Genomic DNA, 57,671 nt, shown 5'->3' with positions numbered 1-57,671 from the left:
CGGGCCCGAGGTCAGGACGGCGAACGAGACGCCCCGGGCGTTGAGGTAGACGGCGTCCTTCACATGCCAGGCTGTGGTGGTGCAGCCCTCGCACTGCCCCTGGTGCGGTGCGCCGTCGTGCCACATGTGCTTGTAGACCACGAGCTCGTCGCGGCCCTGGAACAGGTCGAGGAACGGGACCGGCCCGTCGACGCCGGTGACCTCGACCGTGCCGTCGAGCTCGACCATCGGCAGCCGCCGTCGTTCCGCAGCGATCGCGTCGCCCTCACGGGTGTGCGCCTTCTCGCGGACCAGTAGTTTCTCGCGCGCCGCCTGCCAGGTGGCCAGGTCGACGACCGGCGGCTTTCCGGGGAGGTGGTTGCTCGCGTTGCCGGGCGTGGTCGTCATGGTGTCCTCCGTGGTGTCTCGTGCCGGGCAGCGCCGTACGACGTCCTACGGCGCTCACCAGAACAGACTCGCGATCCGGCCGGAACTCATCGCGGCAGGGGCGCCTTTCGGCCCAGCCTGCACGGACCGCGTCGGTCCGACAAGTTCACAGACAGCGCTCCGAGCGCTGCGACTCGGCCCGCCCGGCGTGATCTCGGCCCGGTTCCGGAGAGCAGCACCGGGATCACCTGCGAAGCACTCGAACGTCCTCGAGCCATGCTTGCGTGGGCTGCTGCCCGACCTCGTACGTCGCTGGTCCTCGCGATGTCCTTGGCCACCCCTGCACCTTGGCGACAGTGTCTGCTCCGCACAACCCGGTTTCCAGCAGGACCACCGCCCCGGACGCCCGCATGCAAACGCCGACGAGCCTCCAGGGATTACGGGACAGCCCTTGGTGGGTCAGTTCGCCGTCCTTGGCGATGATCCGTCCGGCGCGCACCATCATGTCCCGCGCGGGCACGTCCACCACGACCTGGGGCAGACACTCGCCGCGCACGAGGAAGAAGTCGGCCGGGGAGCCGGGCTTCAGGTCGACCCGGGGCAGGCTGAGGAGCTGGGCGCCGCCGTCGGCGCCCGCCCGGAAGGCGGCTTCCAGCTCTTCGTCCTGCCGCACGTCCTGGACCCAGGCCAGCAGGTGGGAACGGTGCAGCTATCCGCGTTGCCGAAGGGGCTCCACGCGTCGCGCACACCGTCGGTGCCGAGGCCGACGTGGACTCCGTGGCCGGCACGAGGACGCCCCTCTGCCTCACGATGCGCGTCTGACGCCGCGTGCTGATCCACCAGGGATTACCGACAGTCCTGGAACCTGCCTTCAAGCCTGACGAGCCGCTGTCGAGCGCTTGGACGAGGCGAGTGGCCGAAAGCCTCACCTACGTGTCATCGAGGTGCCGGTTGACTGTCGGTCTCAGTGCCGCCTGCGTCGGCGGCGAGCGGGTCGTCGGTAGGCAGGGAGCGGATGCGCGGTATGGCTGAGGGCAACAGCCAGAGCAGCGACAGCACTCCTCCGACGGCGGCCGTGATCAAGGTCGCCCGGAGTCCGACGAGGGTGGCGAGCATGCCTCCGATGACGGCACCGATGGGGCGTATGCCGTAGTTGACTGTGCTGTAGGCGCCGGCTACGCGACTGCGCATGTTGTCCGGTATCACTGCCGCCTGCAGGGAGTTGAGGTTGACGTCGAACAGCATGACGCCGATTCCGGCGAGGAATTCCGCCAGGCCCAGAGCCCCTGCGCGTGCCCATGTCGGTCCGCTTGCCGTGGCGGCAATGGCGATGGGGGCCGGGAACAGTACTGCGCCGACCGCGATGCTCCGGCCCACGCCGATCCATCGCGAGATCCGCGGGGCTATCACCGCGCCCAGAAGAGCTCCCGTCGATCCGATACCGAACGCCAGCCCGATGGTCCCCGCGGACAAGCCGAGCACCCGGTCGGCGAACAGTACGGTCAGGCCTGTGCCCGCCACGAAAGTGAAGAAGTTGAGGGTCGTCGCGCAACCGAGACTCGCTCGCAGAACCGGGTGACGAACGACGAAGGCCAGCCCTTCTCCGGCACGGCGCAGCAGTGAAGGACGTGCCGTCTCACCGGTGACGACGGCCGGTTCGTCGACCCGGATCGGCCCGACCAGAGCGGCGGAGACCAGGAAGGTCAGGGCGTCGGCGATCACGGCGACGGGCGCGGTGAGGGCCTGGACGAGAGCACCGCCGATGGCGGGGCCGGCGACGTAGGAGGCGGACCGGCTGGCGCTGAGCTTGCTGTTCGCGTCGACGTAGGACGTGCGCGGCACGAGGTTCACGAAGAAGGGCGGGTAGGCGGTGTTGAACAGCACCCCCGCGGCGCCGGTCAGCAGTGCCACCACATACAGCTGGACGAGCGTCACGCTGCCTAACAGGTATGCGGCCGGCAAGGTGAGCAGCAGGCATGCGCGTATCAGATCGGCGAGGACCATCAGGCGGCGCTTGTGAACTCTGTGATCGACCCAGGCACCCAGCACGATGGCGAGGAGATTCGGTGCCCAGGCCAGCGCGGTCAGCCACGCAACCTGATTGGCCGACGCATGCAGAGCCGTCAGGGCAATCAGGGGTATCGCCAGTTCGGAGATCCGGTCCCCGAGCTGCGACACCGACTGCCCCGCCCAGAAGCGGACGAACCGCTGGTCCCGCCACAGCGATATCGGCGGGGAGCTCATGCGATCTCGCCTGTCTGCTCTTCGGTGCCCTCCGGGAGGACGTAGCGCAGCAGCCGGACACCACGGGCACCGCTCGGCCGTTGTGCCGCATCGCGCGTCACATAGGGGGCGAGGACACTTTCGATCGCATCCTCGATGGCCGCGAGTTCCTCGGCGGACACCACTACGCGGGTGTTGGCCAGCCCCGCCGGCCTGCGCCACTCCGCATCGAGTCCGGGCTCGGTCTCCGTCACCCACCGATGCGGCAGGTCGGCGGAGTGGACGAACATTTCCCGGGACAGCACCCGTGCCGCCGACCGACCCTCGTCGTCCTCCGGCATGTCGAACCGGAAACCACGTGCCGCGGCCTCCCACCTCCGTTCGCGGCGATCCGCTCCGGGCTCGGCGTCGCGGACGAGTCCAAAGCCCGCCAGGTGGCGCAGATGCCAGCTGGCCACGGACGGGGTGGCTCCGACATCAGGTGACAGCTGCGTCGCCGTCGCGGGCCCATGTCGTTGCAGACGTTCGAGGATTGCAAGTCGCACGGGATGCGCCAGCGCCCGCATGGCTTTCGGGTCAGTGATCTCGATGTCGCCCAGGCGATTACCACGGTCCATGGTGTGAGAGTGTTCTCTCATAATGTGTGAGAGTCAACTCTCATACATTGCGGGTTCCGCTGCCTGAACCGGACTCGTCGGGTTCGGCGACCTCAGACATCTGCCGAGCACCCGCGCCTTGATGTTCCAAGTCCGACGGCGCCGCCGGGCGTTGCTGCGCAGGTGCCCGGGCAGATGGGTGCGGCCGCGCCCGCCCGACGCGACCGATGGGCGGCACCCTTGCGGGAACGGGTGCCGCCCTGACCACATGCATTTCGTGGAGGACTCGGTCGTTCGGATGCGCGAGCGTCAGCGGGTGATCGTGATGATCTGCGCAGTGCCGGGTGTCACCGTGATGGGCGCATCGGAGGGCAGGCGGGTGCTTCGCGGGGCCCGGTCGGCGGTGCCCGCCGGGGTGACCGCGGCGCCGCCGAGGGTGATGGCCGATGCGTCCAGTGAGGACAGGCCGCCCGCCGCCGACGCTGCCCTGAGGCGCCGGACCGCCCCGGCCCGGGCGTGCGGAAGGCGCCGCGGACAACCATCGCCGCGGCGCCGTCGCAGGCCGGGGCACCGATCCCGCCGCACAGCTGCGGCCACTGCTGACCGCCTGACCTTCAACTCCCTCGGACGGCGCTGTTTCGCAGTTCTGCCAGGGTGTCCATGGTCAGGTGTCGCGGCGTGTGGTCAGGCCCGATGAGGGCGACCGTGCAGGTGGCGGCGTGGGTGAGGGCGCTGGTGAAACTGCCGTCGGCGAACTGGGTGAGCGGGCCGCGTGGTGAGTGCCCGACTGCGACGGCTCGGGCGTGTACGTCTGCGGCGTGCTGGGCGAGGGCGCGGCCGGCGGCGGCATGGTTGCCGATGCTGGTGAGGATCTGGCCGGTGGCGGCGATGCCGTGGGCGGCGAGCCGGTCGAGGTGGGCGGTGACTGCGGCGCGTGCCTGGTCGGTGGTCTCGGTGTCGACGGCCAGTTCTTCGACCACGGCGGTCTGTTGGACGTGGACGACCTCAAGAGGGCTGCCCGTGTCGCGGGCGAGCCGGGCCGCGGCGTCGACGATGGCAGGGGCCTTGTCGTGGGAGGTTACGGCGACAATGACGGGAGGCGCCTCGCTCGCCGGGGCCGGGATGCCCACGGGGGTGAGCGACGGCGTCGCCGGCTCGGTGTCGCCGGTGTGCGCCTCGGCCTGGCGCAGCAGGCCGTGGCCACTGGCCAGGACCGGGATGGCGAGGAGGAAGGTGGCGGCGCCGAGCCAGAAGGGGACGCTCAGATCGGTGGCGTCGGCGAGCTTGCCGGCGGCGAAGGGGGCCAGGCCGCCGCCGATGAAGCGCAGGAAGCCGTAGGCGGAGGAGGCGACGGGACGCTCGACGGGGGAGACGAGCATGACGGCCTGGGTGGTGAGGGTGTTGTTGATGCCGATGAAGGCGCCGCTGACGATGACGGCCACGATCACCACGGTGGGCGTGCTGACTCCGGCGGCAATGATGGCCATCACGATGCCGAGGCCGAGCAGGTTGGCGTACAGCACCGGAGCGGTGCCGAACCGCGCCTGCAGGCGCGGGGCGAAGAATACGCTGAAGGCGGCCACGAGCAGGCCCCAGCCGGTGAACACCAGGCCGAGCTCATGGGCGTTGAGTTCCATGGGGTAGGGCGCGTAGCCCAGCATGGTGAAGAATCCCCAGTTGTACAGCAGGGCCATGATGCCCATGGTCAGCAGCCCGCGATGACGGAGCGCCTTGAGCGGAGCGATGGGTGAGACGGGGCGCTTCGGCTTGGGGAGCGAGGGCACGAAGGCGAGCGTGGCGACCAGCGCGACGGCCATGAGTGCGGCGACGCCGAAGAAGGGACCGCGCCAGCTGATGCCGCCCAACTCGCCGCCAAGCAGCGGGCCGACGGCGATGCCGAGCCCGAGAGCGGTCTCGTAAAGGATGATGGCGCCACCGAAGCCGCCGCTGTCGGAGGCGACGATGACGGCCAGCGAGGTCGCGATGAACAGCGCATTGCCCAGACCCCAGCCGGCGCGGAAGCCGACGATGCCGTTGATGGAGCCGCTCGTGCCCGCCAGTGCGGCGAAGACGACGATGATGGCCAGACCTATGACCAAAGTGCGCTTGGCGCCGAGATGGCTGGAGACCCAGCCGACGAACAGCATGGCGACCGCGGTCACGATCAGGTAGCTGCTGAACAGCAGGGAGACCTGGCTCGGTGAGGCGTGCAGGCTGTCGGCCAGGGCGGGCAGGATCGGGTCGACCAGACCGATGCCCATGAACGAGATCACACAGGCGAACGCCACGGCCCAGACGGCCTTGGGCTGCTTGAAGGGACTGGCGGCCTTTCCATGCGATGCACTCATGCGCGTTTCTCTCCAAGGGGTTGAGGAAGAGGCGATGGGGGAGAGCGGACTGGTTTGCGGGGCGGGTCAGGAGCTGGCCTGGCGGTCCTGGATGGCGCGTGCCAGGGCCGGCAGCGCGATCTTCACGGCCTGCTGCTCCGGCTCGGTGAGCTCCTCGACGAGGAGGTCGAGGGCTTGAGCGCGTTCGGCGCGTCGCTGCCGGAAGACTTCCAGACCGGTGTCGGTGGCCTCCACCAGAACGGCCCGGCCGTCGTCGCGGTCGGCGACGCGACGGACGAGGCCCGCGCGCTCCATGCGGGTGACCAGCTGGGTCATGTTCGGCTGGGATACGCCTTCGGCCCGCGCCAGTTCGGTCAGACGGTGCGCGCCCTCGCGGCCCAGCCGGGCCAGCGCGGAGGAGGCCGCCGTGCTCAGACCGCCGGTGCTGGCGTTCTGACGCACGTAGCGAACCACCTGCTCCACGGCGATCATCAGGCTTTCGGCCGGAGCGTCGATGTCCATAACGCGCTTATGCATAACCCTATTATGCATAAGCATGTACTGTGCAGCAAGATTCGGGGGTCCGGCGAGTTCGGAAACGCGCCATCGGTGGGTCTCGGGCGGCTGCTGCGCGGCGATTTGTCGCGCGCCCCAGGGATTACGGGACAGCCCCTGGCGTTCTCAGCGGCCGGTCGCGCCGAGGAACACCACCGCGCCGACGATGACGAGCACGGCGGAGAGGAAGGTGTGCCGCCGCGCCTTGCGCAGCTTCTCCCGCACGATCCAGGCGTGGGCGGTCGCCAGCAGCCATCGCAGATACGGGTCGGTCCGTGCGATGTTGCGGTGAGCCGTGGCCAGTCCGCGTTCCAGCGCCGCCCGTTCCGCCGCTCCGGCGGCCAGCATTCGTCGGGAGATCTCCGTGGCGATCCGGCGGTGCCGCAGTAGGCCCTCGACGTCGGTGGCCGCGGAGCCGAAGTAGTAGCCGGGTGCGGCGTCGAGCTGCTCGCGCAGCCCGCGCAGGGCCGGTGAGGTGAGGATCTCGGGTGTGGTCAGCGGTGGTACGAGCACCTCGCTGGTCTGCCACATTGCCCAGGCGATGCCGAGCAGCGCCACGAACAGGCCACCACCGGCCCAGGCCGCGTGCGCCCAGTCGCCGATCCGGCCCACGGCGAGCAACGGGCCGCCGCCGAGCAGCAGCGCGCCCACGGCGCCGGTGGATGCGAGGGTCCACCGCGCGGCCTCCCTGCTGTCGGCGACGGAGTCCAGCGGTGAGGGCAGGGCGTCGAGGACGGCGGGGCCGTAGCCCCCGCCGGCGGACGGGGCACTCACGGCGATTCCTTGCGGAGGCGGAGTACGACGCCCAGCGGCCCGGGATCGTCGTCCGGCAGGTCCACGTACGCCGCCCACACCTCCCCGTCGAAGTATTCGAGCAGACCGGCCTCGTTGAGCCGCACCGTGTTCGGCTGCGGGGGCTCCTCCGGGATGTCCGACATGAACTCAGTATGACGGGTCGTGCAGTTGGCGTCATTGTCCCGCGTCGTGCGCGCCGTCATCCTGACCGTGCAGCGAGTTGTACGGTCGATCGGGACGGGGCACAGGTGAGAGCGGGACGGGGGCTCACGTGATCAAGCTGGCGATCGGCACCACGAACGTGATGTGCGACATCGGGGGCGTCAGAACCTCACAGACACCGAGGGCAGCGAGTCAGCGCACGGCCGATCTGCTGTGGAGGCTGCGCAGGGAACCGTCGGACGAACTGTTGCGGGACGTGGGTGCCGCGCTCGCGGACCGCTTCCTGGACGGCCCCGTCGGCCGGGCACTGTCGGAGGAGTTGCGCCGCCCGGGCCGGCACCGGATCGGCGTCGAGGTGACCGATCCGGCGGTGGCAGACCTGCCGTGGGAGACGCTCCTGCCGCCTGGTCGCGGCGTCCCGCTGGCGCTGGACCCCGGCGTCGATCTGTGCCGGACGACGCAGCGCACCGGCAAGCCGGCCCCCGCCGTTGCCGGCGGCCCCCTGCGGATCGTCGCCGCGATCGCGGCCCCCGACGACAGCTCCGGGCAACTCCTGGACTACGAACGTGAATGGGCGAGGATCCTGGACGCCGTGGAGCCCGGTCGCCGTACAGGCCACCGGGTACGCGTCCTGGAGTGGGGCAGCGCGGCGGCGATCCGGTCCGCGCTCGACGCGGAGCCTTGCGACGTCCTGCACATCTCGTGCCATGCCCGCCCCGGAAGACTGCTCCTGGAGACCCCCACGGGCGAGGAGGACGCGGTGGACGCGGCCCGCTTCGTACAGGAGGTCATGCCGTCCGACGGAGGGGTGCCGCTCATCGTGCTGGCGGGCTGTTCCACCGCCCTGGAGGGCCAGGCCGAGCTGCCCGGCCTGGCCAGGAGCCTGCTGGACAACGGGGCTCAGGCCGTACTGGCGATGAACAGCGTCGTCAGCGACGACTACGCCATCGAACTGTGCGCGCGACTGTACAAGAGGCTGGCGAGTCGCCCGGACACGGACCTGCTCACCGTCTTCTCGGAGGTACGCCGGGAGCTTGCGCGCGAACCGCGCCCGCTTCCCGAGTGGGCGACGCCGGCGCTGTTTCTCGCCGATCCGGCGTCACGTCCGAGCGGCGGCCCCTCCGCCGCACGGCGCGTCGTCGACCCCCTCGAAACGCCCGGCGCCTCCCTGGACGAACCCGGCACGCAGGCAGTCGTGGTCGACGGCACGGTCCGCGGACGGCACGACTTCGTCGGCCGCAGAAGGACCCTGCGACAGCTCGCCGGCACCCGGCCGCAGGTCCTGCTGCACGGCATCGGTGGCATCGGCAAGACGAGCCTGGCCGCCGAACTCGTCCGCCGTTTCACGGCTGCCGCCCCGGACGGCGTCGTGGTGGCGGTCGCCGGTGAGACGGCCGTCGACACGATCATGGAGCAGCTGCGCCGCCGGCTGGGCGCCCACTGTGCCCGGAAGGGGCTCATGGAGACCGATCCGCTGCACCAGTGGGTGATCGCCCTGAACGAGCCCGGACGTGACTGGCGGGACCTGCTCGGGGCGTCCGCAGGGTCCTCCGTACCGCTCCTGCTCGTTCTCGACAACGCCGAGGACAACCTGGACGCGGAGCACCACCTCGTCGACGAGGAACTCGCGGAGTTCCTCCAGATCTGGGCGGAGCGCCACAGCACCCTCGTGACCAGCAGGTATCCCTTCCCGGCCCCGGGTGTCGAGAGCCTTCATCTAGGGCCGCTGACCTGGCAGGAGACCCGGAAGCTGATCTGGCGCCTGCCCGGGATCGACGCCTTGTCTCCGCCCGAGCAGGCTCAGGTGTGGGCGCGTCTGGGCGGTCATCCGCGTTCCTTGGAGTACCTCGACGCGCTGCTGCGGGACGGCGCGGCCCGTTTCGACGAGGTGAGCGCCCGGCTGGGCGCCGCACTGGCCGACCGCGAAACCGCCCCGGGCGGCGGGCTGGGGCGGAAGCTGCACGAGACCTGTGCGCTGATCGCGCAGGACGTGCTCCTGCCGCAGTTGCTTGCCCGGCTCGACGAGGCCCCTGCGGCGCGGCGGTTGCTGCTGGGCGCGGCGGTGTACCGGCTGCCGGTGGACCGGACGGGTCTCACGTGGCAGGTCGCGGCAGCGCCGGACGGGTCGGCCCACCCGGCCGACGCGACGGAGCCGCCGCCGGAGCCGGACGGCCTGGACGAGGCCGTGGCACGGCTGGTGCACCTCGGGCTCCTCGCGCCCGCCGGCGGCGGTTACCTGGTGCACCGCTGGACCGCCGCGGCCCTGGCGCGCATCGCAGGACCGGAACGGCTGACCGATGCCCACCGCAGGGCGGGCGCGTACTGGGCGTGGCGGTGCGGCACGACGACGGCGCAGGACACCTACATCGGCTACGTACTCGAGGCGCGGTTCCACGAACTGGCCGGCGGCCGCGTGCCGACGGCTCTCGACCACACGCAACAGGCCTGTCACGAACTCAAGCAGAGCGGCCAGTGGGCCCGGGAGGAGCGGCTGCGTCACGAGGCGCTGTCGATGGCCGCACCAGGGTCGCTGGCCGCCGCCGAGTGTCTGGCGGAACTCGGCGGACTGGACGCGCGCAAGGGGCGGTACGCGGTGGCCGAGAGCCGCTATCGGCAGGCGCTGACCCGATTCGAGGAGCTGGGGGCCGACGACCTGGTCGGGAGCGTGCTGCACAACCTGGGCCTGCTCGCCGAGCGCCGGGGCGACCACGCCGCGTCGGAGCGCCTGTACCGGCAGTCGATGTCCATCACGGAGCGCATCGGCGAGCGCCGGCGGGTGGCCATCACCCTGCACCAACTCGCCGACCACACCAGCCGCCGGGGCGACGATCGTCTCGCGGAGCAGCAGTACATCGAGGTGCTGGCCATCTGCGAGGAACTGGGCGATCTCGCGGGGATCGCGGCCGCTCAGCACCAGATCGGCATCCTGGCCTTCCGTGCGAAGGACTATGCGAAGTCGGAACGGTGCACGCGCGTCGCTCTCTCCCACCACATCACGCTGGGCGACCGGGTGAACGAGGGAAACGGCCGGTTGAGGCTGGCGAAGATCGCCCTCGCCCGGTTCGACCACGAGGCGGCGCAGGTGGACGCGAGGGCGGCCCTGGAGATCTTCGAAGCGATCGGGAGCAGCACGAACATCGCCGAGAGCTGCGAACTGCTCGGTGAGATATCCCGCGACCTCGGGGACATGCCGTGGGCGGAGACGTGCTTCTCCCGCGCGAGCGCCGTGTTCGCAGCGCTCGGGGAGAGGGTCCATCTCGCCGAATGCAACCGACAACTCGGCGCCGCACGAACGGTCCTGGGGCGTGCGGAGGACGCGGTGCCGTGCACGCTCGAGGCCTGGCTCGAAGGGCTGCGGGACCCGGGCGGGCACCCGGACCTCGACTGGCTCGCCGTCCAGTGCTTGGAGCTCGGCGCCGACACCTTCGACAGGATCGTACGGCGACATGTCGATGCCCGGACCGCGAACGACGTCACAGACATCGTCGCGCAGCACAGACGGTTGCTCAACTCGTCGTCGAGCCCATCGCCGTTGGGCAGCGCCTACGTGCAACTGGCGATCGCCGCGAGCGCGCGGGGCGCATACGGCACGGCCCGGATGCTCCTGCTGCGAGCGCTGCCGGTGTGCGAGGCGGCCGGCTACACCGAGGCCGTCGCCAAGTGCCACGAAGACCTCGGGCTCGTGAACCTTCAGACCCGGCATCTGGAGGCTGCCGAGCGGAGCTATCGGGCCGCGCTCACACTCTTCGAGCAGCTGGGCAACCACACCAACCGGGCCATCGTGCTCCACCAGCTCGGCTGCGTCTGCCAGGACCGGCGCGCCTACGGGGAAGCGGAGGAGTACTTTCGCGCCTCGGTGGCCGTGAAACGACGGCTGGGCAACCAGGCGGGGGTCTCCAACAGTACGTTCCACCTGGGCCGGGTGGCTCAGTTGCGGGGCGACCTGGAGTTGGCCGAGCAGTGCTACCGCGAGTGCCTGGCCATCGACGAGGCGGAGGGCGCGTGGACGGAGGTGGCGCTCGACTACGGCGGGCTGGGCAACCTGCGCGCGGAACAGGGGCTTCCCGAGGAGGCGGTACCGCTGATGGTGCGGGCGCTCTCCCTCAACCAGCAGGTCAAGTCGGACAATGCGGTCCTCAACCTCACGGCCCTGCGCCAACAGCGCGCCGCGCTCGGCGACGAGGAGTTCACCCGCCTGCTCGGCCGCCACTTCGACGAGGCGTCGGTCTCGGCGGTCCTCTCCCTCACCGCGATGCTGCCGACGACGGGGGGTCGCGCGGGGTAGGCACGCCCCCTTCCCCGGGTGACGGTGCGCCCGCGACAAGCATCTTCGCTCGGCCGCGCGGCGCCGGTCCTTCACCTGGACGAACATTGCCGACGAGCTCCTCCACAAGTGCTATGACCGCACAGGTTCGCCGGGTCGGTCGGCGGCGGTGGGGCCAGCTCCCGGCGGGCGCCCCTGTCGCCACGGAGGAGCGCTCATCTCGGGTCTAACCTGGCTCCGTGACACAGCAATTGAGCACCGTGGTGCTGATGTGTGGTCTTCCTGGAGCGGGAAAGACCACGTACGCGAAGGAGTTGGTGCGACGCGGTTACGTTCGGCTCTCGATTGACGAGGTGGTCTGGCAGCGACTCGGGCGGCGCGACGCCGGCCTCGTGCTGAAGGCTGAGGAGTTCGACCAGCTCAAGGAAGAGGTCCGCCGCGAACAGCGGCAGGAACTGGTCGAGCTGATGCTGGCCGGGCGCGATGCGGTGGTGGACTACAGCTTCTGGAGTCGTGCCGCCCGCGACGATTACAAGGCGCTGATCGAGAACCACGGCTGCCGTTGGGAACTGGTCCACCTCAAGGCCGATCGGACGACGCTGGAGCATCGCCTCGCGCTACGGAAAGGTGAGGAAGGCGCCAACTCCGTCACCGTGGATCAGACGCTGTTCAACCGCTACCTGGCCAACTTCGAGGAACCGGACGGAGAGGGTGAGCAGGTCGTCATGCAGTCCTCGACTTGAACGTCTGAAGCCGTTCGGCGGCGAGAGGAAGCCCGCCCCAGCGGATGCCCTTTTCGCTGCGGATGCGGGCCCGCTCCCTGCGCTGGGCCGCGCCACTGAACTTGAACGGGTCGGGGGACTTCCGTGGTCTGACCGTTCGCGCGCACGCTCAGCTCGGCGGCCCGGTTCCGGCGCCCGTCGGGCAGGGGCGGTACCTTGCCGCCATGTGCATCTCGACAGGTGGGGCCGCGTTTTCCGGCACGATCGCGTACTGCGGGCGCCAGCACCACCGCGTGCACGGCCTCGTCCACGTCCTGGGCTACCAAAACACGGCCCTAAACCTGGCGGACGGCCCGAACGCCATGCTGCTGCACCTGCCCACCAGGCAGCTCACACCCGGGCACTTCCTCTCCGCCGGGCGCGCCGGCGACATCCTGCACCGCATGGTCGCCGCCGTGGATCACGTCACCGCCGCAGCCGACGGCATCGCGTGGATGAGCGCGGAACCGCGGCCCGTCCAGGTCTTCGACCACGACGTCTACACGGTGCTCCTGGCAGACGACCCCACCGCGGTTCCCGCCGCGCTGTGGCAGGTGCCGCCGCACCGGCGCCCCGATCTCGACCCGGATCTCCTGCACTTCTACGCCGACCACTTCCCCGACCACACCATCGCCGTGTGCTGCTTCGACAACGCCGACGCGCAACGTGCCAAGCCCCTGCTGCTGTGGTACCCGCCCCTCGACCCCGACCGGCTGACCGTGCCGGCCCTGGACAGCCACACCGGTAAGGCACCGGACCTCGACGCCACCGTGCCCGTGGACCACTGGGTCCTGTTCTCCACCGACCAAGCCCCCTCCGACTGGGGCGCACCCGTCGCGTACCCCAGGGACATGCGTCACCGCCTGCGCGCCTTCCTCCCCACCGCCGTCGTCGGCCGGCACTACGGCCGCGGGCAGACTCTGCCCAACGGAGACTTCACCATCAGTCACCGCGACCTGCTCACCGGCGACCCGGACCGCATCGAACGCCTGCAACCGACCCGCCGCTGAGAGACAAGGACGGGCGGGAGGCGGCACGTCAACCGAACCCGACATCACCCGATCAAGTTCAGCAGCCGGTTGGTATGGCGGGCGTTGGTGTCGCGTCGGCACAGGCAGGCGGGCAGGGAGGGGGTCTGAGCGTGTGGTTGCGATGGTTGGAATTGGTGGACCTGTGCGGTCAAGAACCAGGGCCCGCCCCGTGATCATGTGATGGGGCGGGTCAGAGTCCAGGAGCGGGGGTCGGCACGGGGCCGGAAAAGCTGCGAGCGTGCGCGGGTGTTAGCTTCTCTACCGTGGTGGAGCACCAGAACGAGACCAGGGCAGCTTACGACGGGATCGTGGAGCTGTATGCGTCGATGTTCGCCGATCGGCTGGAGACGCAGCCGTTCTCGCGGGCCATGATCGGTACCTTCGCCGAGCTGGTGCGAGGGACAGGGAATCCGCGGGCAGCCGACGTCGGGTGCGGGCCTGGACATCTGACGGCCATGCTGCACGATTTGGGGCTGGACGCTCTCGGGATCGACCTCTCCCCGGCCATGGTCGACCACGCCCGGCGGGCCCATCCGGCGCTGCGGTTCGACGAGGCGCGGATGGAGGGCCTGCCGTTCGAGGACGGCGCGCTCGGCGGCGTGCTGGCCCATTACTCGATGATCCATACCCCGCCTGGGGAATTGCCCGCGCTGCTTGCCGAGCAGGTGCGTGTCCTGGCACCAGGAGGCCTGCTCCTGGTCTCGTTCTTCGCGACCGACGGACCCGAGCCGGTCCGCTTCGACCACAAGGTGACGCCCGCTTACAGCTGGCCGGTGGACCGGTTCGCCGAGTTGCTGGCCGGGGCCGGGCTCGTCACGTTCGCCCGGCTGCTCCATGACCCTGCCTCCGAGCGGGGTTTCCTCGACGCACACTTGCTGGCCCGCCTCCCCTGAGAAGGTGTTCAGACGCGTCGGGTGATCCCGGCTGTGGCGTGCTCAACTGTTGGCAGGGAGCTGGCGCGCGAAGCGGCGGACGGAATCGGTGAAGGCATCCGGGGCGTCGAAGTTCGCGAGGTGTCGTGCCCGCGGGATCAATTCGACGCGAGCATGCGGATGCGCGCGGGCGAAGTCCGCCTCCTTGGTACGGAAGACGGCGTCCTTCTCACCGTTCAGGATGAGGACCGGAGCGTTCACATAACGCATCGCACCTGCGTCGAAGCGTCCGAGTACCTCGTCCCAGGCCGCTGGCAGGGTATGGAAGGCGTAGCCGGACCGTAGAGTCGCCTCCACCACTTCCCGTGGGTAGAGCCGCAGCAGCAACCGGTCGTTCCAACGAGCCAGACGATCCGCAGGCATACGGGGGACAAGCCTGGCGACCCACCGATAGGGCGCTGCCCAGAGGCCGCGCGTGGATGCACTGGCTCCCGCAAGGATCAGCCCACGCAGCCGTTCCGGACAGCGTCGCGCGAACTCCAGCGAGGCATATCCGCCGAGGGAGTGACCGACGACCAAGGTCGGCCCGCGGTCGAGCGAGTCCACCGCGGAAGCGATGATCTCTGTCGCCGTGCTCAGGCTCCAGGGCTGAGCACCGCGTTCCCCGTGGCCGGGCAGGTCAACAGCGGCTACCGGGAATTCGTCCCGGAGTGCGGCAAGCTGCATGCTCCACTGTCCCGCGCTGAAGCGCGTTCCGTGAACGAAGACTATGGGCACTGCATCCGCTGCCGTCATCAGGTCCCCCAGGTGACATCGTTCCCAAGCCGACTCTACCGGCGGGATCCTTCTCGCGATCAAGGGAGATGCCAGAAGGTGCACAAATGGCCAACTGTGTGGCGTTCAGTCACATGCTTGTGGAGACGAGAATGACGGCGTCCAAGACCGTTGTGCGGCGAACGACCTGGACACCATCGCGACAGCACTCGATGCCGCCACAGGCGATCCGCTGAAGGAGCGTCCGGACCTGTTCGTGCCGTAGCGGCCGCCGTGGGGATCGCGTCGCAGCTTACCGACGTCGGGCTGGTCACCCCTGCGATGATGCAGGCCAAACTGGGTTTCGCCTCCGAGGCCAGGTGGCTCTGGCATGCCCGGGCCCGCTTGCGGCACCTCTTGCCGTAACTGCCGCAGCAACCCGACTACAACAAGCGGGGAATACGCCCAAATTTGACCGGGGTAGGGTCATGCGCATGCCTATGGGATACGTGGTGACGACCGCGCTCTTGACCTGGTGCACTTTCTTCGCCCTTGTCGCACCGCGCAGGCCCCGACCGCTGGCGACAATGAGCTTCTGGTTCGGCATGGTCCTCAACGAGGCGCCCTTCCTGGGCATGTTCGCCGTGGTGGCATCCACGGCATTGGCCGCCACCCAAGGCGATCTGGAGTCACCGGCGAGCAAGGTGACGGCCGCGGTGGCACTCGCCACCATCCCCGGGATGGCCGTGTCCGCCTGGCGGGGCCTGCGGACGGACCAGGTGGTCGGGCGCGCCCTTGAGCAGGGGCTTGGGACCGGCTGGCGGGATCATGCGCACAAACCGCTGAACCGCCGCCGGTCCTGGGCCAGCTTCCCGCTGCTGTCGCGCTTGATGCGGCGGCGCGACGTGGAGCGGATCCCCAACATCAGCTACGGGGACGCCGGCCGCCGGAATCTGCTCGACATCTACCGCCGCCGCGACACACCGCAGAACGGGCCGGTCCTGATCTACTTCCACGGCGGCGGGTTCACCAGCGGAGCGAAGAGCCGCGAGGCGCGGCCCCTGCTCTACCGGCTCGCCGGTCAGGGGTGGGTGTGCATCAGCGCCAACTACCGGCTGCGGCCCCAGACCACTTTCCCCGGCCACCAGATCGACGCCAAAAAGGTCATCGCCTGGGTCCGCGAGCACGTCCCCGAATACGGCGCCGATCCGTCGAGGCTGTTCGTGGCGGGCAGTTCCGCCGGCTCCAACCTGGCGGCCGTGTGTGCGCTCACGCCGAACGACCCGGTGTTCCAGCCCGGATTCGAGGCGGCCGACACGTCGGTCACCGCGGCGATCTGCCTCTATGGCTACTACGGACACTTCTTCAGCAAGGAGCCCGACGCAACACCGTCCCCGAACCAACCGTATGCGTACCTCAACCCCGGTGCGCCACCGTTCCTCATCGCCCACGGCACCAAGGACGCGCTGGCGACCATCGAGGGCGCCCGGTACTTCGTCGACCGGCTGCGCCGTGTGTCGGAGAGCACCCTCGTCTACGCCGAACTGCCTGGCGGACAGCACGCGTTCGACCTGTTCCACTCCGCGCGCTTCGAGGCTGTCGTGGACGGCGTCGAAGCCTTCGCCGCCTGGGTCCTGGCTGCTCCGAGGCGCACTCCCGACTCAGCCCTTTAGGGCGTGTGTCGGGAGTGCTCCAGGGCCAATACGATGACGCCCTTCCACCTTGCGATGCACCGCAGGTGACGCCGCGCGCTGATCCATCAGGGATTACGGGACAGCCCTTGGGAGGAGCCGTAGTGGGCCGGGCGCAAGGGGCAGCCGGTGCGTTCTGTTGTCTGTCTTTCGTTCGAGGTGCGTGAGGTGCGGGGACGTACCGTATGCCCTTAGTGAGGAATAAGAAACACATAAAGTTAGGATGCATGGCCGGGTCGAGCCAGGGCACACGTGGTTCTGGAGGTTGATAACTATGGTTCCCCTGCTTCTCGTTCTCCTGCTCGCCCTGCTCCTCTTCGGTGCCGGATTCGCACTGAAGGCCCTGTGGATCGTCGCCGTGATCGTGCTGGCTGTCTGGCTGCTCGGATTTGCCATGCGTTCCGTGGGAGCCGGTGGTCGTCGTGGCCGCTGGTACCGCTGGTAGAGAGATGAGGTAGCCCGGTAATGCGGGGCGGCTCCAGACATTCAGGTCTGGAGCCGCCCCGCATTTATCTGCCTCTTCCAGAGAATTGCCGCGGTATGCGGGTCGGCGGCGTCTTGACCAGGCACGGGAATCCCAACCGGCGTAACGGAGCAGCAGATCGCGCGGGAAGCCGGCGGCACAGGTGCCCTGCATGTTGTGGTCCGTACGATGCGGCTGCCGGAAACATCCTCGAATGGGCACAGGCCCGAGCCTGCCAACAGTGAACACCCGTCGTCGCCGTGTGTTCTGCGCGCCGGCGGGTACCGGAAATCACATGACTGTTGCGAAGACAAGTTTTCTCGTCCTGGACTGCGCGGAGCCCGAAGCCCTTGCGGAGTTCTACGCCTCATTGCTCGATGCCGAAATCCAGACGATGAGCGATCCTGATTTCGTGGAACTCGTAGGCCACAACGGCGTACATCTGGCGATCCGCAGGGATCACGGGTACGCCCCGCCCAGCTGGCCCCGGCCGGAGGACGCCCAGCAGGCGCACCTTCGGATACTCGTTGCGCACGGCGATTTGGACGAGGCGGAACGCGAGGCGGTGAGCCTCGGCGCAATGCCGATAGAGACCAAGGACAGCATCGGTTCACGCAGCGTACGTTTGTACGCCGACCCCGCCGGGCATTCCTTTTCGCTCGCGGTGTCCCCGCGGGACGAGTCGGTGGACCGAGGAGAGAACGCACCATGAAGAGCCGGACCATCGGGTCCGAGCTCAACTCGTAGCGCTCCTCCCCGCTTTGGAGCGCGCACTGAACACTCATCGCCGGGCGCGCACGCGGCCGGGTTCGATCGTCGGCCGGGTGAGCCAGCGAGTGCGTCGTGAGCCCGGTGAAGAGGCGCCCGGTGCCGGTGTACGACCCGGCGACGACCTCGCCGTCGACCGGCCTGTGGCCCCCCAAGGGGCGCCGTGGCGCGGGCCCTTGGCAGCCTCGTCCTTGAGATGTCTGGGCCCGCTCAGCCGTCCCCGGCGCCCGGGCACGTCTGACTGTGGAAGGCGGTGGACCACCCTGCTCGGTTCGGCGAGGGGGGTTGATCATGGGCTTCGGGGGCAGGCGACGCATGGCAGTCAATCAAGGATTGGTGGCGACGTGACGAGATCCATCCAGGCCCAAGGAGTGTCCGTAGCACCGGAGCAGACGACATCGTCGGCGCGCGGCGAGCGGATGATGTGTGACCTGCCGTGGATCGAGGACGCGGGCAAAGTGGCGCCCAACGATGCCCGGGCCTTGTCCAAGCTGTTCTTCGACCAGCTTCAGGTCCTCGAAGAAGGCACACGCGAATACCAGTACGCCCGCAACACTCTGATCGAGATGAACCGGAGCCTGGTCGTCTTCGCAGCGAGCAGGTTCCGAAACCGCGGCAACGGCGAGATGGAGGACATCATCCAGGTCGGGACGGTCGGCCTGATCAAGGCCATCGACCGCTTCGACCTGTCACGCGAGGTCGAATTCACCTCCTTCGCCATCCCCTACATCGTCGGCGAGATCAAGCGGTTTTTCCGTGACACCAGTTGGGCCGTCCACGTCCCCCGCCGTCTGCAGGAACTCCGCTTGGAACTGGCCAAGGCCAAAGACCGGCTGGCCGTGGTCCTGGGCCGTCAGCCCAGCGTTCACGAGCTGGCCGAGTACCTCGACCTGAGCGACGAAGAGATCATCGAGGGTCTGGTGGCGTCCAACGGCTACACGGCCGGCTCTCTCGACGCCCCCGGCGGGAACGACGACGGATCCGACGGCGGCCTCACCTATGCCGAGAGCCTCGGCGACCGCGATCCCGCCATGGACCTGGTGGAAGACCTCCACGCTCTGGCTCCGCTCCTGGAAGAGCTCGACGACCGGGAGCGCCACATCGTCGAGATGCGCTTCGGCCAGGAGATGACCCAGTCCCAGATCGGTGCGGAACTGGGCGTTTCCCAGATGCACGTATCCAGGCTCCTGACCCGCACCCTGACCAAGCTCCGTAACGGCATGCTCACGGAGACCTGAGCCGACGGTCAGAAGCTTGATGGAGACCCGCCCTTGTCGGGAAGAAAATGGACGGACAAACCCGAGAGAAGGACTGTTGTGCTGCTGGCACACCCCGCGATACTGCGGAATCTTGTCGAACAGTACGAGACGCTGAAGGTCCTGCACGCGGAACAGGGATCGTCCGAGACGCGACGCCGACTGGAAGACATCACGTACACGCTGTGTGTCTCCACAGGCACGCGCACGCCCGGAGCGGCCGTCACCGTGGCAGAGCAGCAGTTGAACTCTGCGCTCAGCGAAGTGGCGACGCCCATGGTTCCGGCAGCGTCGTCCAGCGACTGACGAAGGTAACCGACGAGGCCGGTCAGGGGTGCTGCCCCTGTGCGCCTCGACCTCACTGGCCGAGTGGTTCAGGCGTGATCCACGAGCTGGGACGGGGACAAACCTTTCTCACGCGCGCAGTGTGCGCAGCAGAAGAACTGTCCGTCAGCCTGCATGCCGTGGCCGAGGATGCGGCACTGGCAGTTGACACACGTCGGTGCCATTTTCTGGGCGGCGCACTCGATGCTGTCGAAGACGTGGACCGCTCCTCCCGCGGCACGCACCTCGAAAGCCAGCTCGTAGTCGTTGTTGCATACCTCGCACACGGCCATGGACGGTCCTTCCTCGCTGCTGAATCGATGAGCTGGGGCGCCCGCCCGTTTGCCCGTGGAGGCGCGGCGCCCTGGACACTAGCGAGAAGGCGCCCCGGTCCTCCGGCGGCGCGTGGAATGCGACCCGACCGTCCCGCAGGAATCACTCACATAGCGTCGCGCCCCCGCTCGAGACCGATCCGGCTTGCTCGGCCCGGCTTGAAAGAGGTTGTGCATGAGGGCGATGCCGATCACCGTATGTTGGACGGTCCGGTGGTTCGTGGCGTACCGGGACGGCAACACCGCAAACTCCGCCCGTGCCGGGCCGGCGGTCTGCGGTGACGCCGTGCGCCCTGCGCCTCAGTGGGTGCGTCGTCCTGCGATGAGCCGGTAGATGGCCAGAACGATGACGGATCCGACCACGGCGGCGATCCAGGTGGAGAGGTGGAAGAAGCCCTTGATCGAGTGGACGCCGAAGATGACCTTTCCCAGCCAGCCGCCCAGAAGACCGCCGGCGATGCCGATCAGCATCGTGATCAGGCAGCCTCCCGGGTCCCTACCCGGCATCAACGCCTTGGCGATCGCACCGGCCAGCAGGCCGATCAAGATCCACGCAATGATGCTCATACACACGCACCTTTCACCCAAACGCCGCTGCTCATCGTCTCTTGTGCCCACTTCGGCCACAGCGAACGGTTGACCACTACCAGCCGGACAACTTCCAGCATCCGTCAGCGGCTGCCCCGCATCACTTCAACGCGCGGGGCGACGTTGATCTGGCTGGGTGCGGCCAAGCGCAAGGCCCAGACGGCTTGAGGACTCGAAGAGCACAGTGCTGAGCCCTTCGTCGAGGGCGACGTTCAGAGTTCGGCATCCGTGTCGTCTCCGGTCTGCTGCGCCACTGTCCGCAATCCCGACGAGGGCCGGCACCACGAGCAGCAGCGACAGGCGCAGACCGCCGGGGGCGACGACGGCGGCGACCATGAGCGGCGCGGCGGCGAAGCCGAGGTTGCCGCCCAGGGAGAACCAGCCCATCGCGCTGTGGCCTCCCTCGCTGACGAGCCGCGCAACGCGGGCGGACTCGGGATGGTAGGCCGCGACCCCGACACCGGTCGCGGGCGGCGTCGGGATCACGCCGATGCGGGCACTGTTCGAGACGCTGCCGGGCGGACCCGGCGACATCACACTGCTCTACCGCGCGAACAACATGGCCCAACTGGTGCTGCGTGAGGAGCTGGAAGCCATCGCCCGCACCCGGCAGGCCGGGCTGCACTATCTCCTCGGGTCCTCCGACGCCGCCTTCGACCCGCTGGCGCCGCAGGCGCTGCGCAATCTGCTCCCCGACCTCGCCGAGTACGACGTGTATCTGTGCGGGCCGCCGGGCATGGAGGACGCCGTGATCGTCGCGCTCACCAGGGTGGGCGTCCCAGCCGAGCACATCCACTCCGAAGACTTCTCCAACTAGGGCAGGGATCCTGATGGCACGTCACCGCAGACCCCGCGGGACCGGCCCCGGCGCCACCGACAGATCCCGTCGGCAGTACGGTGTCCCGCCGGCGTGCCCGGTGTGCCCGGCGGTCCTGGCAGGCGGATAGGGTCCCGGCATGGACGTCCGTGTAGAGATCATCCAGGCAGCGAGTGAGGAACTCGTAGACGCCTTCAGCCGACTGCTGCCGCAGCTGTCCGCGACGGCCGACCCCCTCGACCATGAAGCGGTCGACCGGATGGTGACGTGTGATGCCACCACCATTCTCGTCGCCCGGACATCCGACGCGATCGTCGGCACTCTGACTCTGGTGCTGCTGCCCTTGCCGTCCGGACTGCGGGCCCGGGTAGAAGACGTAGTGGTCGACAGCATGGCGAGAGGCCAAGGGGTCGCGGGCCTTCTTACCGAGAAGGCCCTGCAGATCGCCAGAAAAGCCGGCGCCCGGACAGTCGATCTCACCTCCCGTCCGGACCGTCTGGCCGCGAACCGGCTTTACGAACGTCTCGGCTTCCAGGTCCGCCAGTCGACGGTCTATCGATTCGCTATCGACCGGTAAGAGGCGTCATCACGGTCTGCCGCAGGTAGCCCCGAATCCCACCAGCGCCGCCGAGCCGGCTCCCGTCTCGATCGGTCGGCTCCGATTCGCTGACCGGCCGCCGCCCGCGGAATCCTTCCACCGCAGTCATGCACGAGCTGAACAGGGCCGCTCCCGGTCAGGGTTCGGTGAAGGTCGCCTGGAGGAGGTCGGCGAGGAGAGCCGCGCAGGAGCCGTCGGGGTCGTAGATGGTGAGGTTGAAGCCCACGCAGTGCTCGGACCACACCAAAGTCCCCAGCAGCACGGCGAGTTCGTCGGGCATGAGCCCTCCGGGGTCGGGGCTGTCGACGGCGGGCATGACGGAGGGGTCCAGCACGTCAGCGTCCAGATGAACCGAGAACCCCTCGGTCACAGGCACTTCGAGTGCCTGCAGAACCGCGCCCGCCAGCTCCTCGGCGCCCCACTCCCGGATCTCCCCGACCGTTGCGTTTGTGATCTTCAACTCGGTGAGCTCGGCGCGCTCTTCGTCGCAGTCCCGAATGCCGATGACTCTTACGTCCTCGTCCCTGACGTACGGCTGCAGCCCTTCGAGGTCCGTCAGGTCCGCCTGGCCGCGGCCGGTAGCGATGGCGAGCTCCTCTCCGCCCGCGGCACCGATACGGTCGGAGTTCCCGGGATGCCGGAAGTCCGCGGATCCGTCGATGACGGCGAGTCCCTACCGCCCGATGCGACAGAGGGCGAGTGAGGCGCCGAACTGGATGGAACAGTCCCCGCCGAGGACGACCGGGAAGTCCCCTGCCCGGACGTGGTGCTCGATGCGGTCGGCGAGGCTGCAGGTGTACGTGGCGATCGCCCCGGCGTTGAACACGCCCTCGCCCTCCTGCCAGCCGCCGCGGTCGTAGCGGGGTGGCTTCAACGGCGGAGGCGGCTACACCGGGTTCCATGGGGACGACTTCGATTGGGCGCCGGAACGCCCACCGCTTGCTCCAGTGCAGGCATGGCCTTCTCAGCCTCGGCGAGCGGCTCGCAGGCGCCGTCGATCAGCAGCAGGAGACGCACCGCATCTTGCTCCCGGCTGGCCACCGGGCTTACAGGTTCCTGTCCCGCCCCCTCGTGATCCATCTCGACAGCGTAACCATCCGCACACAGGCCTGACCATGGTGTGACGGGGGCGCATGAGGACGTGCACCGCCTGCCGCCCTTGGACTTCGACCTACACACCTGGTTGGCCCCTTGCTCGCCCTTGCGATCAAGTCCTGATCATTGGGCGGGCTGCCTGTGGACAGAGGCCGGACCGGCAAGCACCACAAAGGGCGGGGCAGACTCTTGCGGGTCTGACCCATCCGTGAGATGGGAGTAGCGGGGAAGGTCAGGCGAGGTAGTCGGCGACCTTCTCGGCGAATGCCTGCTCGCTGAGGACCGTGATGCCCATCTCTCGCGCCTTGGCCAGCTTGGATCCGGTGTTCTCGCCCGCGACGAGCAGCGTGGTCTTCCTGGACACGCTGCCCGAGGACGTCCCGCCCGCGTTCTCGATGAGCTCCTTCACGTCGTTGCGGTTGCGCCCGGCCAGGGCTCCGTTCATGCCGCCGGTGACCACGACGACCTGGCCTGCGGGCGGCCCGCTGGCGGCGTCTTCGGTGACCGGCTCGCTCATGTTCACCCCGGCGGAGGTCATCTTGTCGATGACCTCGCCCATGGCGGCGATGTGGGCTGCGATCTACGGGGCGTTGGCACCGGGGAGCTTCGGCACGGCAGCCAGGGCGTCGGTGTCGGCCGCGCGGATCGCGTCCATCGTGATGAAGTGCCGGGCGATCACGAGGCCTGCCTGGTCCGCGAAACCGCCATTCCGATCCGCCCGGCTCCGAGGCTCACGGGCTCTGCGGGCGGGTTCGATGTCGTCCGCCCCGACCGGTCCGGCTCACGGGCCGAGGTCCTCATCGCCGTGTCGCGGATTCCGGCGAGGGGCGCGGCGGGCCGCAAGGTGACGGTCGGCGAGTGGTTCTTCTGCTGCGACCGCGTCACCGTGACCGGACCGGGCGGTCGCCGGAGGCCGTCAGTTCGCGGGGCGGGGCAGTACGGCGAGGGCGGTGCGGGCGATGTCGGTCAGCGTCTCTTCGTCGGCTCCGGCCTTGCCCAGTGCTTCGATGCCGCGCAGTACGGCCAGGACCAGCGCGGCCAGCTGTCCGGGATCCGCGTCCGCGTCGAGGTCGCCGTTGCGCTGGCAGGCAGTGATGTCGTGCTCCAGCAGGGTGCGCAGTGCTTCGACGGCCGTGTGCGCTCGCTCGGCCACGGTCTTGTCGTGTTCGGCCAGCTCGGCGGTGCCCTTGGCCAGCAGGCATCCGCGCTGGGCGGTGTCTGCGGCGGTGGCTGCGGCCACCGCGTGGATGTGGGCCGACAGCCGCGCGTATGCGTTCTTGTCGTCGCCGCGCAGCTGCTGGGCGGTGGCGTCGACGATTGCGCTGCAGTAGTCGTCGAACACGCGGTGGAAGAGGTCCTGCTTACCGCCGAACGCGCCGTACAGGCTGCCCTTGCCGAGGCCTGTGGCCGCGGCGATGTCGTCCATGCGAGTGGCGGCGTACCCGCCCGCCCAGAACTGCTCCCGGGCGGTGTCCAGTACCTGCTGCTCGTCGAATTTCCGAGGTCGTGCCATGGGGGTGAGCATAACGCTTTCTTGACTCGTTCGTCCACAACAGTTAACGTTATGGACGATCCAGTCAATAACTATCGAGGAGTGGCACGTCATGACGGAAGTACTCGCAGGCAAAGTGGCAGTGGTCACCGGGGCGAACAGCGGCATCGGACTGGCCGCAGCGCGGCGTTTCGCTGCCGAGGGCGCCCACGTGATCATTACCGGTCGGCGTCAGGACGCGCTGGACGCGGCCGCCGCCGAGATCGGCCACAGCGTCACCGCTGTCCGCGGAGACATAGCGAATCCGGCCGACCTTGACCGGCTCTTCGCGGTCGTGGCCGAGCGAGGCCCGCGCATTGACGTGCTTTTCGCGAATGCGGGCGGCGGGGAATTCGCGACTCTGGAGGAGGTGACGGAGCAGCACTTCGACGACACGTTCAACATCAACGTCCGGGGGACGCTCTTCACCGTGCAGAAGGCGTTGCCGCTCCTCAATGACGGCGCCTCGGTGATCCTGACCGGTTCCACCGCCGCGACCACCGGCGGAGAGGCGTTCGGCGTCTATGCCGCGTCGAAGGCCGCCGTCCGCTCCTTCTCGCGTACCTGGGCCAACGAGCTCCGCGGCCGTGGCATCCGTGTCAACACCCTGGTGCCCGGACCGATCAAGACCCCGGGAATCACCGGCCTGGCACCCAACGAGGAAGAGGCCAAGTCGCTCCGCGCGTTCTTCGCGCAGCAGGTTCCCCTCGGCCGGATGGGCGAGCCCGCCGAGGCGGCTGCGGCAGCGCTCTTCCTCGCGTCCGACCAGAGCAGTTTTGTCACAGGGTCCGAGCTCTACGTCGACGGTGGACTGAATCAGGTCTGAGTGGTTCTCCCTCCTGGAGCGGTGCTCGGTGGAGTCGCAGAGGTGCCCAGCTGTGTCTGTGGTGCAGCCGGGGCCGTCACCAGGGGGTTCACGGCGCGCCGATTCGGTGCTTCTTGGGTAGCGTGAATGAGTCGACGTGCACCATCCGGTCGTATTCCCCGAGGGAATCCGTCCGCCGAGGGTTCAGCCGGATTTCCCGGTGACGACGGATTTCCCGGTGACTGAGGGAAGGATCCGCGCCGTGGCTTTCATCACGACCGCAGACGGAACCGAGATCTTCTACAAGGACTGGGGGTCGGGGCAGTCGATCGTGTTCAGTCACGGGTGGCCGCTGACCGCCGATGCGTGGGACCCTCAGTTGAATTTCGTGGCGGACAACGGGTTCCGTGCCGTTGCCCATGACCGGCGTGGGGGTGGACGTTCGGGGCAGCCGTGGGTGGGCAACGACCTCGACACGTACGCGGACGACCTGGCGTCGCTGATCGAGGCGCTGGACCTGCGTGACGTCATCCTGGTCGGGCATTCGACCGGTGGTGGTGAGGTGGCGCGGTACATCGGGCGCCACGGGACCGGTCGGGTCGCGAAGGCCGTCCTGCTGAGCGCGATCCCGCCGCTGATGCTCAAGACGGAGGCGAACCCGGAGGGACTGCCCCTCGAGGTGTTCGACGAGATCCGGGCGGGCGTCGCGACGGACCGCTCCCAGTTCTACCGGGACCTCAGTGAGACGTTCTACGGTGCCAACCGGGAGGGTTCGACGGTCTCGCAGGGCACGCGTGACGCGTTCTGGCTGTGGTCGATGCAGGTGGGTATCAAGAGCGCGTACGACTGCGTCAGGGCGTTCTCGGAGACGGACCTGACCGAGGACCTCAAGCGGTTCGACGTCCCGACGCTGATCGTGCACGGCGACGACGACCAGATCGTGCCCATCGTGGCCGCGGGCGCGAAGTCCTCGAAGCTGGTCAAGGACGCCACGTTCAAGGTGTACCCGGGCGCCCCGCACGGTCTGGCGATGGTTCCCGTCTTCGCCGACCGTTTCAACGCCGACCTGCTGGAGTTCGCCCGCGGGTGAACGACACGATTGTGTGTGCCGTTCCGCAGTGCCGTCCGGCCCAGGAAAGGAATCGCGCAAAGACCCGAGCGGGAATCTGTGCCCCTGCGTATCGCCGGGGTTCTCGTCAGTCGGCGGACCAGAGACGCAACAACCGGACCAGCAGCCGGCCGATCCAAGCGAAACCGCCCAGTGCCACGCAGGACGACGGAGACCGACACACGCTCGCGCAGGACCCGAAAATCCCGAGGAGGGTGAATGTCTGCTCACCGCTACGAGCCGGGGCGGGTAGGCCTGCTCCTCATCGACACCATGAACGATGTCTTCTCCGAGGACGGCAAGGCCTACCCCACCTTCAAGGAGGAATTCGAGCGGATCGGAACCTTCGAGAACCTCAAGCGCCTGCTGGCGGGCGCGCGAGAGCAGGGATTTCCCGTCTTCTTCGCACCCATGGCCTACACCGAAGCGGACTACACCTCGTGGAAGCACATCTCCGGTATCCACCACGAGATGTTTGACAACCGCCTCTTCGTAGAGGGGAGTTGGGGGGCCGGTTTCCACCCCGAGTTGTCGCCTCAAGACGGCGAAATCGTGATCACTCCGCACAAGAACATCGACGTCCTGGCCAACACGGACCTGGAGGTCCAGCTCCGCCAGCACAACACGGAGTACATCGCCATCGCCGGCATGGTGGGGACGATGTGCGTGGAGTCGACCGCCCGCAGCTGCATGGAACACGGCTTCCACGTGACCACGTTCACCGATGCGACCGCGGCAGTCGGGGGCCGGGACGCCTACGACGCGATGATTCTGCGGTATCCGTTCATCTCACATGCGACGCTCACGGTTGACGAATTCCTCACCGCCACGCGCGCACCGGCGACCTGAGGGCCCTTACCGGTAGCACGCGGTGAGGAGCGTCGAATCGCGCGCTCGACCGACCGACCTCGCCTCATCCGTCAAGACCGCCGAGGCGGACCTACACCTGAATTCCATGTCGATCGATGCGGAGGACGTACATGGGCCCCGAGGAAGGCGTGCTGATCGTGGGGGCCGGCCCCGCGGGACTGATGCTCGCGGGCGATCTGACCGAGGCAGGGATCGCCTGCACCATGGTGGAGCGCCGCGAAGGGGAGTCCCAGCTCACCCGGGCGTTCGCCGTGCACGCCCGGACGATGGAGCAACTCGACGCCCGCGGGATCGCCGACGACTTGCTCAAGACCGGACTACGCAATCCGGTCCTGCAGTTCTTGCAGATCGACCTCTCACGGCTGCCGACCCGCTACCCGCACGTCCTGGTGACACCGCAGTACAACACCGAGCGGCTGCTCCGCTCCCGCGCTCTCACCCACGGAGTGGACATCAAGAGCGGCTACGAGGCGACCGGTCTGCGGCAGGACTCCACGGGCGTCGACGTCGAGGTACGCGCCCCGGACGGTACGGTGCAGACCCTGCGTGCCGCCTACGTGGTGGGCGCTGACGGCCGCAATAGCAAGGTGCGTGAGTCCCTCGGCCTCCCCTTTCCCGGCCGGTCCGCGGTTCGTTCGATGATGCTTGCCGACGTACGCCTGGCCGAGCCGCCGAGAAAACCTCCCACCGTCGGGGCGGTGGGGGACGCCTTCGCCATCGTCGTGCCCTTCGGCGACGGCTGGTTCCGCGTCATGGCCTGGAACCGTCGCCACGACATGCCTGACACCACGGCCGTCGATCTCGACGAGATCCGCGCAGTCGCCCAGCGGGCGCTCGGGAACGACTTCGGCATGCGGGACGCACGCTGGCTCTCCCGGTTCCACAGCGATGAACGCCAGTGCCCCCGTTACCGCGTCGGCAGGGTCTTCCTCGTCGGCGACGCCGCGCACGTACACTCACCCGCCGGCGGGATGGGCCTCAACACCAGCATCCAGGATTCGGTCAACCTCAGCTGGAAACTGGCGGCTGTCCTGCACGGCCGGGCTCCGGACGCTCTGCTCGACACGTACGAGGCCGAGCGGCATCCGGTGGGCCGTCGGGTACTTCGGATGAGCGGCGCACTTCTGCGTGGGGTACTGACGACGCCAAAGGCGATGTGCGGATTCCGCGACCTCTTCGCCCGCACGGTGCTGCGCATCCGGCCCGTAGCCCAGCGGGCCGCCCGGGCGATTTCCGGACTCGACATCGCCTACGCCGCTCCGAGTGGCGCACCCCCGCTTGTCGGCAAGCGCGTTCCCGACCTGCCACTGACCGACGGAAAGCGGCTGTACGAGGCTCTGCGCACCCGGCGCTTCGTGCTCGTCACCGCCGCGGATGCGCCGCTCCCCACCGCGGTGACTGAAGGCTGGGCCGACGAGGTCGAGTTCGCGTCCGTGCCAGGCCTGACAAGAAGGGCCCTGCTGGTCAGGCCGGACGCGTACATCGCGTGGACCACCTCGGAGGAACATCCGCAACGCCGGGCCGAGGCCGCCCGACAGGCCCTGACGGACTGGTGTGGTGCAGGCGCTACCGCCCATCAAGGCACCCCTACCTCCAGATAAGCCGGCCCCTGACACCGCGCGACGCGGCCGCCGTCCGGTGCCCGCGGCTGCGACGGAACAGCCTCTCGCCGCCACGCCACGCCCCAACGGGCCCAAGCGTGGTCCCAGGTGTGAGCTGGTGTGGACACCTGCGCACACCGGCTGGACGACATCTCGTGACGGCTACGGCCGAGGCATCTGATGCAGTGCCCGCCGAGGGGGGCCTGCCTCGAGGACGTGCTCGTGCGCTCCGACGACGGCAGCACCAGTGCCCGACCGCACCAGCCACGGATGGCACGTCCACGGCGCCCGATCAACAGGTCGGGCCAGCAGACGCAACCGGGAACCTCTTCATGCCGAACAGGAGTGCGCCGTCCGCCCACTCAGACAAGTCGAACAAGCCACTGCACCTGGGCACACCCCTACCGTGAAGGACACACCATCCGAAATCCCTTATCACGATAGAGCCGGAGCCCACCCATGACTTCTGTCCATTCCTTCTGGGTCGCAGGACGCCCGGCCGAAGGCGACAGCACCCTCGACGTGACTTCCCCGTGGGACAGCAGGCTCGTCGGAACAGTTTCTGTGCCGACCGACGCACAGATTGAAGAGGCTGTTGCCGCCGCCTACGCGGTGCGGGAGGAGTTTGCCGCCACTCCGGCCCACCTGCGGGCCGCCGCCCTGGACCAGGTCGCCAAACGCCTTGCCGAGCGGACCGAGGAGATAGCACAGCTGATCTCCGCCGAGAACGGCAAGCCCATCAAGTGGGCGCGGGGCGAGGTCGGCCGCGCCGTCTCCGTCTTCCGCTTCGCCTCTGAAGAGGCCCGCCGCTTCAACAGCGGCGAGGCCCAGCGCCTGGACACCGACGCAGGCGGCCGGGGGCGCCTCGCCCTGATCCGCCGCTTTCCCAAGGGCGTCGTCCTCGGCATCACCCCGTTCAACTTCCCGCTGAACCAGGGCGCGCACAAGGTGGCTCCCGCCATCGCCGCCGGTGTGCCGATCATCCTCAAGCCCGCTCCGAACACTCCTCTTTCCGGGCTGCTCCTCGGCGAGGTGCTGGCCGAGACGGACCTGCCGGCCGGCTCATGGTCGATCCTGCCGGTCTCCAACGACCGTATGCCCGCCCTCGTCCAGGACGAGCGCCTGCCCGTGATCTCCTTCACCGGTTCCGAGAAGGTCGGCTACGCGATCATGGACTCGGTGCCCCGCAAGCACTGCACCCTGGAACTGGGCGGCAACGGTGCGGCGGTCGTGCTCGCCGACTGGGCGAGCGACGAGGACCTGGACCGGGCCGCCACCCGGATCGCCACCTTCTCGAACTACCAGGGCGGCCAGTCCTGCATCTCCGTGCAGCGGGTGATCGCGGACGCCTCCGTGTACGATCGGCTGCTGCCGCGCATCGTCGCCGCCGTCGAGGCCCAGGTGACCGGCGACCCGTCGGACGACAAGACCGACGTCGGGCCGCTGGTCAGCGAAGACGCGGCCAAGCGCGTCGAGACCTGGGTCGACGAGGCGGTGACGTCAGGCGCCGAACTCCACACCGGTGGCACGCGCGACGGCGCCTCCTACGCACCCACCGTGCTCACCAGTGTCCCGGCGGAGACCACCCTCGCCTGCGAGGAAGTGTTCGGCCCGGTCCTGACCGTGACGAAGGTGAACGGCGACGCAGAGGCGTTCGCCGCGGTCAACGACTCCAAATACGGCCTCCACGCGGGCGTGTTCACCCACGACGTGCAGGTCGCTTTCCGTGCGCACCGCGCGCTCGAGGTCGGCGGCGTGATCATCGGTGATGTTCCGTCCTACCGGGCCGACCAGATGCCGTACGGCGGCGCCAAGCAGTCGGGCGTAGGCCGCGAAGGCGTGAAGTTCGCGATGGAGGACTACACCTACGAGCGAGTCCTGGTTCTGACCGACCTCGAACTCTGACGAGTCGCCGCGTGACGGGAGGGGAGCAGGGTGCAGGCGCCAGGAACGCCACCGACCGGTCTTCGCCGAACGCCCTGCGGCCACGCTCGTTCACCGGCGGCACGGCCTCCCGCACGTTTCGGCGTGTCCTCGCCGTGCCGTTCGGTGTCAGAGTCAAGTGTGTCTGACCAGCCGCCCACCTGCATCCCGCAGAGCATTGGTCTCTGGCTCTTGTTGGTCTTGCACATGGCGCGAGTCGCACGGCGCCGCGCGGGCGGTGCGGCTCGTATCGATGCAGACTCGATAGAAGGGACGGATTCGGGGACGAGATTCCGCGGCGGCGCATGCGTCGTGGGGGCCGTCCTCCTCTGGCCGGGTCCCGCAGGGCGAGACGCTTGCGAAGCCCGACATGATCCCGGGAACCAGAGGGGTTTTGGATATGGTCGTGCCGCGCATACCTCTCGCCTTCTTCGGAATATCTCTGGGCCTCGCGGGCCTGGCCGGCACCTGGCTCACGGCAGCCCATGAAGGCCACGTGCCGATCGACGTGGGCCGCGCTCTGGTCGCGCTCGCTGCGGTCGTCTGGTGCGTGACGCTTCTGCTGTATCTGCGGTACGCAGTGTCTCCGCCGGGCCTCACGCCGACGCTCGCCATCGAGGTAGTACCCGCCTCCATGGCAAGCGTCGCCTGCTTCGCCCTCAACCACGACCGTATCGACCGGCTCTCGGCTGTGCTCGCCGGCTACTGCCTGCTGATGATCCTCGCCCAGGTACGGCTGCTCCCCTTGTTTCTCCGCCTGCGGTTCACACCTGGCTTCTGGGCTTTCACCTTCTCCTGGATGGCTTCGTTCACTTCTTGCGACAGCGTTTGTTGACGAGTTCTGACGTCGGCGTCCGGCCAAGGACTCTGCGGATTGTGATGAGTTTTGAAGGCACCTGCTGAGGCAGCCGAGTCGTGTCGGCGGCTCGCAACAGGGCTGCCACAAGCTTCCAAGATCGCTTGACCTTGCCCCGGAGGGAAGGACAACAGTGTCTCCATAGATCGCATGAGCGGGCGGTGTGCGCTCGCCAGGTGGCAGGACCAAGAGGGGGAGTTCGAGTGACAGCAAATTGCGTCATTTTCGATATCGGTGGCGTGCTGGAGATCACGCCGGAGACGGGATGGGTGCAACGGTGGGAAGAGCGGCTGGAGTTGCCACTGGGCAAAGTGAATGAGCGGATGCGCGACGTATGGCGGGCTGGCAGCGTCGGGAGCATCAGTGAGCGAGAGGTGCACCAGCAAGTGGCAGCCCGCTTGGGTCTCAACGCGCCCCAAGTGGGGGCCTTCATGGCTGATGCCTGGGCGGAATACCTGGGGACGCCGAACGAGGAACTCATCGCCTATGCGCGAGGGCTGCGGGGAAGCTGCAGGCTGGGCATCCTGAGCAACAGCTTCGTCGGGGCCCGGGAGCGAGAATCTGCGCTGTACCACTTCGACGAACTGGTTGAGCACATCGTCTACTCACACGAGATCGGGATCGAGAAGCCCGACCTGCGAGCCTTCGAGGCGGCTTGCGACAGCTTGGACGTGCTGCCGGAGAGCTGTCTCTTCATCGACGATGTCGCAGTCAACGTTGAGGCTGCCCGAGCGGCTGGCATGCAGGCGCATCTGTTTGAGGACAACGCCCGGACGATCACGCGCATCGCAGCTCATCTGGATGCCGGGCCCCGGGTTCCAGGGCGTGTCCCGCTCGGATGATGCTGGCCCGGCCGACACTCAGCGGTAGCCGGCCGGTTGAAGCGGTTGTTCAGCCTGCATCTACGTGTTCTGCCCGGGCTCGGGTGCTGGCGAGGCGGTAGGAGTCAGTGCCGGTCTCGATGATCGTGCCGTTGAAGGTGAGCCGGTCGACGATGGCCGCGCAGAGGCGGGGGTCGGTGAAGGTCTTGGTCCAGCCGCCGAAGGACTCGTTGGAGGCGATGGCGACGCTGTTCTTCTCCTCGCGCTCGGTCAGCACCTGGAAGAGGAGTTCGGCGCCGCGGCGATCCAGTTCCATGTAGCCCAGTTCGTCGATGCAGAGGAGGTCGACGCGGCCGTAGCGGGCGATGGTCTTGTTGAGCTGCTTCTCGTCGGCGGCCTCGACCAGCTCGTTCACCAGCTTCGTGGCGAGCGTGTAGCGGACGCGGTAGCCCTTCATGGCGGCTTAGGTGCCCAGGGCGATGAGCATGTGGGACTTGCCTGTGCCGGAGTCGCCGATCAGGCAGAGTGGCTGGCTCTTCTTGATCCATTCGCAGCTGGCGAGGGTGTGGATGGTGGCCGCGTCGATGTTGGGGTTCGCGTCGAAGTCGAACGCTCGAAGCGACTTCTCCCGCGGGAAACCGGCTGCCTTGATCCGCCTTTCCGAGCGGCGACGGGATCGGTCGTCGCACTCGGTCATCAGCAGCTCGGCAAGGAAGCCTCGGTAGGTCATCTGGTCCTTCATCGCCCGGTCGGCGATATCGGAGAACTCGTTGCGGATCGACGGTAGGCGCAGAAGCCGGCAGGCGCTGTCGATGGCGGCGTCGGCGGCCTGCTCGGTCAAACGTCGCTGGCGGGGCAGGGTCACTGTGCTTCTCCCTCACGGTGGTCGCTGCCGCTGGTGCGGCGGCGTCGGAGCAGTTGGTCATAGGGGGCCACCGAGAGCAGCGGCCTGGTGTCCGTAGGAAGGTGGGCGAGTCGCCATTCGTGCAGGGACGTCACCGTCGCCGACGGCGTGCCAGGAGCCAGCCGGCCGACCACCGGGGTGGGTTCGGACTCGGCCTGGGCGGCCTTGCGGGCCTCCAAAGCAACCGCGTCTGCGGTCATGGCACCGGCCCGCATGGCGGACGCCAGGCCCGCGACGACATGCTCGTGGGGCAGGTGACGACCCAGTAGGAGGACCTCGATCAGAGCCCGGGTGCCATCCCGCTCTCCGTGCATCTTCTTGGCCTGGTCCCACCAGGCGTCGTGGATCGGGGTGAACCTGCCTGCCGAACGGGCCTGCTCGAGAGCGGTTGAGCCGGGGAAGGCGCCGGGCTTGCGAACCAGGACTTCCAGGTAGTGGTCCAGATCCAGGCGGACCGCGCCCTTCGCGATCAGCCGCTCGTGGCGGGCCACTTCCACGTTCTGGTCGTAAACCACCAGGTGAGAGGCGTGCAGCATGACCCGCACGCGTTTGCCGATCAGCCGGATGGGGACCGAGCATCGGTTGGTGCGGACCGGGATCTGTCCGTAGCGGTCGACCCGCGGCGTGAACAGCCGGCCCGTCTCGAATGGCTCCTGCGGGCGTCGTGCTGCCGGTCCCACTGTTCGACCATCTCGTTCAGTTCAGCGAGCGAGGAGACCTCGGGGACGGGAACGAAGTGATTGCGGCGGAAGTAGCCGATCATCCCTTCGACCCCGCCCTTCTCGTGGGCGCCTTCGATGCCGGGCCGGCAGTAGAAGCTCTCGATGCCGAAGTGCGAGCGGAAGGCGATCCACCGGTCGGCCTCCACGCGTCCGCGGCTCTGTCCCAGCACCCGGGCAACGGCGGCCTTCAGGTTGTCGTAGCGAACCTTGGTCCGCGGGACCCCGCCCAGCGTCCGCAGCGCGTGGACGTGGCCTTCGAAGAAGGCTTCCTGCCCGCAGGAAGCAAACACCCGGTGGACGGCCTTGCCCGAGTACGACAGGCGGAAGGAGAACAGGTAGCAGGTCACCAGCTCGCCGCCCAGCCGCACCGTCACGTCGCCGAAATCGACCTCCGCCTCGTGGCCGGGCAGGTGGGTCTGCGGGACAAATGCCTCCAGCGGCGCTTTGCCGGACTCGACCAGGATCTCGGGCTTCCGGCCGGCGACGTAGTAGCGCACCACCCCGTAGGAAACGTCCGCCCCGTGCTCCTCGATCAGCCGGTGGAAGATCCGGGTGACCGTGTGCCGCTGCTTGCGCGGCGCGTCCAGATCCGCCCGCAGGATCTCGTCGATGACCGGCTTGTACGGATCCAGCGTGGTGGCCCGGGGAGGCAGCTTTTTACGCGGCTCCGGCCAGGACGAGTCCAACGCCTTCCGTACCGTCCGCCAGGTCACGGCATGCTTGCGCTCAAGCTCCCGCATCGACATGCCGCCGCGATGGTCACGCCGAATCGCCGCGTACAACTCGACCTTCGACATCTGCGGCATGACCAGGACCTTTCACCAGGAGCATCCCGATGCTGCCCTGGCAAGAACCCCAGCGCCTCCCAAACTCGTCAACATCACCCGACCGTGGTTCAGGCCGCCTCCCAAACCCGTTGACCGCTCTCATCCAATCGAGGCGTTTACTCAGCGAACCCAGTCGTTTCGCCTTCCGTCTCAGCGAACCTAGTCGTGCGGGTGATCGTGCTGGGGGTGGCGGGTGGCTGTACCGGCTGGGGTGGATCTTGCGGGGCCGTACGTCGAGCTGTCGTACGTCGACGCCGTACGGGAGCGTCGCCGGCGTCCGTTGCTGGACTGTGTGACGGCCCGGTTCGAGGACGTCGCTCCGGTGCGGCCGTTTCGTTGGTCGCGGGGGGAGCGTCACTTCGCGGGCTGGTACTGGGCGGCCACGACCGGGCAACACGTCGGCTTGAATCGTGGTTGGAGCGTGACCTGCTCCTGCTGATGGACTTCGACCCTGAGGTGATGGGGATCGCTGCGCAGCCGTTCTGGCTGCACTGGCACGACGGCGATCGAGAGCGTCGACACGCCCCGGACTATTTCGTTCGCCGCGCGGACGGCTCAGCTGCGGTCGCCGATGTTCGTTCGGACGCGCGGATCGAGCCGAAGGACGCCGAAGCGTTCGAGGTGACGAGCCTGGCCTGTTCCCAGGCCGGCTGGAGGTTCGAGCGGGTCGGGGTGCCAGATGCTGTGCTGCTGGCGAACGCCAAGTGGCTGTCGCGCTACCGGCACCCCCGCTGCCTCAACGGCCCTGTCGCGGACCGGCTCCGGGAACTTTTTACGAGTCCAAGGCCGTTGATGGCCGGGGCAGATGCGGCAGGCGATCGACTGGCAACGCTGGCCGTGCTGTTCCACCTGCTCTGGCTCCAGGAACTGACCGCCGAGGCGATGTCGACCGAGCTGATGGGTCCACGCACGGTCGTGAGCCTGGCTGATAGGGGTGCCCAGTGACCGGCAAAAGGCGAGTTCCGCCGACGGCTCGGATCGCGGAGTTTCCTGAGACGGCCGCTGAACAGGCTCGCTGGTGGGAGAGGCACATCTTGGAGGTCCTGGACGGCCTTCCACCGGACGTCGTGGAAGGGACGAAGCCGCGGCCGGAGCTCGATCCGAAACAGCACTCGCTGGCTCACCGCGAACGGGCCAAGGCAGCGGAACTGACGGCGGCCGGGCACCGGGTGTCGGCCAGTGGCATCAAGCAGCGACGCCAGCGTTACCAGCGAGACGGGCTGGTCGGACTGGTGGATGGCCGGTCGGCAAAGCAGATGCCAGCCTTCGGGCACGTCGACCCGGGGGTGGTGGAGGCGATGCAACAGGCGATCGCCGAGACTGCCGACGCGTCGTCCAGGACCATCGGGTTCATCATCTGGCGGACCAAGGAGATTCTCGCCGACTGCGAGAGCACCGCTGTTGAGCTGCCGTCGCGGGCCACGCTCTATCGGTTGTTCGACAAGCTGGCCGCGGGCACTCATGCCACCGGGTCGGCCCGCACACGTCGTTCGATCAACGCAAGACCCTCAGGTCCGTTCGGTGAAGTGCCGGCCAGTGCGCCGGGCGAGTTGATGCAGATCGACTCCACCCCGCTGGACGTTCTGGTGCGGCTGGACGACGGGATCGCCGAAAAGGTCGAGCTGACAGCCATGGTCGACATTGCCACGAGGTCGATCACCGCGGCGGTGCTACGGCCCACCACGAAAGCTGCGGACGCCTCCGCTCTGTTGGCCCGCAGCGTCACCCCGGAGGCGATGCGTCCAGGCTGGTCAGAGGCGCTACGGATGTCCAGGTCGGTGCTTCCGCACCGGCGGCTGCTGAGCATTGACGAGCGCCTGGAGCACGTGGCGGCCCGGCCGGTGATCGTGCCGGAGACAATCGTCTGCGACCACGGCAAGGTGTTCGTCTCGCACAACTTCCGGGCGTCCTGCCGCTATCTGGGCATCAACCTGCAACCTGCCCACAAGGCGACACCGACCGACAAAGGCACGATCGAGAAGACCCTGGGCTCAGTGGCCACGCTGTTCGCCCAGTTCGTCGCGGGTTACACCGGCTCGACCACGGACCGCCGCGGGCGGCGTCTGGAAGACGGAAGGCTGTGGTCGCTGCCCGAACTCCAGAATCTTCTCGATGAGTGGGTCATCGCCTGCTGGCAGACGAGGCCCCATGACGGACTACGCGATCCGGAGGCGCCGACGCGGGCGTTCTCGCCGAACGAGAAGTACGCGACACTGCTTGAGTCCTGCGGCTATATCCCCGCCCCGCTGAGCGGCGAAGACTACGTCGAGCTGCTGCCTGAACGCTGGCAGGCGATCAACTCCTATGGCATCCGAATCAAGCGCCGCACCTCTGACAGCCCAGAACTGACCCCTTTGCGCCGCCAGCACTCGGGGGTGGCGGCGAAGAAGGGATTGCGGGAGATCCACCACGACCCTTACGACATCTCCCGGATCTGGGTACGCGACCGCCGCCGCAACCGGTGGATCACCGTGTTTTGGAAACACCTTCACCGCGTCGGCGTCCCGTTCGGTGAACTGGCCTGGGACCGGGCCTGCGAGCAGGTCCCCAGCGGCACCGAGGAACAGATCGCCGATGCCGCTGCTGCCCTGCTTCGTCGAGCCCACGACGGCCCGGCCGAGCAGAAGGACCACCCGGCCAGGCCGTCGCGGCGGGACCGTCGTGTCGCCGCCCGCACCCGGGCAACCGCCGCCGACCGGCCGATCCCCGAGCCGCCTGCCGAGCCGCCACACGACGACGAAGCAGACACCGATCTCGCCGAAGTCATCCCGCTGGGCCTGTTCGATCCGCTCGCCAACCCCTGGAAGCGCCCGTGACCATTTCAGCGCCAGCATCCCAACACACCCTGCTGCAGGAGGCTGATGCCCTTGCCAGCCGGCAGCTCACCACGTTGGAAGGGTGGCGGAAGTTCGTCGCCAGTTCGTCCGAGCCCCCAGTTCTACTTCCTCTGGACGAGTTGCAGAGGCTGTCCCCGACAGATCGGGACCTCTTCGACGAGGCCCGCCTTGATCATCACGCTCGCATCCTCGTGGTCGCCACTTCGTTCGTCGAGAAGACCGTGACCTGCGGCCGGCGGCTCGTTCTGCTCAACCGGCATGCGATCAGCGCCCGCCGCGGGCTGATCGTCTCCGGCCTGCCCGGCACCGGCAAGACCATCGCCATCACCCAGCTCGGACGCGCCCACGAACTCCTTGACCGGGCCCGGCATCCGAATGTCCCGGACCGCATCCCGGTGCTCTGCATCACCGTTCCCCCCAGCCGCGACAGCCCGCATGGTCGCTGCGGAGTTCGCCCGCTTTCTCGGCCTGCCCATCCGGTCCCGACTGACCATGACCGACATCATCGAGGCGGTGGTCGGGGTCTGCACCGACACCCGCACCGGCCTGGTGCTCGTCGACGAGATCCACAACATCTCGCAGACCACCCGGTCCGGCGCCGAAGTCTTGGACACCTTGAAGTACTTCTCGGAGCGCATTCCCGCGACGTTCGTCTATGCGGGCATCGGCGTTGAGGACAGCGAGCTCCCGGCTGGCACCCGCGGAGCCCAGATCGCAGGCCGCTTCACACTCGTCCCCACCCGCCCATTCCCTTACGGCCCCGAGTGGAAAGGGCTGGTCGCGACCCTGGAGAACACACTCCTGCTGCACGATCACCCACCCGGCAGTCTGGTCAAACTTGACCGCTACCTCCACAAACGGACCGACGGCATGATCGGGGCCCTTCCCACGCGATCCGAGGAGCCGCAATCGACGCCATCCTCAGCGGCACCGAACGCGTGACGAAGGAGACGATCGACGCGATCCCTCTGGACTACGCGGCCGAGACCGCGGCCCCTCCGCAGAAGAAGACGCCCCGAGCATGACCGATACTCCGGAACCATCACTGTCCCGGCTTCCCATCCAGGTCCGGCCGCGTCCTGGAGAACCCACCGACTCCTACATCCGTCGTCTGGCCCACGCCAACCACCTCAAACCCAGCTACCTGCACGGCTTCCTCACCGGCTCGTCGAACTGGTTCGGGAAACCCCAACTCGAACGTCTCGCGGCACTGGCCGGGCGCCCGCCCGAATTACTGGAACGCGTCCTGGCCGATTCCAGCCCACCCCGCCGACGGCGCAACCCCCGCCCGAGCCCCAAACCGCCCAAGAAGAACGACAAGCAAGAGCTCTACCAGCGCATCCGACACGATGCTGAAGCAGAAGCCCTCTCGGGCAGAGCCCTGGAAAAACGCCACAAGGTCACCTGGCGGACCGTCAGGGCCGCACTGGACGGACGCGCCCCCCGCATCCGCAAGCCATTGCCTCGCCGGCCAACCGCCCTCGACCCTGTCTGCCACCTCATCGACGCCATGATCGAGGCTGGGCACAGCCCTAGAGACATCTGGGCGCGACTCATGGACGAGCACGAGACATCGATCTCCTACGGCATCATCAGGCTCTACGTCCAGGACCACACACCGCAACGTGAGCGGTGACCGCTCGTGTCCTATCTCAGTCTTCCTGGCCCCGATCTCAGCTGATCTGGCGCGATTCGCCCGTCGTCTCAGGTGATCTGGCCGATGTGACGACCGACTGCGCGGTGAAGTTGAGGAATCCGAGGCTGCCGCCCGTCAGGGGGAACTCGGAGTGGTTCAGCCCGGGCAGTCCCGACGTGGCTTCAAGGCCGTGGGCTGCCCGGGCGTTCTCGGGATGCCAACCGTAAGTGTCAGCCTCGAAGTGCGCCGAAGAAGGCACGGACGTCGGTGACGAACGCTTCTGGCTGCTCCAGCGCGAGGAAGTTGCCGCCGCGTTCCAGCTCGGTCCAGTGGGTGATGTTGTGGTCCCGCTCGGCGAAGCGCCGGATGGCGATGTCGGTGTGCAGGGCGACGGCCACGCCGGTCGGGACGGTGCCGCGCGCTTTCGGGGCCCAGGCGCTCGGGTCGTGGCCCGCCTCGTAGTACAGGTTCGCCGAGGAGCCCGCCGTGCCGCTGAACCAGTAGACGCTGATGTTGGTCAGCAGGCGGTCGCGGCCCACGGCGTCCTCGGGGAGCTCAGCGGCGGGGTCCGTCCATTCCTTGAACTTCTCGGTGATCCAGGCGAGTTGGCCGACCGGCGAGTCGTGCAGGCCATAGGCGAGGGTCTGCGGGCGGGTGGACTGGATGGCGTTGAAGCCCATCTTGTCCTGCTGGAAGTTCTCCAGCCTCGCCAGCCGCTCCTGCTCGAGCCCGGTCAGCCCGTCGAGTTCGGCGGGGTCCCCGGAAGGGAAGGTGACCAGGCCGTTGACGTGCACACCGATGACCCGGTCGGGTGCCTGGCGCCCCATCTCGGCGGCGATCCAGGCTCCGCCGCCCGTTCCCTGGACGCCGTGGGCACCGTAGCCGAGCCGCCCCATCAGCTCGATGAATGCGCCTGCGGTGCGGCCGGTGTTCCATCCGGCCTCACCGAGCGGACCGGAGAAGCCGGTGCCGGGCGTTGAGGTCACGACGACGTGGAAGTCCTCCGCGAGCGGCCGGATGACCTCGACGAACTGCACGAACGAGCAGGGCCAGTCATGCAGCAGAAGCAACGGCACGGCCGTCGGGTTCTGCGAACGGACGTGCAGGAAGTGGATGTTCTGGCCATCGATCTCGGTGGTGAACTGCGGGAACTCATTGAGCTCCGCCTCCGCCTTGCGCCAGTCGAAACCGTCGGCCCAGTACGCGGCCAGGTCCTTGAGGTAGGCGGTCGGCACACCCCGGCTCCAGCCGGCGCCGGGGATCTCGCTGCCCCAGCGGGTACGTGCCAGCCGCTCCCGCAGGTCGTCGAGTTCGTCCTGCGGGACGTCGATGCGGAAGGGGCGGATCAGGGCGTCGGTCTTGCTGCTGCTCTCCATGGGTAAGACAGTATTCTCGATATAGGCACGGTTCATGCCTAATGGCACAACAGGCTGGGTCTCATGCTCGATACCTCCGCACGGTTGCTGCGCCTGCTCTCTTTGTTGCAGACCCCGAGGGCCTGGCCGGGATCCGAACTGGCCGAGCGCCTCGGGGTGAGCGGCCGCACCATCCGCAATGACATCGACCGACTGCGCGAACTCGGCTATCCAGTGGACGCCACCCGCGGAGCCACCGGCGGCTACCGGTTGGGCGCTGGGGCGGCAATGCCCCCGCTGCTTCTCGATGACGAGGAAGCCGTCGCGGTGACGGTCGCCCTGCGCACCGCTGCGCAGGGCGCCGTCCCCGGCACCGCAGAGACCTCGCTGCAGGCACTGGCCAAGCTGGAGCAAGTACTGCCCTCGCGGCTGCGCCGACGGGTGCGGACACTCCAGGCGTACACCGTGGCCGTGCCGGCCGACCGACCGGTTCCGACCGTCTCCGCGGACGTACTGACCACTCTGGTATCCGCTTGCCGCGACGGGGAACGACTGCGCTTCGACTACCTGGACCACGCCGGCACGCCCACCCGCCGCCTTGTGGAGCCATACCGGGCGGTGAACTGGGGACGTCGCTGGTACCTCGTGGCATGGGACGTCGAGCGCGAGGATTGGCGGACCTTCCGGGTCGACCGGATCCAGCCCCGCACCCCGACCGGACCACGCTTCACCCCGCGCGACCTGCCCGGCGGTGACGCCGCGGCGTACGTCTCCCAACGGGTATCGGGCGCGGCCTGGCGCCACCACGCGCGGGTGATCGTCCACGCCCCGGCGACGGCGGTGATCGAGCAGATCAACCCCGCGGTCGGCACGGTCGAGGCACTCGACGCCGACACCTGCGTCCTGACCACCGGCGCCGACACGGTGCAGACCCTCGCGGTCCATCTGGGCATGCTGGACTTCGACTTCGACGTCACGGAGCCCGCGGAACTGGTCACCCACCTGCGTCGACTCGCGGACCGCTACGCCCGCTCCACACCGCCTGCCCGCTGAGGCGAAAAGACCCGCCAGGCCCACCAGGACCGCTACCCACCAGATCCGCCAATGCCGGACCAGATCATCTGAGACAACTCAGGAGAACAGCCCAGGCGGACCACATCAATGGAGATCCCCGTCAGGCAGCCGTCTCCACCAATCTGGTCGTCCCAGCTCACAGCTCCCGGTCCGGATCAGATCAATTGAGACAGGACAGCTCGTCTCAACCAATCCAGTCCGCCCAGGTCATCGGCTTCCAGCCGACTAACTTCCCTGAGACAGGTCACCCGTCGACAAGTGACGTCACTACTGCTCGATAAAGCCACCTGGACGACGGTGGCGACCACCGGACTGCACTGGACCAGCCCCGGCCACCCTCCCGGCGAACTTGTTCTCTCCTGCCTCCTTCTGGCCGCCGCGACCGCACTCGTGGGAGCCATCGCGGTACGGACGCTGGTGGCCATGGCACGCCACCCGTTCCTGCCCCCGGCGACGCCACCTCCTGCCTCGGCGTAGGTACGGCCTGCCTGGCGACCGGCAGGAGGCAGGTCCGCCCCTCGCGGGGCGACGGCGCACCTCGTAGCCCCCCGGGCGCCGCCCCTGAAGGAGCCGAGTCAGGTAGAGTCTCACGCCTCCTGTGCCAGGCATCATCGCGTGCGCTGTGCCGGAGGTGGCCCTGAAGGTGACCTGTGCAACAGCACCAGCCCATTCTTGACCCGATCGTCCATATGTGTTTTGCTGATCGTGAGACCGAGGCACATATGCCCCGGTATGTGATCCCCGCATCGCTGGATCCGGCAAGCGCCGGCCGGGCTGTAGGCAGTCCCACGCGAATGACCTCGTGTTCATGACCACACGTGCGGTCGTCGCCGACGCGCCAGAGCCCTACCAGGACCGACTCACAGCCCACGGAAATCGCGAAGTTGCCGCCTGGCGCCTCCGCTCCGCTCCGCACCCACGAGCAGCCCCTACCCCCCACCCTCCAAGGAAGCCACCTTGCGCGCCGCCACCGACATTCGCCGCTCCCGCTCCCGCCATCTCGCGCGCACCAACTGGCTGCGATCGCTCAACTCCTTCTCCTTCGGCGCTCGCTCCGAGAGCGACAACTCCCACTTCGGCTGCTGATCGTGTCGAACGAGGACACCGTCAAGCCGGGCACCTGCGTGTAGCCGGCCCCCATTTTCCGGCGCGCGAAATCGCACCGGATTTGCTCAGCATCGAGCGATGGCAGAAGTTCCGCCCCTCACATTTCGAACGCCTACCAGTGCGGCCTGGGGAGTCGGAAATGCAACCGCGATGAGGAATGCCCGGTGTCGGACCTCCCCGCCTGGTTCCTCCTGCTACCCACGATGCCTGCGGGGCGGGCCTCGCTCAGACCCCGACAGCGACCACGTGAGCGTCACTCAGGGACTCAAGTTTTCACCGTCAGGTGATCAGATATGCCGTCGCACGCCAAAAGTGCACCGGCGGTAACACCATCCAGAACCGTAACCAAAAAGGGAGTACCACTATGAGTAACATCCACGCAATGGTCGCGAACGTCGAGGTGGATAACCTTGAGGACGCGATCCCTCTGTACCAGGAATTGACCGGAGAGACGGAAGTCCGCCGATTTCCGTACCGTGATCTGGAGCTGGCACTCGTAGGGCCCTTCCTGCTCTACTCCGGGCCGCTCGAGAAATACGTCTCACAGAACGGGACCGTCATCGTCGGCTCCCTGGCCCCCGTTCTCGAAGCCCTCGGCAAGGCGGGCGCCGAGATCCTCGAAGCGCCCAACGAAGTTCCCAACGGCACCAGGATCGTCGCCCGCCACCCGGACGGCTCCGTCTTCGAGTACATGCAGCTTCGCGCCTGACCCCTCCGCACCCGGCACCACTGCGGTGCTCTGAGGCCGGGGCCGGCCTCAGAGCACCGGCCGTGACCGTCATCGGACTTCCAACGGCAGCCGTCCTGAGCCGCAGGGTCACCAGCGGCCGGCTGCGGCAGACCCGCATGGCCGTCTGGTTCGTGGGCGCGCCGGTGCTGCTCGCTCCGGGCGGCTGGCTGATCTTTCGTCGGGCCGTGTCGCTGATCAGGCGGTGTGGTTGCGGGACGTCAGCCGAGTCGGCTCACCTGCGCCGAGGCGGTCAGTGTTCCCGCGCCCTCGCCACGCTGAAACCGATCGAGGCGACGAGCAGGGCCTGAACCACGGCGATCAGGGCGGCCGGCGTCCAGAGCCACCCGGGATTGGCGGGCGGCGGGCCGGCATTGACGCCGTATCTGCCCCGGGGGTCGACGGTAACGGTGATGTGGTCACCGACCGCGAGGTCGCCTGCGCCGATGGCGCCGAGCGGGTGGTGGGAGGCGTCCGTCAGGATCGCTTCCGTTCCGGCGTCGAACGGGCTGGCGCTGCCCTCCAGAGCCGTTACGACCGCCCGGACGGATCGGCCGGCGCTCGTGCAACACCTGGTCCTGTAGGGCGATCCACCCCACGAACATCGTCACAGCGACGCAGATGGCCAGGGCGATCTCCCGTTCCTTCGCGCTCTCCTCCGTGTTCTCCGTCCGAAAGTCGTACAGGACGAACGCCAGCCGAGCAGACCCCCCGCCAGCACCAACCCGACGAAGCCCATGACGAGCGTGTTCCGCCATCCGACGGGCGTCAGCGACGCACCGTAGACGAGGCCGGACGCAATTGCCGTCAGCGCCGCGCTCGCCGGCACCGCGAGTGCCGCCCACGAAAACCGCGCGACCCATCTCCGCCCGGTAGTGTTCACCGGATCCTCCCCAAGTCCGTTCCGGCGTGATGCCCACCCTTGGTGTGATGATCGACCCGCGGAAGCCGCACGCATCCTTGGCCCGGGGCGCTCCGCATGGGGTTTACCTGTCGTCGGCGTCCCGATCACGTGGCGGCCGCAGGCCGAGCCTCTCCAGTAGCTGCAACTGCTCCGAAAGGTCGGTGCGGTACTCGGCGATCACAGGGGCGGGCGGCTTCTCGGCGAGCAGACGGGCCACCCCGTCGAGGAGTACCTGGGGGCGGTGAACCCCTGCCTTCGGTGCGACCACCCGACGAGCGGGCAGCCCGGTCAGATCCTTAACGCGGCACGCAGAGCGGCGATCAGGGCCGCACTGAGCGCAGCGGGAATGTCGGAGACCTCGGCGATGTCCACGCGATGAGCACCAGTCAGCACGTCGGAGCAGTCATCAAGACAGAACCACAGCACGTGGCCTCCAGCATCGGTGAGCCTGCGAACCACCCCGGCGCCGCCGCGCCGCTCAACGCCCTCCCAGTGACCGTCGGAGACGACGACCAGGAGAGCCGGGCACCGGTGTGGGTTGCCAGTCCCAGGGCCCCGTCGAGTGAGTTGGCGGCCTCGGTGAAGCGGTGGCGGCCGTCGTTGGCATCGAACTCTGTGACTGGAGCGGGCGCCTGGCTCGGGCTGACGATGGGAGTGACGGCCGAGCCGAACGCGACCGTGGCTGCCGTACCCGCCACCTCACGCGTGCCATGGGCGAACGTCCACGCGGTCGAGGCGATCATCCCTGTGTACGACGACGCCGCCCTCGTACGCCCCGAGGCGCTGCACCAGCCGCTGTTCGCGCAGCGCGCCGGCGAGCTTGTAGCACCCCGGCACGGTGCCTTCGGTGGGCGGCCGGAGGCCGAGATTGGACGGGGCGTCGATGACGACGATGCGGCGCATCCGGCCATTCTGGCGCGCGGGACGGCGCGGGCCACCTCGTTTCGCTGTCCGCGGAAGCGGTCGAGCGCCTTCCTGATGCGGGGCCGTGACGGGAGGTTCCCCGACCTGATTTCGCCGCCCACTCAACGGTGCAGGCGTCGGGTTCGTCATGGACGGCATCGAGACGCCGGCAACGAACTCCGCCTTGGAAGGGTGGGTACAGATCTGCCGGCGTGGATTTCCGGACCGCACCTGATCTGGAACCGATGTCATCTCGTGAAGGCCCTGAGGGAGTTCGATCAGTTCCGCAACTCCCATCGGCCGGATCAGGGCATCCGTAACGCCCGCCTGGTGCGCCCGTTGCCCGCGCCGCTCACCGATCCGGGGTAGATCACCTGCTCCAGACTACGAAGGCGGGAGCGGATCGGCGGCACCGACATGTGGCATGCATCATACTTTGACATAAGGTGTGTCTAAATTCAATCTCCGCCAATCAGATCAAATATGGACGAGGAGTCGATTGTCCGATGGCGAAGCTACTTTTCGTGATGACCGGCGCGGCGTACTGGACGCTCAAGGATGGGACCAGGCACGCGACGGGTTACTGGGCCGAGGAGTTCGCGGCCCCCTACAAGGCGCTCACAGAAGCCGGCCACCAGGTCGTGGTTGCAACCCCCCACGGGGTCGTCCCGACCGTGGACATGATGAGCCTGCGCCCGGACATGGCCGGCAGCGCTCAGATCGCTCTCGATCTGGAGGCGGTCATCCGCTCCGCAGAGGTGATGCGGCGGCCGATCAACTTGTCGGACGCCCGCCTGGAAGACTACGACGCCCTCTACTTCCCGGGTGGCCACGGCCCGATGGAGGACCTGTGCGTCGACGCGGACGCCGGACGGTTGCTGACGGAGGCGCTCGCCTCCGGCAAGCCCCTCGCCATTGTGTGCCACGCCCCGGCCGCGATGTTGGCGACCAGGATTCAGGGCGTATCGCCGTTCGCCGGCTACCGGATCACGGCGTTCACCAATGAGGAAGAGAACGCGGTCGGGCTCGGCCCGAAGGCCCGCTGGTTGTTGGAGGACGAGCTCGTCGACCTGGGAGTCGAGTTCGCCAAGGGTGAGATGTGGAAGCCGTATACGGTGGTTGACCGCAATCTGTTCACCGGACAGAACCCCGCCTCGGCAGCCGTCCTGGCCGAACGGCTGCTCAAGGCCCTTTGAGAGGTGTCGCCGCGGTTTGGGCACCGACAGGGGGCCTGCCCGCGACGAGGCCCTGGCTGGCCGTTGCTGTCCAGCAGGGCACAGGGGTCGCCGTCGAGGATTCTTGGAGGCTTTCAGCGGTTCGGATGAGCCGTGTCGCGGAGCAGGGCGGCCGCGTCGGTTGCCTGGGTCGCGACCTGGGCGGCTGCGCGAGCGGCCCGGCCGGTCATCCGCCACGCGAGCATGCGCAGGGCGGTGGCCGGGGCTGGGGGAAAGACGCCGAGTTGGCCGAGCATGGTGATGTCGTCGCGCACTGCTTCGTGCCTGATCACCTTGCCGTCACGGATGTCGAGGACGTGTATCTGCTCGAAATCGATTCTGCGTCCGGTGGGAGGGATGGCCTGATCGAAGACTTCGTCCTTGAAGCGTACGAACGGCCCGGTGTGCCGTCCTTGCATGCGCAGCCGCACCCAGATCTGGTCGTCGGTGCGGGCGACGCCGAGGATGGGAAACCGTAGGTCGCTGAACGCCGACCGCATCCACGCGCCCGAGGCCAGAACGCCTGCGGGACCGGGGATCGCGCAGGCCGGGGGCGAAACGGCCGCTTCGCGGTTGTGGAAGTCCTCGCCCACCACGTCGGCGGTCAGAACCGGATCCCCTGTCTCGAGTATCCGGAAGAGCCCGTGGGCCAGTTCTGCGGTGTCCATTCCCATGACGTGCATCGCCTTCGTTCGCTGTGTGATCCGTCGGTTCTACGGGCCGGGCTGGCCCGTCGCGAGGCCAAACCGGCTTAGCGAGAAGCCCCGTCATTTATGGCGGGGAGGAGTCACGATCTTGGCAGGCCGCGCCTGTCACTTTCCGAGGGTGCGGCCGACCTGGCGGCCCGTCACGGATCCGGCTTCGAGCGACTGCGCCGAAGTGCCCGCCGGAGGCCCAGGTTGATTGATCCCCGTTACGGGGCCGGCCGGGCCGGTGGTCCGGATGCTGCGTCAGAAGTGGTCGACGTCGATGACGGCTTGAGCGAAGGCTGTGGGCGCCTCCTGCGGCACGTTGTGGCCGATGCCCTTCAGCGTGCGGTGGTCGTATTTGCCCGTGAACCTGTCCCGGTACGAAGAACCGTCCCCCGGTGCGGTGAAGGGGTCGTGCTCGGCGTCGAGGGTTACGGCGGGCACCCCGATGACCGGCCGTGCGGCGAGTTGCTTCTCAAGACGGTCGTAACGGCGCTCGCCGTCGGCGAGGCTCAGCCGCCAGCGGTAGTTGTGAATCACGATGTCGGCATAGTCGGGGTTCTCGAAGGCTGCAGCCGTCCGCTCGAACGTGGCGTCGCCGAATCCCCAGGTCGGGGAGACGGTGTCCCAGACGAGCCTTGTCAGGTCGTGCCGTTTCGTCTTGTCCTCCATGGCGAGGCGACCCCGCTCCGTGGCGAAGTAGTACTGGTACCACCAGGCGTATTCGGCCTTGGGTGGCAGGGGCTGCTTGTTGGCCTCGAGGTTCGTGATGAGGTAACCGCTCACGGAAACCAGCGCCTTGACCCGCTCGGGCCAGAGCGCCGCGATGATGTCGGCGGTGCGCGATCCCCAGTCGAAGCCGGCGAGAACGGCCTTCTCGATCTTGAGGGCGTCCATCAGGGCGATGATGTCGAGGGCGATCGCCGACTGTTGGGCGTTGCGGAACGTCCGGGAGGAAAGGAAGCGCGTCGTGCCGTGGCCGCGGAGGTAGGGGACGATGACCCGGTAACCCTCTGTCGCCAGCAGGGGGGCGACGTCGACGAAGCTGTGGATGTCGTAGGGCCAGCCGTGCAGGCAGATGACCACAGGACCATGTGCGGGCCCCAGTTCGGCGTAACCGATGTCCAGCAGGCCGGCTTTGATCTGCCTCGGCGTGGCGAAAGAGGTGTGCGTGCCGGGGGTGCCCGGGGGTGTGATCGGTGCCTTGGTTCCGTTCTGCGTGGCGGCTGAGGCGGTCGACAGGCCCTGCAGGCCGCCCAGGGAAGCGGCGGCCGCGCCCGTGCCCAGGCCCAGAGCCTTGCTGAAAGTGCGCCTGTTGATCACGTGAAATCCTCCGTGTATTTCGATGCGCTGACCTGCGCGTCGCATGCCTGAGTCGGTCAACCGTCTGCGATTGCCGTGGTGTGCATGCGTGTTGACTGTTGCACGCGAGATCGTCACCCGTCAAACAGGTGACGAAATTTTCTTGCGACAGCCGCGCTGCTTGAGCCGGTCACTCTCCCGCCGAGACCGCTGGGCCTCGGCGTGCCTTTCCGATCCGGAGCCTCGTGAGCTCTTGAGGTGGTCAAGTTGGTGGGTTGCGGCAATCCGTCGAGCAGGCGAAGCGGACTCCTGCAGCGGGCTGCGGTCGGGGGAGTGCGCAGGTCCGGCCGATGCCGGTGCCGCCGGTGGCCTGGGCCGTTGGGTCGCGCGCCTCTCCCGGCCTGCCGCCTTGTTCGGGGTGGCGGTTTTCCGGATGGTTGGGGGCGAATGGCGCCGTCAGGCGGCCGTTGCGGCGGGCCGCGTGGGCGGCGACCCCGCGGCGTACACCCGGCTGGTGCGGGCCGGCTTCATTGCAGACTTCGAAGTACCGGCCGGTCACCCCCTCGGTCAGCGGGGAGGCGGCGAGCGGAACCGAGGTCGCGGCGCCCTGCTCGATGTTCTTCCAGGACACGTCGGTGCTGGTGGCGTCGAACGAGGCCGGGCTGTTGGTGATGTCCCCGATGTGATCCCGACAGGCGCGACCGGTCCGCGGACGAGCGCACCGTGGCCACATTGCGTGTTCCGGTGAGATCTTCGCTCTGACCTCATGTCGCGCTTTCATGAGTCGAGCGTGCGCCACCACCAGGAACGAGGCCGCGAACGACTTCCTTGCTGTTGGGAGGCGCGGCCTCACATCGGACAGGGCCCGAGTACATGGGGAGCTGCGCCGCCACGTCGGTCCCGAAAGGGGCGGGTCCTGCACCCGGAAACGGTCGCCTCCGCGGGCAACGTCGACAACGAGGTGGTGATCGCGCCACCGCCCGCCCCGCTTCGGCGTCCCGTCCGGCGACAACGGTCGATCCGCGCCCGCTGCGCGTCAGTCAACGGCACACCGGCCGCACGCCCGGGATCGCCACCTCATGGCGGTCGCTCGATATGTGCTCTGATCCCCTCACATCTGGACATGATCGACAGTGCTGCCCCAACCCGACCATAGGGTTTGGGTCATGAATTCCTCCTCGTCCGCCAGCCCTTTGTCGCCTGCGGCAAACAGAACGACGCGTCCGGTACTCGGCCCAAGCTGGTTCGCGGCCGTCATGGGCACCGGCATCGTCGCGAACGCGGCGGTCACCCTGCCCCGAAGCTTCTACGGACTGCGGACTGCGGCCACGGTGGTCTGGCTGGCCGCCGTGCTCATGCTGATGCTGCTGGGCGTCCGCTACCTCAGGCAGCGGACACTGCGCGTACACGCGGCTGATCCGATGGTGGCCCAGTTCTTCGGCGCACCGCCGATGGCGCTGCTCACCGTGGGTGCCGGGGCGCTGCTGCTCGGCCGAAGGGTGATCGGGCTCGAAGCCGCGCTGGCTGTGGACCGGGTTCTCTGGTCGCTCGGCACCGTGCTCGGTCTTGTCACTGCCTGCACGGTTCCCTATCTGATGGTCACCCGCCACCGCTTCGCGCCGGACGCGGCGTTCGGCGGCTGGTTGATGCCGGTGGTGCCGCCCATGGTCTCCGCGGCGACAGGTGCGCTGCTCGTCCCGTACACGCCCGCCGGGCAACTACGGCTCGCCCTGCTACTGGCCTGCTACGCGATGCTCGGGCTCGGCCTCGTGGCCGCGCTGCTGGTGCTGGCCATGATCTACAGCCGCCTGGTGCACCACGACGCACCCACCGGAACGGTGGTGCCCACGGTGTGGATCGGCCTGGGGGCGTTGGGCCAGTCGGTGACGGCGCTCGGCGCGCTGGCCGTGGTGGCGCCGAGCGCGCTGCCCGCGCCCTACGCGCGGGGCACCGCGGTCTTCGCACTGCTGGGAGGAATCGTGGTGTGGGGCTTCGCCATGCTGTGGATGGCGCTCGCCATAGGGCTGACTGCGCGGACAATCCGTGCCGGGCTGCCCTTCGCGCCCACTTGGTGGTCATTCATCTTCCCGGTCGGCGCCTGCGTGACTGCCACCGGCACCCTTGCTGCGCGGACCGGCTCGGATCCGTTGATCTGGGCGGCCGGCGTGCTCTATGCGCTGCTCGTCATCGCCTGGATGGTGGTGGCCGGCCACTCCCTTCGCCACGCCGCCAAGCATGTGCGCCGCCGGCCCGTTGCCGGCCACGCGCGCCGCCGGCCCGTCGAGCCGGACCTGCCGCTTGACGTGGCGCCCGTACTCAGTGGCACCGTCCGCACCGCCACCGACGGCCGCCCGATCTCCGAGGCCCGCGTCACCCTCCTCGACCCGGTGGGCGACGTCGTCGGTATCACGCTCACCGCTGAGGACGGCTCTTACGCCTTCACCGATCTCGAAGCCGACCGCTACACCGTCGTGGCTGCGGGGTACCCGGCTCAAGCGGCGCCCCTCACGCTCGGTGCCACCGGCCGGGGAGCCTTCGATCTGACGCTGGCACACGGCGAGGGATGAACAACTCCTGTCACTGAGAGGGCCCGCTCCGCGTGGGGAGTGGGCCCCGTCGTGGCTTTCGGGCGAGCACCGGCGCACTGGCTTTGGCGAGGTCGTCCGCCCCGGCATCTGCCGTTCACCGACTCGAGTGCGCACCGTTGCGCGACGTGGTCAAGACCATCGTCGAGCGCAGCCGCGGAGCTGCTCAGCAACACGAGGCTCCACAGCCACCAGTACGCCGTCGATGCCGGCGCTGCCCACGTGTCCGTATGACCACGCAGCCATCGGCCGAGGGTCGTGCCACGTTCCAGCAGCCGTATGTGGCGTCACATCAGCTGCTGATCCCGCCCGTTGCGCAACCTGGCGAGCCGGGCCATTTGCTCACCCATGCCGCGTGTCCCGGTCAGCGGAGCACGGGCATGCGGCCAGATGGTGCGGACGAGGCTGACATGTCGTGCGCCACCGAGCGCCACAACGGGGTCGAGGCGCACGATGTCGCGCAGAGTCGCCTGCTGCAGGAGGACTTGGTCCGTTACGGCGTCGGCAGCGCCATGGGGGGTGTCGTACGGGTCGATGACGTCGTCGAGGTCGAGCAGGCCATGGCGTGCAGAGAGGATGAGCAGCCGGTCAGACTGCAGTGCGTCGGCCGTCTTACGGCACGCACGGTGATAGGAGCCGACGTACATGTCTGCCGCTCGTGCGCGTCGGCCCAGTTTTCTGCTGCCGCACGGGATGACGACGAGTTCCGGTTCGAAGCAGTCGAGATAGCCGTTCGCTGTCATGTCTGTCGTCCTGTCTGTTCGCGTGTGACGTGAGGTGTACCAGCGCTGTACTTGGAGGTCGCGACTGATGACTGAGAACCGGGCTCCGCACCGCAGCGATGTCGGGCCGTGTGGACTGCAATTCCTCGGATCAGGACGCGCGGCGTTCGGTAATCAGGCCTGGTCGTGCGGTGGCAGCATTCCACGCGGGGGCGCGCTTGCTGCAGCAATGTCCTGATGTGAATCCGTTATGGCATTCCTGCATATCTCTCCCGGCTTCCTTGATGCCATACCGTCGGTGGTCCGACAGGGTCGGATGGGTTCGCCTCCACGACGGATGTCGCTGGAAGTTAACTCCGCGGGCACGATGAGTGATGACCGGGCAGTCCGGGCGTGTCCACCATCGGTAGTTCTGAATGAGGAAAGAAGGCGATCCACACAGTGGCGTCGCAATCACGCTTCGGCATCAACGAATGGCTCGTGGACGAACAGTACGAGCGATACCTGCACGATCCCGGTTCGGTCGACCAGACATGGAGGGAGTTCTTCGCATCCGCGGTCCCCGTGATCGGTCGGCAGGCGCGCAACGGCGCGACGACCACGCATGACAGTCCGGACGAGGCGGCGATCAAAGCGGTCCGCGTCGCGGCGCTGATCGATGCGTATCGAGTCCGCGGACACTTGGTGGCCGATACCGACCCGCTCACGACAGGGCGGGTGGTCGCACATCCGGAGCTCGACATCATGGCATTCGAGCTCCGGGACGATGACCTGCAAAGAGAGTTTGTCGTCGACGGGTTTGCCGGGCAGTCCACCATGACTCTTCGCAGCGTGCTGAATTCCCTGCAGGAATACTACTGCCGTACCGTCGGCACCGAGTACATGCACATCCAAAGCTCCCAGGAACGTCGCTGGGTCCAGCAGCGGATCGAGTCGCCTCAGCCCCGGCCGGATGTCGCCGAACAATTGCAGATTCTCTACCGGTTGGGCGCGGCGGAGGCATTCGAGACGTTTCTGCAGACCAAGTATGTGGGCCACAAGCGGTATTCGCTCGAAGGCGGTGAGTCGGCGATCGTGCTGCTCGACGCCCTACTGCTCCGCTCCATCAGGCAAGGGGTGAGGGAAGCTGTCATCGGCATGGCTCACCGAGGCCGGCTCAATGTTCTGGCCAACACCATCGGCAAGTCCTACGCAGAGATCTTCCGTGAGTTCGAGGACGCAGTCGACCTTCGGTCGGTCCAGGGATCCGGCGACGTGAAGTACCACCTCGGTGCGGAAGGGACCTACCGCGCCCTGGACGGCGGCAACATCGCCGTGTCCGTGGTGGCGAACCCGTCGCATCTGGAGGTCGTGGGGCCGGTGGCCCAGGGGGTGGTGCGCGCCAAGCAGGAGCTGGCCGCAGAAGGTGGCGAAGCCTTCCCCGTATTGCCGATCGCCATCCATGGCGATGCGGCATTCGCCGGTCAGGGCGTGGTCTCCGAGACGCTGAACATGTCACAGCTGCCCGGCTACCGTACCGGCGGGACGGTGCACATCGTCATCAACAACCAGGTCGGCTTCACGACCTCGCCCGCCAGCGGCCGTTCGAGCACATACGCCACCGACGTGGCGAGGTCGGTCGAGGCCCCGATCTTCCACGTCAACGGGGACGACCCCGAGGCCGTCGTCCGGGTCGCGCGCCTGGCCTTCGACTATCGTCAGACGTTCCACAAGGACGTCGTCATCGATCTGATCTGCTACCGACGCCACGGGCACAGCGAGGTCGATGACCCATCCATCACTCAGCCGGCGATGTACGACCGCATCGACGTCAGGGCCTCGGTGCGCAAGTTGTACGCCGAGGCGCTGGTCCGCCGAGGAGACATCGGTGAGCGGCAGGTGGAAGGCGCGTTGCGGGACTATCAGGGACACCTGGAACGCGCCTTCACCGAGACCCGGGCGCTCTCGGTGCCCCGCTCCCCGAAGCCTGTGAACCCCGTGGAGACTCAGAATGCAGCCGCCCCCCAGGTGGCGACCGCGATCACGGAGGCGACCGCCCGGCACGTCATGGCTTCCCAGACCGATATGCCGGGAGGGTTCACCGTGCACGCGCGCGTACTTCCGCAGCTCCAGAGGCGTACCACGATGCTGGATGCGGGAACGATCGACTGGGCCACCGCAGAAACACTGTCCATCGGGTCCCTGCTGCTGGACGGAGTTCCGGTGCGGCTGGCCGGGCAGGATTCCCGCCGCGGCACGTTCGGCCAACGTCACGCTGTGCTCATCGACCGGCGCACCGGCGTGGAGCACACGCCGCTGAGCTCCCTCGGCTCGGGGACCGCGACCTTTGCACCCTACGACTCGATGCTGTCCGAGATGGCGGCGCTGGCCTTCGAGTACGGCTACTCACTGGGGCGGCCCGACGCTCTGGTGCTCTGGGAGGCCCAGTTCGGCGATTTCGCCAACGGGGCCCAGACAGTCATCGACGAGTACATCTCCTCGTCCGAACAGAAATGGGGTCAGCGCTCCGGTGTGACGCTGCTGCTGCCGCACGGCTTGGAAGGGCAGGGGCCCGACCACTCCTCCGGCCGGATCGAGCGGTTCCTCCAACTCTGCGCGCAGGGGAACATGACCGTCGCCATGCCCTCCCTCCCGGGCAACTACTTCCATCTGCTCAGGCAACAGGCGCTCGGCGAGCACAGAAGGCCGTTGGTCGTCTTCACTCCGAAGTCGATGCTGCGGTCGAAGGCAGCCATCTCCAGTCTGACGGAGCTCACCACGGGCGCGTTCCGTCCGGTCATACCGGACGAGACGGTGGACACCGCCCGGATCAGGCGTGTGCTGGTGTGCTCGGGCAAGGTCTTCCACGACCTGGACGCATATCGGCGAAGCGCTGACCTGTGGGACACGGCGATTGTCCGCCTGGAGCGTCTTTACCCGTTCCCGGAGGAGGAGCTCAGCGTGGAACTCGCCCGGTTCCCCGCCGAGGCCGAGGTGCGATGGGTGCAGGAGGAGCCGGAGAACCAAGGAGCATGGTCCTTCGTGGGGCCCTACGTGCACCGGCTGGCGAGTCGTCCAGTCGAATGCGTCAGCCGACCGCAGGCGACCGCCCCCGCCGTGGGGTCTGCCCGGCGACATGCCGGAGAACAGAAGGACCTCGTGATGTCAGCCTTCCACTGACGCTGCCGCGTACAGCGGCGCTCAAGACGGGCCCCACGCGCTACGGCCCGCGGCCCTTTGCGCCGGACACCCCTCGGACCGGGTCCGCGGGGTGTCCGGCTCCATGGGGCCTGTTCGTCAGCACCATGTAGGCACAGCGCCGGTGCCTGGAACCGGCAGCGTCAAGGCGTCCGGCTGCGGCCACCAGGAAGGCACGCGCACACACGACACGGAGTACGACCACGCGTCTCCAACGGGCCTGAACTGCTCAGGGCGTGTGCCTCGGTGGTGATCGAGGGATGGTGCGTTCGAGGTCCTTGTTCCATGCGAGAGCCGGGCCCATGGTGCTGCCGCCAGGCGCACGACAAGGCGAACGGCCCGCCGGAAGAACCGGCGGGCCGTCACGCAAGATCGAAGCTGGACACTCCCATCCAGCACGACGACCGCGAGACGACGGGGGTGGTGTCAGTTCTCGTCACTCGGGAGCAGCGATCCGTGCTGGTTCGTTCGGCCCGGTCACCGAGACCGCACTCCGTCGAGCGGACCGACAGGCCGAGTGGATCGATACACCGTTCCGGGCCACGTCCGAGCGGGGGTCTGCACGGCCGACGACGGCGCATTCGGTTGTGAGGGGTGTGCTGGACAGGCCTTCGTGACTGGGTCCGATCCGGGTCGTCGCGTGTGACATGAAGGCAACTTGCTGGCCTGGAGCGGGAGTTCGACGGGTCCTAGCTGCAGGTCGGCCGGGTACGGTCTGTACCCGGCCGACCTGCTGCGGCAGCAGTTCAGGGGCCTGAACAGGCGTTTTCGGACGGGTGGGCAGTGGCCGGAGATGCTGCATAGGCCACCACCGAGGAGGGCCAGGCCCCGTCGCCCCCTCGATACGACCCGCAGTGGGCTCAGGCTTCGCCGGTGGCGGCGAGTCAGGCGGCCGCGCGCCGCCCGGCGTTCTCCCGTACTTTTCGGACCTCAGCTGCCGCACGGTGAATCCCGAGGAAGCCGAGCAACGCGCCGCAGGCCGTCACACCGGCGGCGATGGCGAAGCTGAAGGCGTAGCCGCGCGCGGTGGCTGTCACCGGGTCGACACCGGCGTGCTGCAGGACGGTGGCGTGGCTGGTGCCCACGGAGACCAGGGCGGCCAGACCGATGGCGCTGCCGATCTGCATGGACGCATTGTTCATGCTGGTGGCGATGCCCGCGTCCTCACCCGTGGCACCGTCCACTCCGGCAACGGTGGATCCGACGAGGACCAGTCCGCCTCCCAGTGGCACGAGGATCAGCCCGGGCAACACATCGGCCACATACGTGCCGTGTGCGCTCAGTCCGGCAAGGAGAACGTAGCCGACCGTGGAGATCGCAAGTCCTCCTCCATTCAGTGTCCGCAGCCCGAACCGGGGGAGGAGACGCGGTGCTATGACAGTGGCGCTGAACAGAATGACCAACCCGAACGGTACAAAGGCGAATCCGGTCGCCAGCGCGGAGAAATGCAGTGTGTGCTGCACATACAGGCTCAGCGAGAAGAAGAAGGTGGCGAATCCGACGTAATAGCAGACGCGGACCACGTTGGCGATGCTCCGGTTGCGCGAGCGGAGGAACGTGAGAGGCATCAAGGGGTGTGACACCCGGCCCTCGACCAGCACGAAGCCGATCAGGAGGAGAACACCGATCCCCACACAGCCGAGGACGGGGAACGAGAGCCACGCGCGACTGCTCTTCTCCAGCAGCCCGAATACGACCAGCAGCAGGCCGAGGGTGACCAGGATCGCTCCGAGGACGTCAGGCCGGCCGCGCTTGACGGCCCGGCTCTCGGAGACGAGGCGGGGGGTGGCGAGAAACGCGAAGGCGGCGACGGGCAGGTTGATGAAAAATATCCAGCGCCAGGAGGCGAGGTCGGTGAGGATGCCTGAGAGCACGACGCCCAGAGCCACGCCAACTCCGGCCAGGCCGCTCCAGATGGCCATCGCCCGTGCCCTTTCCTGCGGCCGGGTGAACAGCAGCGTCACCAAGGACAGGGCGGCCGGGCTGACGAGTGCCGCGCCGATGCCCTGCACGAAGCGACTGCCGATGAGCACACCTGCCTGCTGGGCCGTTCCGGCGCTCGCCGACGAAAGCGCGAAGATCGCCAGCCCGATGAGGAACAGGCGTCTGCGGCCCACCAGATCGCCCAGACGCCCACCCAGCATCAGCAGCCCACCGTAGGTGACGGTGTAACCGTTGACGACCCATGCCAGACCGGTGCTCGTAAAACCAAGATCTTTCTGGATGGGGGGAAGCGCGACATTGACCACGGTCACGTCGAGCAGCAGCATCACCTGCACCAGGCAGATGACGCCGAGCGCGCGCCACCTGCGCGGATCGGGTTCGAGAGTGGAACCGATCGAAGCCATTGTTGATCGCCTTCTGTTCGGTGGGGCCGCCGTCGTGCGTCTCAAGCGCCTTCGCGCGAGGCGAGGCTTCAGGCCGGCTCCCGGTCATCGGACATTTCCTGACCTGTTCAACTCGCACGGGCCGTCGACGCATGGCCGCAGCTACGGACAGCGAAGGCGCAGATTGAGCCCTTTGACGGTGGCCTCCTCCGAGGACGGCTCGCAGTCCGGTGAGCGCAAGCCCTCCCGCAACGCACCGGGGTGCAGGACAAAGAGGGGGACAGCACACGACGCGGCGCCTCGATGTCCTCCCTGCAGGCATCGACGGCGTATGAGGAGGTGGCAAAGCCTATGCAGCGCATCCCCGTTGACGGATGGTCAGGCTCGGGCTGTCGGTCAGGGCCGCAGGCTCGCGAAGCCGGCCAAGTACGGTCAGACAGTGGAGGGACGCCCCCGAGTCAGTGCTGGGCGATCCGGTGTCCCAATTCGCTGAGGGGTACGGGCCTG

General features: G+C 67.9%; 47 protein-coding genes and 7 pseudogenes (1 of these 54 only partly in view). 30 read left to right on the top strand and 24 right to left on the bottom strand.

What is annotated here, in order from left to right:
* The 8 genes and pseudogenes from ACFYP5_RS32340 to ACFYP5_RS32305 form a co-directional block, all read right to left on the bottom strand.
* Positions 1-387, bottom strand: partial view of a DUF899 domain-containing protein gene (locus ACFYP5_RS32340; protein ID WP_389042461.1) — the 5' portion only. It extends 429 nt beyond the left edge of the window; 387 of the gene's 816 nt are visible here — the first part of the coding sequence; it begins with the start codon at positions 385-387; the stop codon falls past the left edge of the window.
* A 436-nt stretch (positions 388-823) separates the two neighbouring features.
* A pseudogene (locus tag ACFYP5_RS32335) lies at positions 824-1,146 on the bottom strand (amidohydrolase family protein); the annotation flags it as partial.
* Positions 1,147-1,302: 156 nt separating this feature from the next.
* Positions 1,303-2,610, bottom strand: coding sequence for an MFS transporter (locus ACFYP5_RS32330; protein WP_389042459.1), 1,308 nt, complete (start codon positions 2,608-2,610; stop codon positions 1,303-1,305).
* Positions 2,607-3,206, bottom strand: coding sequence for an ArsR/SmtB family transcription factor (locus ACFYP5_RS32325; protein ID WP_389042457.1), 600 nt, complete (start codon positions 3,204-3,206; stop codon positions 2,607-2,609). The genes ACFYP5_RS32330 and ACFYP5_RS32325 overlap by 4 nt, the downstream gene beginning before the upstream one ends.
* A gap of 593 nt (positions 3,207-3,799) precedes the next feature.
* Positions 3,800-5,533 (bottom strand): MFS transporter, encoded by a 1,734-nt coding sequence (locus ACFYP5_RS32320; protein ID WP_389042455.1) that lies wholly within the window; start codon positions 5,531-5,533, stop codon positions 3,800-3,802.
* Between the two features lie 66 nt (positions 5,534-5,599).
* Complete coding sequence (locus ACFYP5_RS32315) at positions 5,600-6,049, bottom strand: MarR family winged helix-turn-helix transcriptional regulator (RefSeq protein ID WP_389042454.1); 450 nt, start codon at positions 6,047-6,049, stop codon at positions 5,600-5,602.
* 144 nt (positions 6,050-6,193) lie between these two features.
* A complete protein-coding gene (locus tag ACFYP5_RS32310; RefSeq protein ID WP_389042452.1) occupies positions 6,194-6,841 on the bottom strand; it encodes a hypothetical protein in 648 nt (215 codons plus the stop codon).
* The gene (locus ACFYP5_RS32305) at positions 6,838-7,005 is read right to left on the bottom strand and encodes a hypothetical protein (protein WP_389042450.1); all 168 of its coding nucleotides are present in this window, start codon (positions 7,003-7,005) and stop codon (positions 6,838-6,840) included. Before ACFYP5_RS32305 ends, ACFYP5_RS32310 begins: the two co-directional genes overlap by 4 nt.
* 128 nt (positions 7,006-7,133) lie before the next feature.
* Here ACFYP5_RS32305 and ACFYP5_RS32300 point away from each other — a divergent pair, with 128 nt between their 5' ends.
* The 4 genes from ACFYP5_RS32300 (at position 7,134) to ACFYP5_RS32285 (ending at position 13,973) form a co-directional block, all read left to right on the top strand.
* Complete coding sequence (locus ACFYP5_RS32300; RefSeq protein WP_389042448.1) at positions 7,134-11,309, top strand: tetratricopeptide repeat protein; 4,176 nt, start codon at positions 7,134-7,136, stop codon at positions 11,307-11,309.
* A 218-nt stretch (positions 11,310-11,527) separates the two neighbouring features.
* Complete coding sequence (locus ACFYP5_RS32295; protein ID WP_389042447.1) at positions 11,528-12,031, top strand: AAA family ATPase; 504 nt, start codon at positions 11,528-11,530, stop codon at positions 12,029-12,031.
* A gap of 203 nt (positions 12,032-12,234) precedes the next feature.
* Positions 12,235-13,059, top strand: a complete 825-nt coding sequence (locus ACFYP5_RS32290; RefSeq protein ID WP_389042445.1) for a hypothetical protein — start codon at positions 12,235-12,237, stop codon at positions 13,057-13,059.
* Positions 13,060-13,343: 284 nt separating this feature from the next.
* Positions 13,344-13,973, top strand: a complete 630-nt coding sequence (locus tag ACFYP5_RS32285) for a class I SAM-dependent methyltransferase (RefSeq protein WP_389042443.1) — start codon at positions 13,344-13,346, stop codon at positions 13,971-13,973.
* A 42-nt stretch (positions 13,974-14,015) separates the two neighbouring features.
* Here ACFYP5_RS32285 and ACFYP5_RS32280 read toward each other — a convergent pair whose 3' ends face one another.
* Complete coding sequence (locus ACFYP5_RS32280) at positions 14,016-14,747, bottom strand: alpha/beta fold hydrolase (RefSeq protein WP_389042441.1); 732 nt, start codon at positions 14,745-14,747, stop codon at positions 14,016-14,018.
* A 452-nt stretch (positions 14,748-15,199) separates the two neighbouring features.
* Here ACFYP5_RS32280 and ACFYP5_RS32275 point away from each other — a divergent pair, with 452 nt between their 5' ends.
* The 5 genes from ACFYP5_RS32275 (at position 15,200) to ACFYP5_RS32255 (ending at position 19,189) form a co-directional block, all read left to right on the top strand.
* Entirely contained in the window at positions 15,200-16,378 is a 1,179-nt protein-coding gene (locus tag ACFYP5_RS32275; protein ID WP_389042439.1) for an alpha/beta hydrolase, read from the top strand.
* A gap of 292 nt (positions 16,379-16,670) precedes the next feature.
* Complete coding sequence (locus ACFYP5_RS32270; RefSeq protein WP_030932556.1) at positions 16,671-16,841, top strand: hypothetical protein; 171 nt, start codon at positions 16,671-16,673, stop codon at positions 16,839-16,841.
* Positions 16,842-17,154: 313 nt separating this feature from the next.
* Complete coding sequence (locus tag ACFYP5_RS32265; RefSeq protein ID WP_389042438.1) at positions 17,155-17,571, top strand: VOC family protein; 417 nt, start codon at positions 17,155-17,157, stop codon at positions 17,569-17,571.
* Positions 17,572-18,046: 475 nt separating this feature from the next.
* Positions 18,047-18,865: a SigB/SigF/SigG family RNA polymerase sigma factor gene (locus ACFYP5_RS32260; RefSeq protein ID WP_389042558.1), complete on the top strand. Its 819-nt coding sequence runs from the start codon at positions 18,047-18,049 to the stop codon at positions 18,863-18,865.
* A 78-nt stretch (positions 18,866-18,943) separates the two neighbouring features.
* Positions 18,944-19,189: a DUF5133 domain-containing protein gene (locus tag ACFYP5_RS32255; protein ID WP_389042436.1), complete on the top strand. Its 246-nt coding sequence runs from the start codon at positions 18,944-18,946 to the stop codon at positions 19,187-19,189.
* A gap of 68 nt (positions 19,190-19,257) precedes the next feature.
* On the opposite strand, the gene ACFYP5_RS32250 is transcribed toward ACFYP5_RS32255, so the two are convergent.
* The 3 genes and pseudogenes from ACFYP5_RS32250 to ACFYP5_RS32240 all read right to left on the bottom strand — a co-directional run.
* On the bottom strand, positions 19,258-19,500 hold the full coding sequence (locus ACFYP5_RS32250; protein ID WP_326816350.1) for a hypothetical protein: 243 nt from the start codon (positions 19,498-19,500) through the stop codon (positions 19,258-19,260).
* 339 nt (positions 19,501-19,839) lie between these two features.
* A complete protein-coding gene (locus tag ACFYP5_RS32245; RefSeq protein WP_329157295.1) occupies positions 19,840-20,106 on the bottom strand; it encodes a GlsB/YeaQ/YmgE family stress response membrane protein in 267 nt (88 codons plus the stop codon).
* A 285-nt stretch (positions 20,107-20,391) separates the two neighbouring features.
* A pseudogene (locus tag ACFYP5_RS32240) lies at positions 20,392-20,592 on the bottom strand (MFS transporter); the annotation flags it as partial.
* Positions 20,593-20,617: 25 nt separating this feature from the next.
* Between ACFYP5_RS32240 and ACFYP5_RS32235 the strand changes: the two are divergent.
* Complete coding sequence (locus ACFYP5_RS32235) at positions 20,618-20,944, top strand: hypothetical protein (RefSeq protein WP_389042434.1); 327 nt, start codon at positions 20,618-20,620, stop codon at positions 20,942-20,944.
* Between the two features lie 139 nt (positions 20,945-21,083).
* A complete protein-coding gene (locus tag ACFYP5_RS32230) occupies positions 21,084-21,521 on the top strand; it encodes a GNAT family N-acetyltransferase (RefSeq protein WP_389042433.1) in 438 nt (145 codons plus the stop codon).
* 157 nt (positions 21,522-21,678) lie between these two features.
* Here the strand turns inward: ACFYP5_RS32230 and ACFYP5_RS32225 are convergent.
* The 3 genes and pseudogenes from ACFYP5_RS32225 to ACFYP5_RS32215 all read right to left on the bottom strand — a co-directional run.
* A pseudogene (locus tag ACFYP5_RS32225) lies at positions 21,679-22,410 on the bottom strand (arginase family protein); the annotation flags it as partial.
* Between the two features lie 459 nt (positions 22,411-22,869).
* Complete coding sequence (locus ACFYP5_RS32220; protein ID WP_389042431.1) at positions 22,870-23,196, bottom strand: BRCT domain-containing protein; 327 nt, start codon at positions 23,194-23,196, stop codon at positions 22,870-22,872.
* A 357-nt stretch (positions 23,197-23,553) separates the two neighbouring features.
* Positions 23,554-24,150, bottom strand: coding sequence for a TetR/AcrR family transcriptional regulator (locus ACFYP5_RS32215; protein WP_328891546.1), 597 nt, complete (start codon positions 24,148-24,150; stop codon positions 23,554-23,556).
* Positions 24,151-24,241: 91 nt separating this feature from the next.
* On the opposite strand from ACFYP5_RS32215, the gene ACFYP5_RS32210 reads away from it, so the two are divergent.
* The 7 genes from ACFYP5_RS32210 (at position 24,242) to ACFYP5_RS32180 (ending at position 32,173) form a co-directional block, all read left to right on the top strand.
* Positions 24,242-24,994, top strand: a complete 753-nt coding sequence (locus tag ACFYP5_RS32210; protein WP_389042429.1) for an SDR family oxidoreductase — start codon at positions 24,242-24,244, stop codon at positions 24,992-24,994.
* Positions 24,995-25,235: 241 nt separating this feature from the next.
* Positions 25,236-26,063 (top strand): alpha/beta fold hydrolase, encoded by an 828-nt coding sequence (locus ACFYP5_RS32205; protein ID WP_389042428.1) that lies wholly within the window; start codon positions 25,236-25,238, stop codon positions 26,061-26,063.
* Between the two features lie 237 nt (positions 26,064-26,300).
* Positions 26,301-26,930, top strand: a complete 630-nt coding sequence (locus ACFYP5_RS32200) for a cysteine hydrolase family protein (RefSeq protein WP_389042426.1) — start codon at positions 26,301-26,303, stop codon at positions 26,928-26,930.
* A gap of 131 nt (positions 26,931-27,061) precedes the next feature.
* Entirely contained in the window at positions 27,062-28,552 is a 1,491-nt protein-coding gene (locus tag ACFYP5_RS32195; RefSeq protein ID WP_389042424.1) for an FAD-dependent monooxygenase, read from the top strand.
* A 459-nt stretch (positions 28,553-29,011) separates the two neighbouring features.
* The gene (locus tag ACFYP5_RS32190) at positions 29,012-30,457 is read left to right on the top strand and encodes an aldehyde dehydrogenase family protein (RefSeq protein WP_356245528.1); all 1,446 of its coding nucleotides are present in this window, start codon (positions 29,012-29,014) and stop codon (positions 30,455-30,457) included.
* 424 nt (positions 30,458-30,881) lie between these two features.
* A complete protein-coding gene (locus ACFYP5_RS32185; RefSeq protein ID WP_389042422.1) occupies positions 30,882-31,310 on the top strand; it encodes a hypothetical protein in 429 nt (142 codons plus the stop codon).
* Between the two features lie 224 nt (positions 31,311-31,534).
* Complete coding sequence (locus tag ACFYP5_RS32180; protein WP_389042420.1) at positions 31,535-32,173, top strand: HAD family hydrolase; 639 nt, start codon at positions 31,535-31,537, stop codon at positions 32,171-32,173.
* Between the two features lie 49 nt (positions 32,174-32,222).
* Here the strand turns inward: ACFYP5_RS32180 and istB are convergent.
* Both istB and istA read right to left on the bottom strand, forming a co-directional pair.
* A pseudogene (istB, locus tag ACFYP5_RS32175) lies at positions 32,223-33,017 on the bottom strand (IS21-like element helper ATPase IstB).
* Positions 33,014-34,584 (bottom strand): annotated as a pseudogene (gene istA / locus ACFYP5_RS32170) (IS21 family transposase). Before istA ends, istB begins: the two co-directional pseudogenes overlap by 4 nt.
* Before the next feature lie 435 nt (positions 34,585-35,019).
* Between istA and ACFYP5_RS32165 the strand changes: the two are divergent.
* The 4 genes and pseudogenes from ACFYP5_RS32165 to ACFYP5_RS32150 all read left to right on the top strand — a co-directional run bounded on the left by ACFYP5_RS32165 (position 35,020) and on the right by ACFYP5_RS32150 (position 39,078).
* The gene (locus ACFYP5_RS32165; RefSeq protein ID WP_389042418.1) at positions 35,020-35,550 is read left to right on the top strand and encodes a TnsA-like heteromeric transposase endonuclease subunit; all 531 of its coding nucleotides are present in this window, start codon (positions 35,020-35,022) and stop codon (positions 35,548-35,550) included.
* Between the two features lie 353 nt (positions 35,551-35,903).
* Entirely contained in the window at positions 35,904-37,421 is a 1,518-nt protein-coding gene (locus tag ACFYP5_RS32160) for an integrase (RefSeq protein ID WP_389042557.1), read from the top strand.
* Between the two features lie 32 nt (positions 37,422-37,453).
* Positions 37,454-38,467, top strand: a pseudogene (locus tag ACFYP5_RS32155) (AAA family ATPase).
* Positions 38,464-39,078: a TniQ family protein gene (locus ACFYP5_RS32150; protein WP_389042416.1), complete on the top strand. Its 615-nt coding sequence runs from the start codon at positions 38,464-38,466 to the stop codon at positions 39,076-39,078. Before ACFYP5_RS32155 ends, ACFYP5_RS32150 begins: the two are co-directional and overlap by 4 nt.
* A gap of 230 nt (positions 39,079-39,308) precedes the next feature.
* Here ACFYP5_RS32150 and ACFYP5_RS32145 read toward each other — a convergent pair whose 3' ends face one another.
* A complete protein-coding gene (locus ACFYP5_RS32145) occupies positions 39,309-40,454 on the bottom strand; it encodes an epoxide hydrolase family protein (protein ID WP_389042415.1) in 1,146 nt (381 codons plus the stop codon).
* A gap of 63 nt (positions 40,455-40,517) precedes the next feature.
* Here ACFYP5_RS32145 and ACFYP5_RS32140 point away from each other — a divergent pair, with 63 nt between their 5' ends.
* The 4 genes from ACFYP5_RS32140 (at position 40,518) to ACFYP5_RS32125 (ending at position 43,323) form a co-directional block, all read left to right on the top strand.
* Positions 40,518-41,486, top strand: coding sequence for a helix-turn-helix transcriptional regulator (locus ACFYP5_RS32140; RefSeq protein WP_389042413.1), 969 nt, complete (start codon positions 40,518-40,520; stop codon positions 41,484-41,486).
* 279 nt (positions 41,487-41,765) lie between these two features.
* On the top strand, positions 41,766-41,984 hold the full coding sequence (locus ACFYP5_RS32135) for a hypothetical protein (RefSeq protein ID WP_389042411.1): 219 nt from the start codon (positions 41,766-41,768) through the stop codon (positions 41,982-41,984).
* 480 nt (positions 41,985-42,464) lie between these two features.
* Positions 42,465-42,593, top strand: coding sequence for a hypothetical protein (locus tag ACFYP5_RS32130; RefSeq protein ID WP_389042410.1), 129 nt, complete (start codon positions 42,465-42,467; stop codon positions 42,591-42,593).
* A 385-nt stretch (positions 42,594-42,978) separates the two neighbouring features.
* A complete protein-coding gene (locus tag ACFYP5_RS32125) occupies positions 42,979-43,323 on the top strand; it encodes a hypothetical protein (protein ID WP_328891554.1) in 345 nt (114 codons plus the stop codon).
* Between the two features lie 1,004 nt (positions 43,324-44,327).
* Here ACFYP5_RS32125 and ACFYP5_RS32120 read toward each other — a convergent pair.
* Together ACFYP5_RS32120 and ACFYP5_RS32115 are read right to left on the bottom strand one after the other, a co-directional pair.
* Positions 44,328-44,513 (bottom strand): hypothetical protein, encoded by a 186-nt coding sequence (locus ACFYP5_RS32120; protein ID WP_389042408.1) that lies wholly within the window; start codon positions 44,511-44,513, stop codon positions 44,328-44,330.
* Between the two features lie 482 nt (positions 44,514-44,995).
* Positions 44,996-45,148: pseudogene (locus ACFYP5_RS32115) on the bottom strand (arginase family protein); the annotation flags it as partial.
* Between the two features lie 506 nt (positions 45,149-45,654).
* On the opposite strand from ACFYP5_RS32115, the gene ACFYP5_RS32110 reads away from it, so the two are divergent.
* Positions 45,655-46,344, top strand: coding sequence for a type 1 glutamine amidotransferase domain-containing protein (locus tag ACFYP5_RS32110; RefSeq protein ID WP_389042406.1), 690 nt, complete (start codon positions 45,655-45,657; stop codon positions 46,342-46,344).
* 113 nt (positions 46,345-46,457) lie between these two features.
* Here the strand turns inward: ACFYP5_RS32110 and ACFYP5_RS32105 are convergent, their stop codons facing one another.
* Complete coding sequence (locus tag ACFYP5_RS32105; protein WP_389042404.1) at positions 46,458-47,036, bottom strand: ester cyclase; 579 nt, start codon at positions 47,034-47,036, stop codon at positions 46,458-46,460.
* A 276-nt stretch (positions 47,037-47,312) separates the two neighbouring features.
* On the bottom strand, positions 47,313-48,374 hold the full coding sequence (locus ACFYP5_RS32100) for an alpha/beta fold hydrolase (RefSeq protein ID WP_389042402.1): 1,062 nt from the start codon (positions 48,372-48,374) through the stop codon (positions 47,313-47,315).
* Between the two features lie 509 nt (positions 48,375-48,883).
* Between ACFYP5_RS32100 and ACFYP5_RS32095 the strand changes: the two genes are divergently transcribed.
* Both ACFYP5_RS32095 and ACFYP5_RS32090 read left to right on the top strand, forming a co-directional pair.
* Positions 48,884-49,039: a hypothetical protein gene (locus ACFYP5_RS32095; RefSeq protein ID WP_389042401.1), complete on the top strand. Its 156-nt coding sequence runs from the start codon at positions 48,884-48,886 to the stop codon at positions 49,037-49,039.
* A 570-nt stretch (positions 49,040-49,609) separates the two neighbouring features.
* On the top strand, positions 49,610-50,920 hold the full coding sequence (locus ACFYP5_RS32090; protein ID WP_389042399.1) for a carboxypeptidase regulatory-like domain-containing protein: 1,311 nt from the start codon (positions 49,610-49,612) through the stop codon (positions 50,918-50,920).
* A gap of 305 nt (positions 50,921-51,225) precedes the next feature.
* Here ACFYP5_RS32090 and ACFYP5_RS32085 read toward each other — a convergent pair whose 3' ends face one another.
* Complete coding sequence (locus ACFYP5_RS32085; protein ID WP_389042398.1) at positions 51,226-51,681, bottom strand: DUF6884 domain-containing protein; 456 nt, start codon at positions 51,679-51,681, stop codon at positions 51,226-51,228.
* Between the two features lie 420 nt (positions 51,682-52,101).
* Between ACFYP5_RS32085 and ACFYP5_RS32080 the strand changes: the two genes are divergently transcribed.
* Positions 52,102-54,819 carry a multifunctional oxoglutarate decarboxylase/oxoglutarate dehydrogenase thiamine pyrophosphate-binding subunit/dihydrolipoyllysine-residue succinyltransferase subunit gene (locus ACFYP5_RS32080; protein ID WP_389042396.1) on the top strand — a complete coding sequence of 906 codons (2,718 nt, stop codon included), beginning with the start codon at positions 52,102-52,104 and terminating at the stop codon, positions 54,817-54,819.
* A 902-nt stretch (positions 54,820-55,721) separates the two neighbouring features.
* Here ACFYP5_RS32080 and ACFYP5_RS32075 read toward each other — a convergent pair.
* Positions 55,722-57,185, bottom strand: a complete 1,464-nt coding sequence (locus tag ACFYP5_RS32075) for an MFS transporter (protein WP_389042395.1) — start codon at positions 57,183-57,185, stop codon at positions 55,722-55,724.
* Positions 57,186-57,671: the final 486 nt, after the last annotated feature.

The organism is Streptomyces sp. NPDC005262 (assembly GCF_042872425.1).
Taxonomy (GTDB): domain Bacteria; phylum Actinomycetota; class Actinomycetes; order Streptomycetales; family Streptomycetaceae; genus Streptomyces.
The sequence above is the reverse complement of the archived record's forward strand: the minus strand, read 5'-3'. Positions and strand labels throughout refer to the sequence as shown.

Coding starts and splice junctions, on each gene's coding strand:
- ACFYP5_RS32330 (WP_389042459.1), bottom strand. CDS start 2,610: ATGAGCTCCCCGCCGATATCGCTGTGGCGGGACCAGCGGTTCGTCCGC.
- ACFYP5_RS32325 (WP_389042457.1), bottom strand. CDS start 3,206: ATGGACCGTGGTAATCGCCTGGGCGACATCGAGATCACTGACCCGAAA.
- ACFYP5_RS32320 (WP_389042455.1), bottom strand. CDS start 5,533: ATGAGTGCATCGCATGGAAAGGCCGCCAGTCCCTTCAAGCAGCCCAAG.
- ACFYP5_RS32315 (WP_389042454.1), bottom strand. CDS start 6,049: ATGCATAAGCGCGTTATGGACATCGACGCTCCGGCCGAAAGCCTGATG.
- ACFYP5_RS32305 (WP_389042450.1), bottom strand. CDS start 7,005: ATGTCGGACATCCCGGAGGAGCCCCCGCAGCCGAACACGGTGCGGCTC.
- ACFYP5_RS32290 (WP_389042445.1), top strand. CDS start 12,235: ATGTGCATCTCGACAGGTGGGGCCGCGTTTTCCGGCACGATCGCGTAC.
- ACFYP5_RS32280 (WP_389042441.1), bottom strand. CDS start 14,747: ATGACGGCAGCGGATGCAGTGCCCATAGTCTTCGTTCACGGAACGCGC.
- ACFYP5_RS32275 (WP_389042439.1), top strand. CDS start 15,200: ATGCCTATGGGATACGTGGTGACGACCGCGCTCTTGACCTGGTGCACT.
- ACFYP5_RS32270 (WP_030932556.1), top strand. CDS start 16,671: ATGGTTCCCCTGCTTCTCGTTCTCCTGCTCGCCCTGCTCCTCTTCGGT.
- ACFYP5_RS32265 (WP_389042438.1), top strand. CDS start 17,155: ATGACTGTTGCGAAGACAAGTTTTCTCGTCCTGGACTGCGCGGAGCCC.
- ACFYP5_RS32260 (WP_389042558.1), top strand. CDS start 18,047: ATGATGTGTGACCTGCCGTGGATCGAGGACGCGGGCAAAGTGGCGCCC.
- ACFYP5_RS32250 (WP_326816350.1), bottom strand. CDS start 19,500: ATGGCCGTGTGCGAGGTATGCAACAACGACTACGAGCTGGCTTTCGAG.
- ACFYP5_RS32245 (WP_329157295.1), bottom strand. CDS start 20,106: ATGAGCATCATTGCGTGGATCTTGATCGGCCTGCTGGCCGGTGCGATC.
- ACFYP5_RS32235 (WP_389042434.1), top strand. CDS start 20,618: ATGCGGGCACTGTTCGAGACGCTGCCGGGCGGACCCGGCGACATCACA.
- ACFYP5_RS32230 (WP_389042433.1), top strand. CDS start 21,084: ATGGACGTCCGTGTAGAGATCATCCAGGCAGCGAGTGAGGAACTCGTA.
- ACFYP5_RS32220 (WP_389042431.1), bottom strand. CDS start 23,196: ATGGGCGAGGTCATCGACAAGATGACCTCCGCCGGGGTGAACATGAGC.
- ACFYP5_RS32215 (WP_328891546.1), bottom strand. CDS start 24,150: ATGGCACGACCTCGGAAATTCGACGAGCAGCAGGTACTGGACACCGCC.
- ACFYP5_RS32210 (WP_389042429.1), top strand. CDS start 24,242: ATGACGGAAGTACTCGCAGGCAAAGTGGCAGTGGTCACCGGGGCGAAC.
- ACFYP5_RS32200 (WP_389042426.1), top strand. CDS start 26,301: ATGTCTGCTCACCGCTACGAGCCGGGGCGGGTAGGCCTGCTCCTCATC.
- ACFYP5_RS32195 (WP_389042424.1), top strand. CDS start 27,062: ATGGGCCCCGAGGAAGGCGTGCTGATCGTGGGGGCCGGCCCCGCGGGA.
- ACFYP5_RS32190 (WP_356245528.1), top strand. CDS start 29,012: ATGACTTCTGTCCATTCCTTCTGGGTCGCAGGACGCCCGGCCGAAGGC.
- ACFYP5_RS32160 (WP_389042557.1), top strand. CDS start 35,904: ATGCAACAGGCGATCGCCGAGACTGCCGACGCGTCGTCCAGGACCATC.
- ACFYP5_RS32150 (WP_389042416.1), top strand. CDS start 38,464: ATGACCGATACTCCGGAACCATCACTGTCCCGGCTTCCCATCCAGGTC.
- ACFYP5_RS32145 (WP_389042415.1), bottom strand. CDS start 40,454: ATGGAGAGCAGCAGCAAGACCGACGCCCTGATCCGCCCCTTCCGCATC.
- ACFYP5_RS32140 (WP_389042413.1), top strand. CDS start 40,518: ATGCTCGATACCTCCGCACGGTTGCTGCGCCTGCTCTCTTTGTTGCAG.
- ACFYP5_RS32125 (WP_328891554.1), top strand. CDS start 42,979: ATGAGTAACATCCACGCAATGGTCGCGAACGTCGAGGTGGATAACCTT.
- ACFYP5_RS32110 (WP_389042406.1), top strand. CDS start 45,655: ATGGCGAAGCTACTTTTCGTGATGACCGGCGCGGCGTACTGGACGCTC.
- ACFYP5_RS32105 (WP_389042404.1), bottom strand. CDS start 47,036: ATGGGAATGGACACCGCAGAACTGGCCCACGGGCTCTTCCGGATACTC.
- ACFYP5_RS32090 (WP_389042399.1), top strand. CDS start 49,610: ATGGGCACCGGCATCGTCGCGAACGCGGCGGTCACCCTGCCCCGAAGC.
- ACFYP5_RS32085 (WP_389042398.1), bottom strand. CDS start 51,681: ATGACAGCGAACGGCTATCTCGACTGCTTCGAACCGGAACTCGTCGTC.
- ACFYP5_RS32075 (WP_389042395.1), bottom strand. CDS start 57,185: ATGGCTTCGATCGGTTCCACTCTCGAACCCGATCCGCGCAGGTGGCGC.